The sequence below is a fragment of the Paenibacillus azoreducens genome, assembly GCF_021654775.1.
Classification (GTDB): domain Bacteria; phylum Bacillota; class Bacilli; order Paenibacillales; family Paenibacillaceae; genus Paenibacillus_AQ; species Paenibacillus_AQ azoreducens.
On the sequence record NZ_AP025343.1, the window covers coordinates 4,975,201 to 5,031,907 of the forward strand.

Annotated in this window: 67 protein-coding genes (2 of these 67 running past the window's edge); 4 read left to right on the plus strand and 63 right to left on the minus strand. The window is 48.9% G+C overall.

Annotated features, from left to right (window positions below):
• The 34 genes from L6442_RS21895 to L6442_RS22060 all read right to left on the minus strand — a co-directional run.
• Positions 1-28, minus strand: partial view of a MinD/ParA family protein gene (locus L6442_RS21895; RefSeq protein ID WP_212980583.1) — the beginning only. It extends 869 nt beyond the left edge of the window; 28 of the gene's 897 nt are visible here — the first part of the coding sequence; the start codon lies at positions 26-28; its stop codon lies off the left edge, out of view.
• A complete protein-coding gene (gene flhF, locus L6442_RS21900) occupies positions 25-1,440 on the minus strand; it encodes a flagellar biosynthesis GTPase FlhF (protein ID WP_212980582.1) in 1,416 nt (471 codons plus the stop codon). Before flhF ends, L6442_RS21895 begins: the two co-directional genes overlap by 4 nt.
• Complete coding sequence (flhA, locus tag L6442_RS21905; protein WP_212980606.1) at positions 1,437-3,470, minus strand: flagellar biosynthesis protein FlhA; 2,034 nt, start codon at positions 3,468-3,470, stop codon at positions 1,437-1,439. The genes flhF and flhA overlap by 4 nt, the downstream gene beginning before the upstream one ends.
• A 25-nt stretch (positions 3,471-3,495) precedes the next feature.
• Complete coding sequence (gene flhB, locus L6442_RS21910; protein ID WP_194230498.1) at positions 3,496-4,620, minus strand: flagellar biosynthesis protein FlhB; 1,125 nt, start codon at positions 4,618-4,620, stop codon at positions 3,496-3,498.
• Positions 4,621-4,698: 78 nt separating this feature from the next.
• Complete coding sequence (gene fliR / locus L6442_RS21915; RefSeq protein ID WP_194230499.1) at positions 4,699-5,487, minus strand: flagellar biosynthetic protein FliR; 789 nt, start codon at positions 5,485-5,487, stop codon at positions 4,699-4,701.
• Between the two features lie 13 nt (positions 5,488-5,500).
• Positions 5,501-5,770, minus strand: a complete 270-nt coding sequence (gene fliQ, locus L6442_RS21920; protein WP_194230500.1) for a flagellar biosynthesis protein FliQ — start codon at positions 5,768-5,770, stop codon at positions 5,501-5,503.
• 28 nt (positions 5,771-5,798) lie between these two features.
• On the minus strand, positions 5,799-6,551 hold the full coding sequence (gene fliP / locus L6442_RS21925) for a flagellar type III secretion system pore protein FliP (RefSeq protein ID WP_194230501.1): 753 nt from the start codon (positions 6,549-6,551) through the stop codon (positions 5,799-5,801).
• The gene (locus L6442_RS21930) at positions 6,548-7,084 is read right to left on the minus strand and encodes a flagellar biosynthetic protein FliO (RefSeq protein WP_212980581.1); all 537 of its coding nucleotides are present in this window, start codon (positions 7,082-7,084) and stop codon (positions 6,548-6,550) included. Before L6442_RS21930 ends, fliP begins: the two co-directional genes overlap by 4 nt.
• A 6-nt stretch (positions 7,085-7,090) precedes the next feature.
• Positions 7,091-7,456: a response regulator gene (locus L6442_RS21935; protein ID WP_194230503.1), complete on the minus strand. Its 366-nt coding sequence runs from the start codon at positions 7,454-7,456 to the stop codon at positions 7,091-7,093.
• A 27-nt stretch (positions 7,457-7,483) separates the two neighbouring features.
• Positions 7,484-8,734 carry a flagellar motor switch phosphatase FliY gene (fliY, locus tag L6442_RS21940; protein WP_212980580.1) on the minus strand — a complete coding sequence of 417 codons (1,251 nt, stop codon included), beginning with the start codon at positions 8,732-8,734 and terminating at the stop codon, positions 7,484-7,486.
• A complete protein-coding gene (gene fliM / locus L6442_RS21945) occupies positions 8,724-9,722 on the minus strand; it encodes a flagellar motor switch protein FliM (protein WP_212980579.1) in 999 nt (332 codons plus the stop codon). Before fliM ends, fliY begins: the two co-directional genes overlap by 11 nt.
• Positions 9,723-9,784: 62 nt before the next feature.
• A complete protein-coding gene (locus L6442_RS21950; protein WP_194230506.1) occupies positions 9,785-10,252 on the minus strand; it encodes a flagellar basal body-associated FliL family protein in 468 nt (155 codons plus the stop codon).
• Positions 10,249-10,473: a flagellar FlbD family protein gene (locus L6442_RS21955; protein WP_194230507.1), complete on the minus strand. Its 225-nt coding sequence runs from the start codon at positions 10,471-10,473 to the stop codon at positions 10,249-10,251. Before L6442_RS21955 ends, L6442_RS21950 begins: the two co-directional genes overlap by 4 nt.
• 60 nt (positions 10,474-10,533) lie before the next feature.
• Complete coding sequence (gene flgG, locus L6442_RS21960) at positions 10,534-11,352, minus strand: flagellar basal body rod protein FlgG (RefSeq protein ID WP_212980578.1); 819 nt, start codon at positions 11,350-11,352, stop codon at positions 10,534-10,536.
• Positions 11,353-11,432: 80 nt separating this feature from the next.
• Positions 11,433-11,819, minus strand: coding sequence for a TIGR02530 family flagellar biosynthesis protein (locus tag L6442_RS21965; RefSeq protein ID WP_212980577.1), 387 nt, complete (start codon positions 11,817-11,819; stop codon positions 11,433-11,435).
• On the minus strand, positions 11,816-12,460 hold the full coding sequence (locus L6442_RS21970) for a flagellar hook capping FlgD N-terminal domain-containing protein (RefSeq protein WP_212980576.1): 645 nt from the start codon (positions 12,458-12,460) through the stop codon (positions 11,816-11,818). The genes L6442_RS21965 and L6442_RS21970 overlap by 4 nt, the downstream gene beginning before the upstream one ends.
• A gap of 20 nt (positions 12,461-12,480) precedes the next feature.
• On the minus strand, positions 12,481-13,923 hold the full coding sequence (locus tag L6442_RS21975) for a flagellar hook-length control protein FliK (protein ID WP_212980575.1): 1,443 nt from the start codon (positions 13,921-13,923) through the stop codon (positions 12,481-12,483).
• Positions 13,924-13,984: 61 nt separating this feature from the next.
• Positions 13,985-14,917, minus strand: a complete 933-nt coding sequence (locus L6442_RS21980) for a MotE family protein (RefSeq protein ID WP_237100038.1) — start codon at positions 14,915-14,917, stop codon at positions 13,985-13,987.
• A 150-nt stretch (positions 14,918-15,067) separates the two neighbouring features.
• Positions 15,068-15,511, minus strand: coding sequence for a flagellar export protein FliJ (gene fliJ / locus L6442_RS21985; protein ID WP_194230512.1), 444 nt, complete (start codon positions 15,509-15,511; stop codon positions 15,068-15,070).
• A gap of 9 nt (positions 15,512-15,520) precedes the next feature.
• Entirely contained in the window at positions 15,521-16,840 is a 1,320-nt protein-coding gene (fliI, locus tag L6442_RS21990) for a flagellar protein export ATPase FliI (protein ID WP_194230513.1), read from the minus strand.
• A complete protein-coding gene (locus L6442_RS21995) occupies positions 16,827-17,675 on the minus strand; it encodes a FliH/SctL family protein (protein WP_212980574.1) in 849 nt (282 codons plus the stop codon). The genes fliI and L6442_RS21995 overlap by 14 nt, the downstream gene beginning before the upstream one ends.
• Positions 17,668-18,684, minus strand: coding sequence for a flagellar motor switch protein FliG (fliG, locus tag L6442_RS22000; RefSeq protein WP_194230515.1), 1,017 nt, complete (start codon positions 18,682-18,684; stop codon positions 17,668-17,670). Before fliG ends, L6442_RS21995 begins: the two co-directional genes overlap by 8 nt.
• Before the next feature lie 11 nt (positions 18,685-18,695).
• The gene (gene fliF, locus L6442_RS22005) at positions 18,696-20,273 is read right to left on the minus strand and encodes a flagellar basal-body MS-ring/collar protein FliF (protein WP_212980573.1); all 1,578 of its coding nucleotides are present in this window, start codon (positions 20,271-20,273) and stop codon (positions 18,696-18,698) included.
• A 38-nt stretch (positions 20,274-20,311) separates the two neighbouring features.
• Positions 20,312-20,623: a flagellar hook-basal body complex protein FliE gene (fliE, locus tag L6442_RS22010; protein ID WP_194230517.1), complete on the minus strand. Its 312-nt coding sequence runs from the start codon at positions 20,621-20,623 to the stop codon at positions 20,312-20,314.
• Positions 20,624-20,659: 36 nt separating this feature from the next.
• On the minus strand, positions 20,660-21,052 hold the full coding sequence (flgC, locus tag L6442_RS22015) for a flagellar basal body rod protein FlgC (protein ID WP_373871848.1): 393 nt from the start codon (positions 21,050-21,052) through the stop codon (positions 20,660-20,662).
• 66 nt (positions 21,053-21,118) lie between these two features.
• The gene (gene flgB / locus L6442_RS22020) at positions 21,119-21,526 is read right to left on the minus strand and encodes a flagellar basal body rod protein FlgB (RefSeq protein WP_194230519.1); all 408 of its coding nucleotides are present in this window, start codon (positions 21,524-21,526) and stop codon (positions 21,119-21,121) included.
• Between the two features lie 470 nt (positions 21,527-21,996).
• On the minus strand, positions 21,997-23,400 hold the full coding sequence (gene hslU / locus L6442_RS22025) for an ATP-dependent protease ATPase subunit HslU (protein WP_194230520.1): 1,404 nt from the start codon (positions 23,398-23,400) through the stop codon (positions 21,997-21,999).
• A 17-nt stretch (positions 23,401-23,417) separates the two neighbouring features.
• Positions 23,418-23,960, minus strand: coding sequence for an ATP-dependent protease subunit HslV (hslV, locus tag L6442_RS22030; protein ID WP_194230521.1), 543 nt, complete (start codon positions 23,958-23,960; stop codon positions 23,418-23,420).
• A gap of 18 nt (positions 23,961-23,978) precedes the next feature.
• Complete coding sequence (gene trmFO, locus L6442_RS22035; protein WP_194230522.1) at positions 23,979-25,319, minus strand: FADH(2)-oxidizing methylenetetrahydrofolate--tRNA-(uracil(54)-C(5))-methyltransferase TrmFO; 1,341 nt, start codon at positions 25,317-25,319, stop codon at positions 23,979-23,981.
• Positions 25,320-25,367: 48 nt separating this feature from the next.
• The gene (topA, locus tag L6442_RS22040; RefSeq protein WP_212980572.1) at positions 25,368-27,464 is read right to left on the minus strand and encodes a type I DNA topoisomerase; all 2,097 of its coding nucleotides are present in this window, start codon (positions 27,462-27,464) and stop codon (positions 25,368-25,370) included.
• Positions 27,465-27,514: 50 nt separating this feature from the next.
• A complete protein-coding gene (gene dprA, locus L6442_RS22045; protein WP_212980571.1) occupies positions 27,515-28,630 on the minus strand; it encodes a DNA-processing protein DprA in 1,116 nt (371 codons plus the stop codon).
• 112 nt (positions 28,631-28,742) lie between these two features.
• Positions 28,743-29,672, minus strand: coding sequence for a succinate--CoA ligase subunit alpha (gene sucD / locus L6442_RS22050; RefSeq protein ID WP_212980570.1), 930 nt, complete (start codon positions 29,670-29,672; stop codon positions 28,743-28,745).
• A gap of 335 nt (positions 29,673-30,007) precedes the next feature.
• The gene (gene sucC / locus L6442_RS22055) at positions 30,008-31,168 is read right to left on the minus strand and encodes an ADP-forming succinate--CoA ligase subunit beta (protein ID WP_212980569.1); all 1,161 of its coding nucleotides are present in this window, start codon (positions 31,166-31,168) and stop codon (positions 30,008-30,010) included.
• Between the two features lie 193 nt (positions 31,169-31,361).
• Positions 31,362-31,835, minus strand: coding sequence for a MarR family winged helix-turn-helix transcriptional regulator (locus tag L6442_RS22060; RefSeq protein ID WP_194230527.1), 474 nt, complete (start codon positions 31,833-31,835; stop codon positions 31,362-31,364).
• 246 nt (positions 31,836-32,081) lie between these two features.
• Here L6442_RS22060 and L6442_RS22065 point away from each other — a divergent pair, with 246 nt between their 5' ends.
• Positions 32,082-32,411, plus strand: coding sequence for a hypothetical protein (locus tag L6442_RS22065; protein WP_212980568.1), 330 nt, complete (start codon positions 32,082-32,084; stop codon positions 32,409-32,411).
• 415 nt (positions 32,412-32,826) lie between these two features.
• Here L6442_RS22065 and L6442_RS22070 read toward each other — a convergent pair whose 3' ends face one another.
• Positions 32,827-34,104, minus strand: a complete 1,278-nt coding sequence (locus L6442_RS22070; protein WP_237100039.1) for an IS110 family RNA-guided transposase — start codon at positions 34,102-34,104, stop codon at positions 32,827-32,829.
• 799 nt (positions 34,105-34,903) lie between these two features.
• On the opposite strand from L6442_RS22070, the gene L6442_RS22075 reads away from it, so the two are divergent.
• Complete coding sequence (locus L6442_RS22075) at positions 34,904-36,004, plus strand: YifB family Mg chelatase-like AAA ATPase (RefSeq protein WP_373871816.1); 1,101 nt, start codon at positions 34,904-34,906, stop codon at positions 36,002-36,004.
• A 10-nt stretch (positions 36,005-36,014) separates the two neighbouring features.
• Positions 36,015-36,455 carry a helix-turn-helix transcriptional regulator gene (locus L6442_RS33175; RefSeq protein WP_212978697.1) on the plus strand — a complete coding sequence of 147 codons (441 nt, stop codon included), beginning with the start codon at positions 36,015-36,017 and terminating at the stop codon, positions 36,453-36,455.
• A 43-nt stretch (positions 36,456-36,498) separates the two neighbouring features.
• Here L6442_RS33175 and L6442_RS22080 read toward each other — a convergent pair whose 3' ends face one another.
• Together L6442_RS22080 and L6442_RS22085 are read right to left on the minus strand one after the other, a co-directional pair.
• Positions 36,499-36,831 (minus strand): YolD-like family protein, encoded by a 333-nt coding sequence (locus tag L6442_RS22080; protein WP_212978698.1) that lies wholly within the window; start codon positions 36,829-36,831, stop codon positions 36,499-36,501.
• A gap of 12 nt (positions 36,832-36,843) precedes the next feature.
• Positions 36,844-37,116: a hypothetical protein gene (locus tag L6442_RS22085; RefSeq protein ID WP_212978699.1), complete on the minus strand. Its 273-nt coding sequence runs from the start codon at positions 37,114-37,116 to the stop codon at positions 36,844-36,846.
• Between the two features lie 328 nt (positions 37,117-37,444).
• Between L6442_RS22085 and L6442_RS22095 the strand changes: the two genes are divergently transcribed.
• A complete protein-coding gene (locus L6442_RS22095) occupies positions 37,445-37,639 on the plus strand; it encodes a hypothetical protein (protein ID WP_212978700.1) in 195 nt (64 codons plus the stop codon).
• A gap of 58 nt (positions 37,640-37,697) precedes the next feature.
• Here the strand turns inward: L6442_RS22095 and L6442_RS22100 are convergent, their stop codons facing one another.
• The 26 genes from L6442_RS22100 to L6442_RS22225 form a co-directional block, all read right to left on the minus strand.
• A complete protein-coding gene (locus L6442_RS22100; protein WP_212978701.1) occupies positions 37,698-39,092 on the minus strand; it encodes an N-acetylmuramoyl-L-alanine amidase in 1,395 nt (464 codons plus the stop codon).
• Positions 39,073-39,357: a phage holin family protein gene (locus tag L6442_RS22105; protein WP_212978702.1), complete on the minus strand. Its 285-nt coding sequence runs from the start codon at positions 39,355-39,357 to the stop codon at positions 39,073-39,075. The genes L6442_RS22100 and L6442_RS22105 overlap by 20 nt, the downstream gene beginning before the upstream one ends.
• A gap of 22 nt (positions 39,358-39,379) precedes the next feature.
• Positions 39,380-39,712 carry a hemolysin XhlA family protein gene (locus L6442_RS22110; protein ID WP_237100040.1) on the minus strand — a complete coding sequence of 111 codons (333 nt, stop codon included), beginning with the start codon at positions 39,710-39,712 and terminating at the stop codon, positions 39,380-39,382.
• 17 nt (positions 39,713-39,729) lie between these two features.
• On the minus strand, positions 39,730-39,969 hold the full coding sequence (locus L6442_RS22115; RefSeq protein WP_212978703.1) for a hypothetical protein: 240 nt from the start codon (positions 39,967-39,969) through the stop codon (positions 39,730-39,732).
• A gap of 14 nt (positions 39,970-39,983) precedes the next feature.
• A complete protein-coding gene (locus L6442_RS22120; RefSeq protein WP_212978704.1) occupies positions 39,984-40,739 on the minus strand; it encodes a hypothetical protein in 756 nt (251 codons plus the stop codon).
• Positions 40,740-40,880: 141 nt separating this feature from the next.
• Entirely contained in the window at positions 40,881-41,021 is a 141-nt protein-coding gene (locus L6442_RS22125; protein ID WP_212978705.1) for a hypothetical protein, read from the minus strand.
• Between the two features lie 21 nt (positions 41,022-41,042).
• Positions 41,043-41,357, minus strand: coding sequence for a hypothetical protein (locus L6442_RS22130; protein ID WP_212978706.1), 315 nt, complete (start codon positions 41,355-41,357; stop codon positions 41,043-41,045).
• A 46-nt stretch (positions 41,358-41,403) separates the two neighbouring features.
• On the minus strand, positions 41,404-42,774 hold the full coding sequence (locus tag L6442_RS22135; RefSeq protein WP_237100041.1) for a phage tail protein: 1,371 nt from the start codon (positions 42,772-42,774) through the stop codon (positions 41,404-41,406).
• Position 42,775: 1 nt separating this feature from the next.
• A complete protein-coding gene (locus L6442_RS22140) occupies positions 42,776-43,342 on the minus strand; it encodes a YmfQ family protein (RefSeq protein ID WP_212978707.1) in 567 nt (188 codons plus the stop codon).
• Complete coding sequence (locus tag L6442_RS22145; RefSeq protein WP_212978708.1) at positions 43,335-44,453, minus strand: baseplate J/gp47 family protein; 1,119 nt, start codon at positions 44,451-44,453, stop codon at positions 43,335-43,337. Before L6442_RS22145 ends, L6442_RS22140 begins: the two co-directional genes overlap by 8 nt.
• Positions 44,453-44,908, minus strand: coding sequence for a DUF2634 domain-containing protein (locus tag L6442_RS22150; RefSeq protein WP_212978709.1), 456 nt, complete (start codon positions 44,906-44,908; stop codon positions 44,453-44,455). Before L6442_RS22150 ends, L6442_RS22145 begins: the two co-directional genes overlap by 1 nt.
• Complete coding sequence (locus L6442_RS22155; protein ID WP_212978710.1) at positions 44,901-45,317, minus strand: hypothetical protein; 417 nt, start codon at positions 45,315-45,317, stop codon at positions 44,901-44,903. The genes L6442_RS22150 and L6442_RS22155 overlap by 8 nt, the downstream gene beginning before the upstream one ends.
• Positions 45,304-46,401 carry an XkdQ/YqbQ family protein gene (locus L6442_RS22160; protein WP_212978711.1) on the minus strand — a complete coding sequence of 366 codons (1,098 nt, stop codon included), beginning with the start codon at positions 46,399-46,401 and terminating at the stop codon, positions 45,304-45,306. The genes L6442_RS22155 and L6442_RS22160 overlap by 14 nt, the downstream gene beginning before the upstream one ends.
• Complete coding sequence (locus L6442_RS22165; RefSeq protein ID WP_212978712.1) at positions 46,398-47,045, minus strand: LysM peptidoglycan-binding domain-containing protein; 648 nt, start codon at positions 47,043-47,045, stop codon at positions 46,398-46,400. The genes L6442_RS22160 and L6442_RS22165 overlap by 4 nt, the downstream gene beginning before the upstream one ends.
• A 10-nt stretch (positions 47,046-47,055) precedes the next feature.
• Positions 47,056-49,797: a phage tail tape measure protein gene (locus L6442_RS22170; RefSeq protein WP_212978713.1), complete on the minus strand. Its 2,742-nt coding sequence runs from the start codon at positions 49,795-49,797 to the stop codon at positions 47,056-47,058.
• Between the two features lie 194 nt (positions 49,798-49,991).
• Positions 49,992-50,423 carry a phage tail assembly chaperone gene (locus tag L6442_RS22175; RefSeq protein ID WP_212978714.1) on the minus strand — a complete coding sequence of 144 codons (432 nt, stop codon included), beginning with the start codon at positions 50,421-50,423 and terminating at the stop codon, positions 49,992-49,994.
• A gap of 20 nt (positions 50,424-50,443) precedes the next feature.
• Positions 50,444-50,863, minus strand: a complete 420-nt coding sequence (locus L6442_RS22180; protein ID WP_212978715.1) for a phage tail tube protein — start codon at positions 50,861-50,863, stop codon at positions 50,444-50,446.
• A 13-nt stretch (positions 50,864-50,876) separates the two neighbouring features.
• Positions 50,877-52,340, minus strand: coding sequence for a phage tail sheath family protein (locus tag L6442_RS22185; protein WP_212978716.1), 1,464 nt, complete (start codon positions 52,338-52,340; stop codon positions 50,877-50,879).
• Entirely contained in the window at positions 52,341-52,544 is a 204-nt protein-coding gene (locus tag L6442_RS22190; RefSeq protein ID WP_212978717.1) for a YqzN/YkzM domain-containing protein, read from the minus strand. It lies immediately after the preceding gene.
• 9 nt (positions 52,545-52,553) lie between these two features.
• Positions 52,554-53,390 carry a hypothetical protein gene (locus L6442_RS22195; protein WP_212958425.1) on the minus strand — a complete coding sequence of 279 codons (837 nt, stop codon included), beginning with the start codon at positions 53,388-53,390 and terminating at the stop codon, positions 52,554-52,556.
• Positions 53,387-53,803, minus strand: a complete 417-nt coding sequence (locus L6442_RS22200; protein WP_212958423.1) for a hypothetical protein — start codon at positions 53,801-53,803, stop codon at positions 53,387-53,389. Before L6442_RS22200 ends, L6442_RS22195 begins: the two co-directional genes overlap by 4 nt.
• Positions 53,804-53,805: 2 nt before the next feature.
• Complete coding sequence (locus L6442_RS22205) at positions 53,806-54,174, minus strand: hypothetical protein (protein ID WP_237100042.1); 369 nt, start codon at positions 54,172-54,174, stop codon at positions 53,806-53,808.
• A gap of 14 nt (positions 54,175-54,188) precedes the next feature.
• On the minus strand, positions 54,189-54,545 hold the full coding sequence (locus L6442_RS22210) for a hypothetical protein (RefSeq protein WP_212978718.1): 357 nt from the start codon (positions 54,543-54,545) through the stop codon (positions 54,189-54,191).
• 16 nt (positions 54,546-54,561) lie between these two features.
• A complete protein-coding gene (locus L6442_RS22215) occupies positions 54,562-55,623 on the minus strand; it encodes a hypothetical protein (protein ID WP_212978719.1) in 1,062 nt (353 codons plus the stop codon).
• Between the two features lie 17 nt (positions 55,624-55,640).
• Entirely contained in the window at positions 55,641-56,036 is a 396-nt protein-coding gene (locus L6442_RS22220; RefSeq protein WP_212978720.1) for a DUF2190 family protein, read from the minus strand.
• Between the two features lie 12 nt (positions 56,037-56,048).
• Positions 56,049-56,707: the 3' portion of a hypothetical protein gene (locus L6442_RS22225; RefSeq protein ID WP_212978721.1), read on the minus strand. 520 nt of this gene lie beyond the right edge of the window; the window shows 659 of its 1,179 coding nt (coding positions 521-1,179); its start codon lies beyond the right edge, outside the window; it ends in the stop codon at positions 56,049-56,051.

Genomic DNA, 56,707 nt, shown 5'->3' on the forward strand with positions numbered 1-56,707 from the left:
TTCTTAGCATTTGAGCCTGATCTGTCATGCTCCTTCTTCTCCCAGCAGCAAATTGCTGACCATCAGTTCTTCCGGCAGGAGCAGGTCGTCAGGAACATTCTGGCCATTCGTCATATATGAAAGCTGCAGAGGATATTCGTGAATCAAATTGATGATCGACCCATAACTGCCGGTCTCGTCCAATTTGGTAAATATCACTTTGTCCAGTCCATACCTGTTGAAGTGCTCGGTAATTTTCTTCATATCCTGACCTTTTGAAGTCAGGCTAAGCACCAGATAAGTCTCGCTTTTCTCAACCGGAGAAAAGAGGCTTTGCAGTTCGGAAACGAGCAGCTCATTGCGGTAATTGCGACCGGCTGTGTCCATTAAAATAAGGTCGCAGTAACTCAGCCGCTGCATGGCGCGCTGCATGTCACCAGGCGATTGGACGACTTCGAGCGGCACATTAAGAATGGATGCATATGTCCGAAGCTGTTCAACGGCAGAAATCCGATATGTATCCGACGTGATAAAGCCCACCTTGCGGTGGTGCCTAAACAGCTGTTCCGCGGCCATTTTCGCAATCGTCGTCGTTTTCCCGACACCCGTAGGACCAGCGACATATACCACTTTGGTTTCCCCGGCGATTCCCCCGCCAAAACGTTCCGAAAGAAATGATGCAATTTGATTGCGGATGTACGCCTCCATTTCGGCGCCGCCCAACTGCCGTCCGTTTTCTTCCCAATGTTCATAAGCGCTGCCGATCCAATCCTCAATGATACAGGGTTCTATCTCCTGCTGTATAAGCCGGTCCTGAAGGCTTTGAAGCTCATCGGGCAGCGTGCGCTGCATGGCCGATTGGCGGGAAATTTTGGCCATCCACGCCTTCATTTCCTGCAGCTCGGCCAAAAGCTTGTCTTCAACCGGCGAACCGCTTTTGTTTTCGAATGCTTCACCGCTCTTGTCTATGGTTCGTTCAGGCGCAGTGACCGATCCCCCCCGGTTTTCCGCACTCAACGCCATGCCCCCAACGTTTTGGGCTTCGAGCATCAACTCTTCAAAACGACCCGCATCAATGCTGCCCTCCGCTTCCGGCATCGTTTCCGGATTGATATTCGGCTGAACCCGTTCGGCTGCCGCCGCTTGTCCGGAAGCTGCGCCGCTAGCGCTGTTAAGTCCTGAAGATGTGACTTCGAGCGTTTTCTTATACGCCTGTGGAACAGCTTTCGGCAATACGGCCGCAGCAGGTCTGGCGGCGGAAACCGGCGGCTTGTCCGGCTTCGCCTTATCCTCTTGTTCAACCGCTGCGACCACCTCGATTTTCTTTTGCCGGAACATGCCGAGGAAACCGCCGATTTTGGTTTCCTTCGTGCTGAGGATAACTGCATCGCTGCCAAGGTCATTGCGGATCTGGAGCATAGCTTCGGGCATCGTGTCGACCAAATATCGCTTTACTCTCATAAGTTCACCACTCCGACGCTTTGAATTTCAACATTCGGCTCAAGTTCGCTGTAGGACAGCACCGGGATATCCTGCATGGTCCGCTCAATCACTTGACGTAAATACATGCGTATCGTAGGCGACGTCAGCAGAATAGGTTGTTGTCCCGTTTGCAGCAGACGGTTCACCTGCTCGCTGAGCTTCTGAAACACCGTTTGGGTTGACATCGGATCCAGAGCCAAGTAACTGCCCTGTTCCGATTGCTGCACGCTGTCGGCGATCTTTTTCTCCAGCGATGGCCCTACGGTAAGCACCTTCAGCGTTTCCCCTTCCTGGGCGAACTGCTGGGTAATCTGCCTGGAAAGAGCTTGTCTCACGTATTCCGTCAGAACATCCGGATCTTTGGTGTATTGACCAGAGTCAGCCAGCGTTTCGAAAATTGTAACCAGATCGCGGATCGATATTTTCTCGCGGAGCAGCTTGGCCAACACTTTCTGTACATCCCCAATGGAGAGCACGCTTGGAATCAATTCGTCGACGAGCACAGGATAGTTTTCGCGCAAATTGTCGACCAGCGTTTTGGTTTCCTGGCGTCCGATGAGTTCATGCGCATGTTTCTTGATCAGCTCAGTCAAATGTGTAGCCACGACGGACGGTGGATCAACGACGGTATAACCTGCGAGTTCAGCTCTTTCTTTTGTCGCTTCGTCAATCCACAATGCAGGGAGTCCAAAGGCCGGTTCCAGGGTCTCAATACCCGAAATGCTTTCGTCATCATACCCGGGACTCATTGCCAAATAGTGATTAAGTAATAATTCACCGCCACCGACGTTATTTCCTTTAATTTTTATGACGTATTCATTCGGTTTTAGTTGAATATTGTCGCGAATGCGAATGACAGGAACGACAAGTCCTAATTCCAGCGCACATTGTCTGCGGATCATGATAATCCGGTCGAGCAGATCGCCACCCTGCTGCACGTCCGCTAGCGGAATCAGCCCGTAACCGAACTCGAATTCGATTGGATCAACCTGCAGCAGGTTGATGACACTTTCGGGACTTCTGACCTCCTCGATCTGCTGCTCTTCTTCCTGCTGCTCCTCTTCAATTTGCTTGCGCTCCATATTCTTTTGCATGTTGTAGGCTGCATACATAAGAACCAAAGCCAGAGGCAGCGTTGTGATGAAATGAATCGGCGTGAATAGTCCCAGCAAAGCGACCGTCCCGCCCACGATATACAAGAGCTTCGGATAAGACCCCAACTGCTCTGTCAGATCGGTAGCCAGATTGCCTTCCGACGAGGAGCGCGTCACGATGAGACCGGATGCCGTTGAGATCAGCAGCGCCGGAATTTGGCTCACAAGCCCGTCGCCGATCGTCAGAACCGAATAGGTTGACAACGCGTCCTGAAAACCCATTTTATGTATTGACATTCCGATGATAAATCCGCCGATCAAGTTGATGATCAATATAATGATGCTAGCGATGGCATCGCCCTTGACGAATTTGGTTGCACCATCCATAGCTCCGTAATAATCGGCTTCGCGCTCGACCTTGCGGCGGCGTTCACGGGCCTGCTGCTCGTTGATCAGCCCTGCGTTCAAGTCGGCGTCGATACTCATCTGCTTGCCGGGCATCGCATCGAGCGTGAAGCGTGCGGCAACTTCGGCAACCCGTTCGGAACCTTTAGTAATTACGATAAACTGTACCACGACCAAAATCAGAAAGACGATAAACCCGACGGCGATTTGTCCGCGCGCAATCCAACTGCCAAAGGTGGATACCACGGTTCCGGCAAATCCTTCAGACAAAATCAATTTTGTGGTCGAAACATTCAGCGCCAGCCGGAACAATGTCGTTATAAGCAGCAAGGAAGGAAAGATTGAAAATTGCAGTGCTTCCTTCGTATTCATGGCCACAAGTAAAATCAAGAGCGCCAACGATATGTTTATAACGAGCAATACGTCCAAAAGCCAAGTCGGGATCGGAAGAATCATCATGAGAACGATGCCGATGACACCTAGTAATACCGTAATCTCTTTTGCTTTCAATGGATTCACTGCCTCCGATCCCCATTTATTTAACTTTGCCTTTTAATTTATACACATATGCCAATACTTCAGCCACAGCCTGGAACAAATCGGCGGGAATGGAATCCCCGATCTCCGCTCTTTGAAACAGGGCTCGGGCGAGAGGTTTATTTTCCATTGTTATAACGCCGTTTTCTTTGGCAATTTCCTTAATGCGCAGAGCTACAAAGTCCTGCCCCTTGGCGACAACCTCCGGAGCCTCCATCTCGGAGCCTTCGTATTTGAGGGCAACGGCAAAGTGCGTCGGGTTGGTGATAACCACATCCGCTTTTGGCACTTCCTGCATCATCCGCTGCATCGCCATTCTGCGCTGGCGTTCCCTGATCTTTCCTTTGATCAGCGGATCGCCTTCCATTTTTTTGTATTCATCCTTGATGTCCTGCTTAGACATCCGAATGCTTTTCTCAAATTCATACCGCTGATATAAATAGTCCAAAATCGCCATGGCAAACAACGCCGCCCCGATTTTCAGCCCCAGATTTAACGACAGTTTCGCGACGAAATGAAAGGTTTTCTCGACATTCATTTCCGAAAGCTTGCCAATCTCCGGCAGGGCGCCTTTCAAGGTCTGAAAGACCAGCAGCCCAATGACTGTAATTTTAAAAAGGGACTTCAAAAATTCCACCAAAGATCTGGCCGAAAAAATGTTCTTGAAACCTTTGATCGGATTCAATTTGCTGAATTTCGGTTTCAGCGTTTCCCCCGAAAGCATGAATCCCACCTGTGCCACGTTGGCAACCAGCGCAATCACGATTGTGGTCACGAACAGCGGCGCGAGCAATATCAATATTTGAATGACGTATTGCATCGCCATGCTCATGACGTTCCCGATTGAAACGCCGGTGTTGAGACGGTTTATGAATACATCCTTAAAGAGCCCGACCAAACGTTCTTTGATAAACCCGCCAAACATCAGCAGGCTTAAAAAGGAAGCAAGCAGCACCACTGCGCCCGACAGTTCCTGGCTTTTGGCAACCTGCCCCTTTTTCCGGGTATCCTGCCGCTTTTTTGGTGTCGCTTTTTCCGTCTTTTCTCCGGCAAACAACTGCAAGTCCAGCGGATATCTGTAAGCCACTCCTGTCGTTCCCCCATCCTCACTCCCTGGCTTCATTCAACTCAAGCGTTTTGAAAAAACGCACTTCGGAAGCATAGGCTCCGGTGCTGAAAACCGACCTTTTGAACACGTACTTTAAGTCGGCCTGTGGCCCAAGATCCCCAGCAGATTTTGCATCGATTCGAACATAATGTTAAACAAGTCGCCGAATATGTAGGAAAAGCTGGGCACGACTAGCAGCAGCACAACCAAGCCAACAATCACTTTAAGCGGCATCCCGATCACAAACACGTTAAATTGCGGAGCCGTACGGGCCAAGAAGCCCAGACCGATATCTGTAAGGAATAACGCGGCAACGATCGGCGCCGACATTTGAAAAGCCAGTACGAAAGATTGGCCGAATGTTTTGATTAAAAATTCCGAAATGCTTCCATTGTATAGCTTCATGAAAAAATCATTCGATAACGGCACCCAGTCGTAACTTCGGATAATGCCGTCAAGCAAGTAATGATGCCCGTTCATGGTAAGAAAAAGCAGCACGGCAAACATATACTTGAAATTGCCCAGAACCGGTGCTGATGTGCCTGTCATCGGGTCGATGACGTTGGCGATGCCAAACCCGATCTGAATGTCGATAAAGGCGCCGGCCGTCTGAATGACCATAAACAGCAGGTAAGCCACAAACCCGAGGATTAAACCGATCAATATTTCACGGATAATCAAAAGGATATAGTTCATATCAGCCGGAAGCTCATGGTGGACGCCATAGGTCAAAAAAACAAGGACGGATAGAAAAAAGGTCATGCCAATTTTAAAAATATTCGGTACCCCTTTTGAAGACAGCACAGGTGCGACAACAAAAAAAGAGGTAATTCGACAAAAAATAAGCAGAAATACCGGCAAGCTTTCCAGCAGCATATTCATAGACCGCTACCGCCTACCCGATATATTTATAGAGATTGTCGAAAATGTTATACGTAAAATCCACCAGCGTCGTTAATATCCAAGGACCAAACAGCAGGATCGCCAGCAGTACCGCCACGATTTTAGGAATGAACGCGAGGGTCTGTTCTTGAATCTGGGTCGTTGCCTGAAAAATACTGACAATCAGACCGACGATCAGACCAAGCAGCAGCATCGGCGCGCTTACCTTAAGTACGGTATACACCGCCTGTCCCGCAAGCCCGATAATAAAATCAGAATTCATGGCCGGCCTCCTTCGCCTTTTTCATCCATCAGGTATTAAAACTCATCAGCAGCGACTTGACGACCAGATACCATCCATCAACAAGCACGAACAGCAATATTTTGAACGGCAGTGATATCATGACCGGAGGAAGCATCATCATCCCCATGGCCATAAGCGTACTCGCAACAACGATATCAATGATCAAAAATGGTATGAATATCATAAAGCCCATTTGAAACGCCGTTTTCAGCTCGCTGATCGCAAAAGCCGGAACCATGACAGTCAACGGAATGTCTTTATAGGTTTTGGGCTTTTCCGTCTTCGTATATTTCATAAATAACAGCAGATCTTTTTCCCTTGTTTGTGAAAACATAAACTTTTTCATCGGCTCCGCCGCTTTGTCGAGCGCTTGTGATTGGGTGATTTCCCCCTTCAGGTAAGGCTGCAGGGCAACATCATTGATCGATGAAAACGTTGGTGCCATCACAAACAGCGTCAGAAACAGAGCCAATCCTACCAGCACTTGATTGGGCGGCATTTGCTGCGTTCCAAGCGATGTTCTCACAAATCCCAGAACGACCACGATCCGGGTGAAGCTTGTCATCAGCACCAGCAGCGCCGGCGCGATGCTGATGACAGTTACCAGAAGTATAATGGATAATGAGCTGGTGCTCGGTTTACCTCCTGAATCGCCCACCTTGATATCAATGTTGGGAATGGGATCAGCAAAAGCCGCCGTTATTGCAAGCAAACTGATAACCGATAAAACGATGCAAGCTAGCAAAACCTTCTTTTTCATGGATCCCTCAACCGATCTGTAGTATTGTCCTCACGGAGAAGCTCCTCCATCTTTTCCTTGCGGGTAGACATTTTCCGCAGCTTCTCGTCAAAGACTTCGTGAAAAGATGACGTGTCCTCCAGCTCAATTTCCGAAGACAGCGTCCCTGATTTGCGGAACCGGGAAGCCAGCTTTTCGAACAAGGGCGGCATAGCGCCCGATTTCCCGCTTGTTTCCTGCTCAAAAGCTTCCTTGATCAGCTTGACTTCTTCCGGATCCGTGATCTTGTCCACCAGACGAATATCTTCGCCGGCGCCAACCAGATATAAACTGCTGCCGATCTCAATCACATGAAGGGATTTGTTCGGACCGAGCCCAATGGTACCCAAGGTCCGAACGGCGCGACTGGTAAACCAAACTTTGTTTTTTTTGCCCAGAAAGCGGATTAAAAGAATGATCAGTGCAACGATGACCGCCAATACGACAATGACGTATATCAGGCTGAGCGTGTAGTTTCCCGGGCTTTCGGGCATCTCCAAATTGGCGCTAAGCATGGAACCCTATATGCCAAGCGTTTTGTTAATCGCTTCGATAACACGATCTGTTTGGAACGGCTTCACGATAAAATCCTTCGCTCCGGCTTGAATGGCATCGATAACCATCGCCTGTTGGCCCATAGCGGAGCACATGATCACTTTCGCGCTTGGATCCAGCTTCTTGATCTCTTTCAAAGCGGCAATCCCGTCCATTTCGGGCATGGTGATATCCATTGTGATCAGATCCGGGCGAAGCTCTTTAAATTTCTCGATTGCTTGGGCTCCATCCTGAGCCTCACCTACGACTTCAAATCCATTTTTCGACAAAATGTCACGGATCATCATTCTCATAAATGCAGCATCATCCACGATAAGAATACGGTTAGCCATTGATTAAAAATCCTCCCTAAATTTTGCTTATTGTAATTTTTGTATTCGGTCCCATTGGCTGAGGATGTCTGTGACACGCACACCAAAGTTCTCATCAATAACGACAACCTCGCCTTTGGCGATCAGCTTGTTGTTCACAAGAATGTCCACCGGCTCGCCGGCAAGCTTGTCCAGTTCAATAATGGAACCTTGGGACATTTCCAAGATATCCTTAATCTGCTTTTGGGTCCTTCCTAATTCTACGGTGACTTTAAGAGGAATGTCCATTAATAAGTTCAAATTGTTTTGATCGACCGACCCAAGCGCTCCCGATTGCAGATTGGAAAACTGCACAGGCTGCACGTTCACGTTCCGGTTATGCTGTGCCCCGTAATGCTGCGGCATGCCGTAAGGCGGCATTGGCATATTCGGATCATAACCAGACATTGCGGCTGGAACTCCCTGTCCCGGCACGCCGTATCCCCCTGGGTATGCAGGAGGCTGCTGACCGGCTCCCGGCTGCTCTGGCATTGGCTGCGGCGTCGCCTGTGCTGCCGGACTTTTAGGAGCTTCCACGGCAGCCGCCGTCTCCTCGATGATCTGCTCTATAGGTTCAGTGCCGTTAATCAGCATGTTGACCATATCTTTGGCGAACTGGATCGGCAGCAGCTGCATGATCGTCGAATCGATTAGATCTCCGATGGTCAGCCTGAAGGAAATCTTAATCAAGGTCTGATCCGCCGGAAGGCTGCTAACTCCATCGCCGCTCGCCACATCCAAAATGTCGATTCCCGGAGGCGATATGTTCACGAACCGGTTGAAGATCGTCGACATGGACGTTGCAGACGAACCCATCATTTGGTTCATCGCTTCTTGTACGGCGCTGATATGTATATCATTCAGTTCCTGATCGCCAGGATTGCCTTCGCCGCCAAGCATCAAATCGGCAATAACCTGAGCATCACGCGTTTTGATGACAAGCGAATTAATCCCTTCGAATCCATCCACGTATGTCACATGAATTGCAACATGCGGCTTGGGAAATTCGGATTCAAATTGCTCCCGCGTAATGATGGACACTTTCGGTGTCGTAATTTCAACTTTCTTGCCCAGCAAGGTTGAAAGAGCCGTCGCGGCGCTGCCGAAGGTTATGTTCCCGATTTCCCCCAACGCATCCTGCTCCAGCGGCGTCAAATAATCATTAACCGTTACGGCGCCTCCGCCTCCGGAATGATCCGATTCGGACTGTTTAAGCAATGCGTCTATTTCTTCCTGTGACAAATACTCGTTATTCGTCAAATTCCTCAACCCCTTCACTGACAATCTCGTCAATTTGAACGGCTACCCGGTCCTTGAGCGTGCCCGGACTTCCAATGAATTTCAGGCGGTCTCCCACCTTGATCGACAAGCCGCCTTCCACCTCTTTATTGAGGCTGATGACGTCACCAACGCTCAAGCCCAAAAATTCGGAAACCGTAATATGGGAGGATCCAAGCTCGGCGATGATATTCAATTTGGCTTGGCTGATCCGGTGCTTCAGCGACTCCGCCTCTTCAGGCAGGCTGGATTTTTTCTCCGATATAAACCACTGGTGCGCCGACAGCTTCGACATGATCGGCTCGAGCACCACATGCGGAATACAAAGATTGATCATTCCTGTCGTGTCGCCGATTTTCGTGCTTAGCGATATCAACGCGATCGTTTCATTCGGGGAAACGATTTGCATAAACTGCGGATTCGTTTCCATCGCTTCCATCCGCGGAGAGATATCCAACACCGTTTTCCATGCCTCTGCAAGACTATCGAAAGCGCGGCTGAAAATGCGCTCCATGATGGTTGTCTCAATCTCTGTGAGCGTATTGATTTTCGTAGGCGCATTGCCTATCCCGCCCAGCAGGCGATCCAGCATGGCATACGCCACGTTCGGATGGACTTCAAGCACCATCCTCCCTTTTAAAGGCTCGGCTTCAAATATGTTCAAAATCGTCATTTTTGGAATGGAACGGATAAATTCGTCATACGGAAGCTGCTCCACCTGAACCACGCTGATTTGCACGAAAGTCCGGAGCTGTGCCGAAAAATAAGTCGTTAAATAACGGGCAAAATTTTCGTGAATACGCGTCAGGCTGCGGATATGATCCTTGGAAAAACGCACCGCCCGCTTAAAATCATAGGAACGGACCTTCTTCTGCGTTTCCTCCTTTTTCAGTTCCTCCGCATCCATCTCGCCGGATGAAAGCGCGGCAAGAAGCGCATCAATCTCATTTTGCGATAATACATCAACCAATCATCTCACCCCCTAAAAGGATTGTCTTGGGTTCTCTTCGGCATGTTAGGGAGAATCCTTTCTTAGATCGGCACGACCAGATAATCTGTGATTTCGATCTGATTTAATTTCCCTTGAGTCAGTGTCTTATTGATCAGATTGATCAATTTTGCGCTCAATTGGTCCTTGCCCCCTGAACCTTTCAGTTCTTCCGGCTTGGTATCGTTAAGCGTTTTGATAATAATCGGCTTGATCTTGAACTCTTTAATCTTCTCGAATTCTTCTTTGGATTTCTTATCGTTCAATTGGAACGCAAAATTCATCGATGCGACATAATCCTGATCTGCAAGATTGGTCTTGATACTCGTAATTTCAGATGTCATTTCCACAAGTTCATCCGCTGAATATCTTCTTACCTCGATCGCCTGGGCCGCGGAGTTTGGATTATTATTCGCTTTTCCAAGCAGCTGGGGTGTCAGCAGAACTACTGCAACTACGATCAGTGTGATAGCCAGAAGTATGGTTATGAGCCAAGGCAGCATTTTCTTCATGAGTTTTCCTCCATTTGTTGCACTTTTATTGTGGCATTATGTATGCCTATTTCCTGATTGTATTGCTTCACCAAGGCGATGACCTCAGCTGCTTTTTCCAAAACAATCATGCGTTTGCCCGTGACCAATGTAATATATGTGTCTGGCGTTTCTTCCACTGTTTCGATAAGCAGAGCGTTCAGCCATAATGGTGAGCCGTTTAATCGGGTAACAGAAATCATAGCAGACCTCCTATGGAAATTCGGGAGAGGCGGGTTGCCCCTCCCGCTTCAATCAATCAATTACCGCTTCAGATTCACGACCTCCTGAAGCACTTCGTCAGAGGTTGTGATGATGCGCGAGTTGGCTTGGAATCCGCGCTGGGCTACGATCATTTCCGTAAACTCCCCTGTCAGGTCGACGTTGGACATCTCGAGCTGGCCAGCGATGATTGCGCCGGTGCCAGCTTCCGCGTTGTTCGCCGTTGTCGGATCAAGTGTACCGTCCGGATTGGCATTGACGGTCATGCGGTACAGATTGCCTCCGATTTTCTCAAGGCCTTCCGGATTTACGACCTTGCCGATCCCAATCTTTATTTGCTGGTCTGTTTCTCCATCACCTTGCTTCTGTATAATGGTACCATCCTGGGCAATGGAGAATGCTACTGTTTCATCCCCTAACTTGATAGCGTCGCCATTGGAATCGCATACGAGAAAACCATCTGATGTTACAAGATTTTTCTCGGCGTCAACATGAAAATCACCTGCACGAGTTAAAAACGGTTCCTCTTGATCCCCAGTCATCTTGACCAGAAAAAAGCCGTCTCCGTCAATCCGCAGATCTGTCTGCTGGTTCGTTACCATGGCGCTGCCGCCAAGATGAATGGTATCAATCGAACCGATTGAGACGCCCAGACCGATTTGCTTGGCGTTAACCCCGCCCTGGTCGGTGTCATTCGGCGCAGTCACGCCGGCAACTGTTTGGCTCATCACGTCTTTAAACATCACGCGTCCGGATTTAAAGCCGACGGTATTCACGTTGGCGATGTTGTTGCCGATTACGTCCAGCTTCGTTTGAAAACCGCGCATACCCGAAACGCCTGAATACATGGATCTCAACATTGAATAATTCCTCCTCTATTGGTGTCAGGCCGCCTCTGTCGGTCAGCGGCCCACTGGCTTTCCTAATCGGGCCGGCCAGGTCAAGAAATGACAACCGCGCTGTCAATTTGAGTAAACACGTTATCCTTCATCGAATTCCCGTCCATCGCGGTAACGACGGTCCGGTTAGCCACATTTACAATGAGCGCCATATCCTTCATCAGGATCAGCGACTCTTTGCTTCCTTTGGCAGCTGCCTTGTCTACCGCGTTTTGAATCTGGAGGAGTTCGTCTCCTTTTAACTCGATTCCTCTTTGTTCCAGGCGTTTTGCCGCATGATTGCTGAATTTGAGCAGCTCATTCTGGAAAATTCGGTCAAACGAGTCCGTTCGGTTCTCCTGCTGCGAAATCTTATGAGCAGATGCATTCTGCGCCGCAGGATATATTTTGCCAGGATACAGCTGCCCGATGGTCAATCGTTCGTTCATGCCGATTCACCGCTTCCGGAGCCATTTGCATCCTGCGATCCTGCAGGTGAACCCGGTTGCGGTGCCGCCTGGCTCGGATTTCCCTCAGCAGGCGTTTCCGCAGGCGATTCACCATCTTTCGGCGGAACCTCATCCTTCGGAGGAACTCCATCCTTAGGTGGAACCCCATCCTTCGGCGGGATTTCGCCTTCTTTAGGCACATCCTTGATTTCGATTATTTTGGTCAGCGGTATCGCAAGCGAACCAACGGTTGCGTACTGAACGCCGTCTTTAACCAAAATCGAAGTGACGATCCCTGATTTCATTTCGCCGCTGCCCTTCTCGCCTTTCTCCGGATTGCCATTATCCAGCCAGGAAATCTCTTTCCCGATGAGTCCGGATACATTGCCCAGGGACTGGTTCATCGCCGTCAACTGGCCCGAAATGTTCATGAGCTGTTCAACCGAAGAAAACTGGGCCATCTGCGCGATAAATTCCTTGTCTTCCAGCGGCTGCATCGGGTCCTGGTTTTTCAGCTGCGTAATCAAAATTTTCAGGAACTGGTCTTTGCCCAGCGTCTGTTGTTTGGCACTCGCTTTGGCTACGTTTGAGGCCGAATAGTTAGGCCAAACATTACTGGTAGATATGTTGTTCGACGCCATCTTTTGTCACCTCCGCCTGCCTAGGCTTTTGCTGTAAACGTATTTCCGCCATCGGTCTGCTCCTGCTCGGCGAGCCACTCCTTCAGCTCTTCCCCAAGTTCGGCCACCTTTAGCGCATCATCTGTAGGCGCATCTTTTTCTTTGGAACGGCGATTGGATTGCTGCTGTCCCGAACCAGGCTGGCGTCCGTCGTGGTACATCTGCGACTGCGGCGACGGATTTTGGGTTACCACGAGCTTTTCCACCTGCACTCCCTGCGTCTGCAGCGAGGAGCGGAGCTGGCTCATTTGCTGTTCCAGGAGATCTCTTGTCGCGGCATGCTCAGTCGTAAACTGTGCTACAAGCTGTCCATTTTGCATCGTCAGTTTGATATCCACTTGACCCAAACGTTCCGGATACAGCGTAATTCTGGCTTCCGAAACCCCATGCTGCTTAACGAACTCCAGCTTGTTTACGACAAAACCGCTCATTTCCTGGGAAAACTTTTCGACAGGCACTGGAGCTTGTGTTGGCGCCATTTTGGCCGAACCGTTAATGCCTTGCCTCAAAACCAATTGTCCCGCTGTAACGGTATTTTGCGAATCGAACAGATCGTTTGCATGCTCTTGGTTGTCAGCCGCCGTTGCCTGTTCTTGGCCTGAAGACATTTCTCCTTTGAGCCATGAGTTCAGCGCCTGGTCGGAACCTCCGCTTTTAGTCAATACCGCCGGTACCGTTTGTATCTTCGCTCCGTTTGAATCCTGCGGCTGCCGCATCAAATTCAGAAGCTTGTCCAAATCCTTCGTATCGATTTGAGCTGCTGCAGATCCGGCTGCATGATTAGGGACGGAAGCGGCATTCGTTTGTGCCGAAGTTTGCTTAGGCTGTACAGGCAGCGCTTCGGTCATAATGTCCTGAAACGACTGAATCAGCTGGGCGGCCTGCATTTGAACCTGACTGTTTCCTTGCGGCTCTTTCAGCATGGAAGCCAACTGCGCCAGTCCGTCCTGTACGACAAAGCGGATTGTGGCCGGGTTTTCGGCCAGAGGACCTGTCCATGCATGTTCATCAGCGGCCAGAGTCCCGTCGTCAACCGGATTCGCCTGGTTTAGCAAAATTTGAATTTGACCAAGCCAGCCCTGAAGCGCCGCAAGCAGTTCGGGATCGGCTGCAATCGCCTCGTCCAGCTTGTCCGGCTCTGCTACCAAGCTTTGCAGTAAATCGGCAATGTTTTGTCCATCGGCATTCTCATCTTCTCCGGCCGCATTCGCCCCGGCGAGTTTCAGCAGGCCTTCGAGCAGCGTGCCTGCACCAATGAAAGCTGTTCCATTTGGCTGCGTTGCTTCTCCTGCCATCATTTGCGTTAATGACTGGTTGAATGCTCCAGCCGCTTCGCTTGCTCCGGCTGCTTGCTTGCTCCCTGCCGCGGATGTATTACCGCTTTGCATGTTTCCGCTAGCAATGTTTTGGAATATAAGACTCATTTTTTTCACCTCCTTTCATACGAAAATCGGCTATAAGTGGTTGAACGCCACTATAAATACATTATTTGTTCATGAGCTTATTCAAAATGACAGCCGCGGTTTTGGCATCCTTCTTGCTCATGGCGTCAAGGATGCCGGAGCGGGTCGAATCGGTTACGTCGTTCAGGATTTTCAGCACTTTATCGGGCGAAATTTTATAAGTCGACAGCAGCAGGGCGGCTGCGCTATCTGCCGGCATGCTTGCAAATGTTTGACTGATCTGCGACTTATCCAATCCGGATGACGTCCCGCTTTTCCCATCCGCCGCATCCTTATGAACTCTTGACTGCAAAGCCGCTACGGCCAAATCGCTTGAGGAAACGGCATCCTTCAGCTTCATGGTCACGTCCGCGGCAATTTTCGGATCCATTTTTGCCAAAATGGCCGTTCGATTGTCGTTTTTCATTGCGCTAAGCAGCTGAACCATTTCTTCCGTCGTCAAGTTTTGCATGATGGGCGCCGCTTTGCTCGGACTCATGTTCGCGTACATTTTGGCCAAGTCCTTGATCTGCTTATCATAAGGATCCGCTTCCTGCGCCCCTGCTCCTTGTCCGGCGGCTTCCGTTTGCGAGTTCTGAATGGAATCAATCTGCTCCTGCATATTTTTCAGCTTCTGATCCTGCTCGGTTTTCGCTTGCTTGGCTTGTTCCAAATCCTTATCCTTGGCAGCCAGTTGGTTCTTTAGCTCTTTAATCGTCGCTTCCGCGCTCTTAACCTGGTCTTTTGTATCATCAAGTTTCTTTTTCGCGGGATCCTTGGTGGGTTCAGGAACCCAGTTTTTGACGATCGGTATTTTTTGGGCAAAACCCAGCACATCGTTCCGGATATTTACATTAAAGAGGGTGAGAAGCACCCCGATCAGCACGATCGTAAAAATGATCGGAATCATAAAAAACAGAAACCTCTCAAATCTCCCTGCAGACTCCTGGTCTATCTCAAAATCTTTATCTGCCACAATCAATCCACCCCCGAGGCAACAGCTTGCTTTTGATCCCGTTCATTCAGGCGCGATCAAAAAAAATGATAGAACATTCGATTTGCCGAAAGTAGCCGTAATAACGGACATTTCCCGTCCAAATCTGATTCGCTATTTTTTTGATCGCGCCTATCTCGCTCTCATGGCGAACCTTACTGTTGCCATTTCATCCAGTTCATTCTGTTCCTTCAGGAGCATGCTTTGCTGAAAGGAACTTTTCGCTTTATCCCTGGCTTTCAGCCAGACTTTCTCATCCAGCATTTTATGGGAAAGCTGCGTCTTCTTCATTTGCACATTGACATCGGCTTTTTTTACATCGGAATGTTTCTTTTCGATGCATTGCTCCAGATGCTGCACATACATTTGAAATTCCTGGATTTTCGCAACCGGCGCTTTCCGTTCGGCGGCCTCCTGCAGTTGGTTCACCATTCGTTCCTTGTTTTCAAGCAGCTCGCCAAGAGATTTTTTCTCTTCTTGCAACCTGCCGATAGCGCTCGACAGCATCCATTCAGCCTGTGTTTTTTCATTGCCTTTCAAATCCACGATTTTCTGGAACGCATACTGAAATCTCATGCCTTATGGTCATCTCCTTGAAAATTCGGAAATCAAACGCTCCTGCACCTGCGTAAGCGTTACCTTCTCATCCACCCTTTGCTTGGTGAAATCCCAGATGTCCTGGATGTAATCAATGGCCTCATCGATTTGCTCATTGGAACCTTTCTGATAGGCCCCGATGTTGATTAAATCTTCCGAGTCCTTATAAACTGACATCAGTCGTTTCAAATTATCGGCTGCTTCGGTCTGTTCCTGCGGCGCGATATCTTTCATCACCCGGCTGATGCTCGCAAGAACATCAATCGCCGGAAAATGCCCTTTATTTGCGATGTTGCGGTTAAGAACGATATGACCATCCAAAATCCCCCGCACCGCATCGGCAATCGGCTCATTCATGTCATCGCCATCAACCAGCACGGTATAAAAGGCCGTGATTGAGCCGCTTGGTCCGGTTCCCGCACGCTCCAGCAGCTTCGGCAAACTGGCGAAAACGGAAGGGGTGTACCCTCTCATCGCGGGAGGTTCGCCGATCGCGAGGCCGACTTCGCGCTGCGCCATGGCGTAGCGTGTGACGGAATCCATCATCAGCATGACGTTCATTCCCCTGTCGCGGAAGTATTCCGCGATGGTCGTGGCAATGAGCGCCCCTTTGATTCTCACCAGTGCCGGCTGATCCGAGGTTGCGACGACAACCACCGATCGCTGCAGTCCTTCCGGACCAAGATCCCTTTCAATAAAATCGAGTACTTCACGGCCCCGTTCTCCGATCAGGGCAATGACATTGACATCGGCAGACGTATTCCGGGCAATCATGCCCATCAGCGTACTTTTGCCGACGCCCGAACCTGCGAATATACCAACCCGCTGCCCCTTGCCGATGGTGAGCAGACCGTCAATGGCCCTCACGCCGATGCTGATCGGCTCTATTACTCGCGGCCGATTCAGCGGGTTAGCCGGCTCATTGTAAGTAGAACTGTAAGGCATCCGCGTAGGAATCAGCGAGCCGTCCAGCGGTTGTCCAAGGCCGTCCAGCACTTTGCCCAGCAGCTCGGAACCGACCTGAACGCTAAGCGGCTTGCCGGTTCCCACGACGTCGCAACCCGGGCCGATCGAATGCAGCTCGCCAAGCGGCATCAGCAGCACCTTGTTGTCCCGGAAGCCGACGACCTCCGCCTGCAAAGGTTTTGCGCTTTTCGTCGGATAAATGTAGCAGACATCGCCTACGCTTGCGTCCGGTCCTTCGGATTCCACCATCAGCCCGATGACCTGGGTTACTTTCCCGTTGACTCGCACCGGGTCTAAATTCCGCAGATGCTCCATGTATCGGTGACTGCTAAGCATCTTCATCCTGGTTTTTCCGCTCCTCATCATCCAATGCGATCCGGATAAGCTCTTTTTTGATTTCGGTCAGCTGCGTATCGATTCTCGCATCCACGCTGCCAAACGACGAGCGTATGACGCAGCCTCGGTCAAGAACCGTCGAATCAGGCAAAATTTGCAGCTCGGCTTGGGAATCGATCGAAGCTGCAAGCTCCTCCCTTGCCGCTTGCACAAAAGCAAAATGTCTCGGCGCGACGCATAACGTAATGACTCCCTGTTCCCGTTTGCGCGACAGGTTGTTTTTGATCAAATCGATGACGTAACCTTCTTCCATCGTCAGCTGTTTATCGATGACTTTCTCGGCAATCGCGCAGCTGAGATCAACCAAAAACGGTTCGGCCTCCTGAATGATCTGATCCTTCATTAAATAAGCCTGTTTCAAAACGGTTTGGGCCTCGTCCATCATCCTGGCGATGTGCTCCTGCAAATCCGCAAGCGCCTTCTCTGTCCCTTCACGGTATCCCGAATCATACCCTTCGGCCTTGATCGCTTCGATCAGATGTTCGTCCTGCTGCCTGCGCTCCTGCCACCAGCCGTCGATTTGCTCACTTGCCTCCGCCAGCATCCGTTCCGCCTCTTCCGAAGCTTCGCGCAGCTGGCGTTCCGCGAATTCACGCGCATCATCGAGCATTTCTTTGCTTAACCGTTTGGATTCTTCATCCGCCTGGATTTCTTTTATTTCTTCCGTTACTTGCCCCTCCGGATCTGCCGTTTCCTCCGGCGAAACATAGCGCTGTCCCAAGTCCAGCTTTCTCAACACTTCGACAGGAACATATTGAGTGGATTTAATCAAATTAGACAATGATGTCATCCCCTCCACCGCGAGCTATGATAATCTCACCGGCCTCTTCCAATCTCCGGATTGTGCCTACGATGCGGGTCTGCGCCTCTTCTACATCACGCAGCCGCACCGGGCCCATGTACTCCATTTCTTCCTTGAAGGTTTCGGACATGCGTTTGGACATGTTGCGGAAAATAACGTCTCGAACCTCCTCGCTTGCCACTTTGAGGGCCAATTGAAGATCGGCATTTTCCACGTCCCGGATAATCCGCTGAATCGAACGGTTGTCCACATTGACGATATCTTCGAATACAAACATCCGTTTTTTGATTTCTTCAGCCAGCTCCGGATCCTGAATCTCCAGCGAATCGAGAATCGTACGTTCCGTACCGCGGTCGACCCCGTTCAGAATTTGAACGATGGATTCGATGCCGCCCGCATTCGTATAGTCCTGCGTTACCGTCGCAGACAGCTTCTGCTCCAATACCTTTTCGACTTGCGAAATGACTTCAGGCGACGTGCTGTCCATGACGGCGATTCTCCTTGCCACATCCGCCTGCTTCTCTTGAGGCAGGGATGACAGAATGGCGGCCGCCTGTTCAAATTGCAGATAAGAAAGCACCAGAGCAATCGTTTGGGCATTTTCGTTTTGGATAAAGTTCAAAATCTGGTTCGGGTCCGCTTTGCGCGCAAAGTCGAACGGTCTTACCTGCAGCGTTGCGGTTAGGCGATTGATGACCTCGATCGCTTTTTGCGAACCAAGCGCTTTCTCCAATATTTCCTTGGCATAATTGATACCGCCTTGCGATATATATTCCTGCGCCAAGCAAATCTGATGAAACTCGGAGAGGATCTGGTCCTTTTCCTCGCTGTCCACTTTGCGGACATTAGCTATTTCAAGAGTCAACTGCTCTATTTCTTCATCTCTCAAATGTTTGAATATTTGAGCCGAAACTTCCGGCCCCAGGGTGATGAGCAGGATCGCCGCTTTTTGCCGCCCGCTCAACCCCTGGCTGTTTGGTTTAGCCAATGAATTCACCTCTATTCGTCAGCGAGCCATGTACGCAGCAGATTGACAAATTCCTCCGGCTTCTTCTTCGCCAGAGTTTCGAGCTGTTTACGTACCTGACTTTCGTTTGTCACGCTTTCCAAATTAATGGATGGAAACTCTGTAGGAGCCGGCAGCGGAAGATCGTCTTCTTCCATTTCTTCGTTTTGTTTGCGACGGCGGAAGATCAGGAAAGCTCCTCCGGCAAGCAAAGCAAGCGCGGCGAGACCGATGCCCCACAGAACACCTTTGGAAAGATTCAAACCATTTGATTTGGTATCTTCTTGACCAAACGGTTGAGAATATACCGAAACTTTTTTAGCCAGATCTGCGTCTGTATATGTAGAACCGGAATCCGCAAGCGATGCCCTCACAATATTCACCAAAATATTATGAATGGCGTCCTGGGTCTGTTGGTCTACCGTTTTTTGACCCGCCGGCGGTTCAACAGCCACGTTTATGGTTAAATCTTTAACAGTGTAAGGGCTGGATACGATATCTTTCGTAATCCGGTTTACTTCATAATTGATCGTTTTGGACAAGTCTTCGGAGGTCACATCTCCAGAAGACGATGCTCCCGGGTAGCCAGGCACCTGAGTTTGTCCGGTTCCTGCCACACCGCTGTCGGGACTGCTTTTGCCCGAATAGTTTTTCGAAATTTCCTGCACGCTGATTTCAATGCCTTTCATATTTTCGGCATCTACCGGCGTCACGAGATTTTCTTTGCTCTGAACTTTGTCGAAATTCAGTTTGGAAACGACAAGCACATCCACTTTATTAGGTCCCATGAACTGGCTCAAAAACTGCTTGACGTTTTGCCGTACTTCATTTTCGAATTTCTTTTGCAGCGCAAAGTTCTCTTCCACGGAACTTCTTAATGTTCCCTGGCCGCCACGCGAGGATGGCAAGAGTTCCGTGTCGCCTTCCATCATCGTGATGTTTTCAATCGGCAGGTTTGGCACTGCGGTTTTGACGAGATTGAAATACCCATCGACTGTCGCCTGGTTTGGATGATATCCGGGTTTAAAGGTTAGTACCACGGAAGCATTACCTTTTTCCTGGTCATCCGCTCCGGCAAATACGCTTTCTTTCGGAAGCGTCACAAGCACTTTCGCATTCGAAATACCGTTCATTTGCTGGAGAAGTTGTTCAACCTCGCCATTCAACGCGTTGTTGTATTTCACGTTGAATTCGCTGTCGGTCGTTCCGATGGACGAAGAATTGTCGAATGCGCGAAACCCGATCGAGCCGTTCTGGATAATCCCCTGGGAACCAACGTCCACTTTAACGCGCGACGCCCGGGTACTTGGTACAGAGATCGTTTTTCCATCAGAACCCAGCTTGTACGGAATGTTGTTCGTATCCAGATAATTCATGATGCCTGCAGAGTCGCTTGCATTCAAATCCTTGAACGCGACCTCGTATTCCGTTTTGGAAAGCTGCATGGTCAGCACCACAATAGCGATAATGATTAAAACCAGAGTTGAGATAAATATTGTTTTTTGTTTTTTGCTGAACTGATTCCAATATTGGACGATCTTGTCCTTATATTGGGCGATTCTTTCATTCACAACGTCACCCACCCTACCCGAATCTTAGCAATTTACGGTTATATTTGCGTACGCATGATTTCCTGATAGGCCTCGATGACCTTATTGCGGACCTGAGCCGTAAGTTGCAAGCTCAGCAGTGCCTTTTGCGTGGAAATCATAACTTGGTCAACATCCACTTGTCCGAGCATGAATTTATTGCTCATCTCTTTGGACGCCTGTTCCTGAGCGGCAACCTGGTTGATCGCATCCGCCAGATACGAACCAAACTTGCTAAATGATTCGGCCGGTGTCGCCGTGGTGTTTTGGCTGCTCTCTTGCAGCTTCAACGGTTGTACGTTTTGAGTGGAAAACATGGTGTTTTGAATCATCAATGTCCCTCCCTATTTTGTCGTCTGCCAAAAACGCTATCGGCCGATTTCCAGCGCCTTCATAACCATTGCTTTCGAAGCATTTAACGCGGTCACGTTAGCGTTGTACGAATGTGAAGCCGAAATGAGATCAACCATTTCCTTGGTCATGTCGACATTTGGCATATATACATACCCTTCAGCATCCGCATCAGGATGACTCGGATTGTACACCGGTTTAAAAGGTGCCGAATCCTCCTGAATTGCCGTTACTTTTACCCCTCGTGCCGAACTATTCCCCTTATCCATCTGTGCTTGGAGCATATTCGCAAAATTCGACTCATTCGGCGAAAAAACGACCATCTTCCGGCGGTAAGGGACTGCCTGTCCATTTACCACGGATGCTCTCGTCGTTTCGGCATTGGCTATATTAGAAGAAATTACGTCCATCCGGAGGCGCTGCGCCGTCAGTCCGGAGGCGCTGATGCCAAAGCTGCTGTTCAAATTCACTTATTCCTATCTCCCTTCTACCGCTACGCGCATCATTTTGATTTGTTCGTTGATTTGCTGGATGTAAGAATTGTATTGAATTTGGTTCGCTGCCAGATTGGCCATTTCTCTGTCGACATCGACATTGTTAAGGTTGTTGTTCATCACCGTCGATTGATCCACAGTGACTACAGGCTCAGGAACCGAGCTGGTAGGACCTATGACAAAATGCCGGGGATCGGTTACTTTCCCCCGCAACCGGGGCATGGTTCCATTTAATTCCTGCTGCAGCAGGCTTTCAAACGACACGTCAGATCGTTTAAAGTAAGGAGTGTCTTCATTTGCAATGTTGTTGGAAATGACGTTCTGTCTGATGTTTGCCGCTTGCAGGCCAGCCTCCATAAGTCGAAAGCTTGGGCTGTTCAACAAATCCACTTTGCTCCCCCTCCTCCATATTTTGTATCATATTTTTTCCAACCTTTTCCTTTAAAATCTTGATTTTCGACAAAAGCATACAGAAATAATTAAGATTTTTAGGACTTAAGTAGAAAAATTTACTAACTTGTCGTATATCCTAAGTTTCTTAGAGATTGGGATATATTACAATAAGAAAAAAGCCCTATCTTTTGTTCAAAAGGAGGGCTTTTTTCTTAATTTGTATTAAGATATTTCTAATTCTGCTCCTGATAAGGGATTAGAGGTTCATATGAACCTCCCGCATCGGCACTTTTCGTCAAAACCGAACCGAAAAAGTCCCGGTTTTTCAGATTTGCGAAAGGAAATTTGACGAAAAATACAAGTAAAATGTCAAAAATAATACGAATTTACCGGATTTAAATTAAAAAAAACCGATCGGAGTCAGCCTTACGGGCTGCCCGACCGGGTCAGGTATAATTTATCGGTATTTATAAAATATATTGGCTCAAATCGCGATCCTGGGCGATTCCGGCCAGCTTCTCGCGCACATATTCCGGGGTGATCGTCATCTGCTCCAAAGTCAGCTCAGGAGCCTCGAAAGACAGGTCTTCCAGCAGCTTTTCCAAGATGGTGTGCAGTCTGCGCGCTCCGATGTTTTCCATGTTTTCATTTACTGTAGCGGCAATTTTCGCGATTTCGCGGATGGCATCAGGCGCAAAGTTAATCTCTATGTTTTCGGTTTTCAACAGGTCTTTATATTGCTTGGTAATCGCATTTTTCGGTTCTGTCAGGATCGAAACGAAATCATCGAGCGAAAGACTGTTCAATTCGACACGAATCGGGAAACGACCCTGCAGCTCCGGAATCAAATCCGAAGGTTTGGCAATATGAAACGCCCCGGCTGCAATAAACAGGATGAAATCGGTCTTCACAGGCCCGTATTTGGTCATGACGGTCGACCCTTCGACAATCGGCAGGATATCCCTTTGCACCCCTTCTCTGGATACATCGGGGCCCGTTCCTTTGCCCTGGCTGGCGACTTTGTCGATCTCATCGATAAAAATAATGCCGGATTGCTCAGCGCGGTAGACCGATTCAGCGATCACATCATCCATGTCGATCAATTTATTAGCTTCCTCTTGCGTCAGCACTTTGCGGGCTTCCTTGATCGAAAGCTTGCGTTTCTTGGTCCGTTTCGGCAGCAGGCTGCCGAACATTTCCTGCATGTTCATGCCCATCTGGTCATTGCCTTGGCCAGCGAGCATATCCATCATGGTTGGCGACGTATCTTCCACATCGATTTCGATCAGATCATCCTCCATGCTGCCGGAAAGAAGCTTGAATTTTACTTGGCGGCGGCGTTCCGCAACCGTTCCATCCAGCTCCTTATCATCCTCTTGCTCCTGAGCGTCGCCGTTGGCGCCGCCGAATATCATCTCAAACGGATTGCGTTGATTTTTATTTTTCCCGCCGCGCGGCACGAGAATTTTCACGATGCGTTCATTGGCAAGCTCTTCCGCACGGTCCTTTACCTTCTCCGTACGTTCGGCTTTGACCATGCGGATGGAAGTCTCAATCAGATCGCGCACCATAGATTCCACATCGCGGCCGACGTAGCCGACTTCCGTGAATTTTGTCGCCTCGATTTTGACGAACGGCGCATTTACCAGCTTAGCCAAACGTCTGGCGATCTCCGTTTTACCTACGCCGGTAGGACCGATCATCAGAATATTTTTGGGAACGATTTCGTCACGGTCTTCGTCAGGAAGAAGGTTTCGGCGGTAGCGGTTGCGAAGGGCTACAGCTACCGATTTTTTGGCTTGTTTCTGCCCGACGATATATTTATCCAATTCGGCAACAATCTGTCTTGGTGTCATGTTCTGATTTACCATATTCATCCCCCTATCCTCTACAACTCTTCCACGACGATATTTCCATTGGTGTACACGCAAATTTCGGAAGCGATTTTCAGGGCTTCGCGCGCAATATCCTTCGCTTCAAGCTCTTGCGCATGACGTTTGAGCGCCCGGGCGGCAGATAAAGCAAAGCTGCCTCCGGATCCGATGGCAATCACATCATCGTCAGGTTCGATAATCTCCCCGCCGCCGGAGATCAGAAGCATACTGCTTTTGTCCATAACGATCATCAGCGCCTCCAGCTTGCGAAGTACGCGGTCGGATCTCCAGTCCTTGGCCAACTCCACCGCGGCACGCTGCAGATTGCCGTGATGTTCCTCAAGTTTGCCCTCGAATTTCTCGAACAGCGTAATCGCATCGGCCACCGAACCGGCAAAACCGGCGACTACCTGGCCTCTGTAAAGGCGGCGCACTTTTTTGGCCGTCTGCTTCATAATCATATTTTCGCCAAACGTCACCTGGCCGTCGCCAGCAATGGCCGCATTTCCGTTGTGGCGTACGGCGCAAATCGTCGTTGCGTGAAATGACATCTCCATACCGTCAAGCCTCCTCGTTTAAACTTCCGTCTTTACCTCAGAAATGCCATATGCTTCAATAAATTCGGCAATACTCGCCAAAGAGCGGTTTGCAAGCGCCTCGTTTTTTTCTTTTTTGTTGCGAATTTTCTTTCCAAGCCCCGGCAGCAAACCGAAGTTCGCATTCATCGGCTGGAAATGCTCCGGATCCGCATGAGTGACATAATGTGCCATGCTTCCGATTGTACTCGTATCAGGCAGGATAACCAGTTCCTCTCCCTTGGCCTTTCTGGCGGCGTTGATGCCCGCTATAAGCCCGGAAGCGGCCGATTCAACATATCCTTCCACTCCTGTCATTTGACCGGCAAAAAACAGGTTTTCATTTGTTTTGAGCTGATAGGTAGGTTTGAGCAGGCGCGGCGAATTGATAAACGTATTGCGATGCATGACTCCGTAACGCACAAATTCCGCATTTTCAAGCCCAGGAATCATGGAAAATACCCGTTTCTGCTCGCCCCACTTCAAGTGGGTCTGGAAACCTACAAGATTGTACAGCGTACCGGCCGTGTTATCTTGACGGAGCTGTACTACCGCATAAGGAAGTGTCCCTGTATGGGGATTGACCAGCCCAACCGGTTTCATCGGGCCAAACAAGGCAGTCTGTTTGCCGCGTTTCATCATGACTTCGATCGGCATGCAGCCTTCAAAATAAATCTCTTTCTCGAATTCCTTGAGCTCCGCGACATCAGCCGTTACCAGCGCGTCATAAAACCTGTTGAACTCCTCTTCCGTCATCGGGCAATTGAGATAAGCGGCCTCGCCTTTATCATAACGGGAAGCCAAATATACCTTGCTCATGTCAATAGAGTCTTTTTCGACAATCGGAGCGGCAGCATCGTAAAAATAAAAATACTCTTCGCCCATCAGCTCTTTGATTTCTGCCGAAAGTGACGGCGAGGTCAAGGGACCTGTCGCGATAACGACGATCCCCTCTTCTGGTATATGCTGTATTTCCTCATTTACCACTTCAATCAGTGGATGATTATGCAAAATATCCGTAATATCGCCGGAAAAACCGTCCCGGTCCACGGCCAAAGCCCCTCCGGCCGGAACAGCGTTTTTATCCGCCGATCTCAAAATAATGGAATTCAGCATCCGCATCTCTTCTTTAAGCACGCCAACGGCGTTGGTTAAACCATTGGCTCTAAGCGAGTTGGTGCACACCAGCTCGGCAAACTTGTCCGTATGGTGGGCAGGGGTTTTTACCACGGGCCGCATTTCATATAGTTTCACCGGCACGCCGCGGCTTGCGATCTGCCAAGCAGCTTCGCTGCCTGCCAGACCTGCGCCGATGACGGTCACCTGTTTTGTTTCAGTCAACTTCATTACCTCCTATGCTGCAAACGGACATGCTGTTATATAATTTCATCATTCATCATTATCTTCATTCTCTTCGATTTCTTGGGTAAAGTCACAGGAAGTACATTGCAGCCTTGCCCCTTGTTTATTTCGCTTTTCAACCATCCATGAGCCGCATTTCGGACAAGGAACATCCGAAGGGCGGTCCCAGGATACGAAATCACATTCGGGATAGCGGTCGCATCCGTAAAAAATCCGCCCCTTCTTGCTCCGGCGTTCCACAACATGCCCTTCCTTACATTTGGGGCAGGTCACGCCGATATCCTTGACGATCGGCTTGGTATTCCGGCAATCCGGGAACCCGGAGCATGCCAGAAATTTGCCGAACCGTCCCAACTTGTAAACCATCGGTTTGCCGCATTTATCGCAAATCTCGTCGGAAACCTCGTCTTCGATCTCGATCTCTTTCATTTCCTCTTCAGCGACTTCCAAACGCTTTTCAAAGGATTGATAGAATTCTTTAAGAACCTTCACCCAATCTTCCGAACCCTCTTCCACATGGTCAAGGTCCTCTTCCATATGAGCGGTGAATTCGGCATCCAGAATCTCCGGGAAAAACTGCTCCATCTGTTCGATAACAAGTTCGCCCAGCTCAGTAGGTACGAATTTCTTGTCTTCGATCGCAACATAACCCCGTTTTTGGATCGTTTCCAGCGTCGGAGCATAGGTACTCGGGCGGCCGATGCCCAGTTCCTCCATCGTCCGCACCAGACGCGCTTCGGTATAGCGCGGAGGCGGCTGCGTAAAATGCTGCTTCGGATCGATTGCTTCCTTTTTCACTTTATCGCCCGGCGCAAGTTCTGGCAGAAACTTCTCTTCTTCCGTCGTGCCGTCGTCATTCCCTTCAACGTAAACTTTCATGAAGCCGGGAAAACGCACCTTGGAGCCCGAGGCGCGGAATACGGCGGTGCCGGCGGCAATATCAACCGACATCGTGTCGAGCAGCGCAGAAGCCATTTGGCTGGCTACAAAACGCTCCCAAATCAATTTATACAATCTGAACTGGTCGCGGCTCATAAACGATTTAACGGATTCCGGATCGCGAAGTGCCGACGTCGGCCGGATAGCTTCATGCGCATCCTGGGCATTAGCCGCTTTTTTCGAGTATTCACGTGGGGTTTCAGGTATAAAATCGCTGCCGTATTTGCCCTGGATATACTCTTTGGCTTCTTCCTGAGCGGAAGCGGCAATCCTGGTGGAGTCAGTACGCATGTAAGTGATCAGACCAACCGTACCTTCTTTACCCAGCTCAACGCCTTCATACAGCTGCTGGGCGACGGACATGGTTTTGGCTGCGCGGAAATTCAGCTTGCGGGCCGCTTCCTGCTGCAGGGAGCTCGTCGTAAACGGCGGCGACGGATGCCGCTGGCGTTCCTTCTCCTTGACCTCCGCCACCTTGAAGGTAGCTCCTTTAATCGCCTTCAGGACTTCGTTGACATCCTCTTCCTTCGAAAGCTCCTTCTTCTGCCCGTCAAGCTGATGGAACTTCGCTTCGAACACGGAGCTGCCCTTAACAAGCTTGGCAGTGATGGACCAGTATTCTTCAGGAACAAAAGCGTCAATTTCATTTTCGCGGTCAAGAATGATCTTGACGGCAACCGATTGAACGCGTCCGGCGGACAGACCTTTTTTTACTTTCTTCCATAATAATGGGCTGATCTTGTAGCCTACCAAACGGTCGAGGATCCGTCTCGCCTGTTGGGCGTTCACCAGATCCATGTTTATTTTTCGCGGTGTTTTGAACGCATCCTTCACGGCCTGTTTCGTTATTTCGTTGAATACGACCCTGCAGCTTTCCTTGCCGTCCAGTTCAAGCGCATGTGCCAAATGCCAGGCAATCGCCTCTCCTTCGCGATCGGGGTCGGCTGCGAGATAAACCTTTTTAACCTTTTTGCTCGCATCTTTCAATTCTTTTAAAACAGAACCTTTTCCGCGGATCGTAATGTATTTCGGATTGAACTCATTTTCTATTTCAACCCCGATTTGGCTTTTTGGCAAATCGCGAACATGGCCCATGGAAGCCTTTACGATAAATTTGCTGCCTAAATACTTGCCGATCGTTTTCGCCTTGGCGGGCGATTCCACGATCACCAGTGAATCAGCCATCGGTTCATCCTCCTCTCCATCAGTCACAAATCTTTCATTCATTAATCAATTTATATCCTATATATAGCACCAGGTAATTGGGTAATCTGCTTTTTTATGATTAAAGATATCAGAACTGAATGCAAATGTCCAAAGTCCCACTGGCTTCTCTCCAGCAGCTCGTCAAGCGTGAACGGTCCCTGCTCCAGTATATGGTATAGTCGCAGCTCATCTGTTGTCAAATGACCTTCTCCGCTCGTTGAGGTTTCTTTTACCTGACGTTCCCTATTGTATGTATTCTCAGCCCCGTTTGGCAACCATGAATCATATTCCTCCAAAATATCCGCGGCGCTGCACGCCATTTTCGCCCCCTGACGGATTAAATTAAGCGCCCCCCGGCTTTTGGGCGAAGTCACCGGACCCGGCACCGCAAATACATCCCTTCCCGCATCCAGCGCCGCATCGGCGGTAATCAGCGATCCGCTGCGTTCATCGGCTTCTACCACCACCGTTCCTAGAGTCAAACCCGCAATGATGCGGTTGCGCTGCGGAAACAAACCCGGATGCGGTTTCGTACCCGGAGGATACTCCGTAACAATCAAACCGTTTTCCGCCATTCTCGCAAACAAAGCCCTGTTCTCGGGAGGATATACGACATCCATGCCCGTAGCCATCACTGCAATCGTCCCACCTCCGCATAATAACGCAGCTTCGTGGCAAATGCTGTCGATTCCTCTGGCTAATCCGCTTACGACTATCATTCCCCCGGCACAAAGCCCTTGTGCCAGTTCTCCCCCCATCTTGCGCCCGTAGGAGGTTGGGACTCTGGTCCCGACCATGGCTACTGCAGGCTCATGAAGCAATTCTGTTCTCCCTCTTGTATACAAAACCGGGGGAGGGTCGGGGCTCTCTTTAAGCAGCACGGGATATCCGCTGTCCAATATCGTAATCATGCCAATTTGCGTATCCCGCTTCCTCTCTTCTTGTTTTTGCCGAATTTCAGGCTTGTTAATCTCTTTTGCCAGCCGTTCCGACAATTCGACAGAAAAACCTTTATTCTCCCAATCTTTGCGTTCGAACTCAAGAAGCTCCTCTGTCAGCAGCCCTTCTCTCATGAGGCGGGCGATATTTCTTCTGCCAATCCCCTTGACTTCATGCAAAGCGATAAGCAGCCACCGAATATCCATTAAACTCACTCCTTAAACCATTTTGAAAACACCAAAAAAAGCAACCTTTTATTCCCTCAAAGAGGAAATAAAAGGTTGCTTACCTTTGAAGCTATAATAACCCGAAACCGGATTAATGTGTCAAGCATTTATCCAGGATGCCGCGTTCTTCCAGAACGCTGACAAGCGTGGAGCCCATTTCGGAAGGCGTTGGAGCGACTTTGATGCCGCACTCTTCCATTTTGGAGATTTTCTCTTTGGCTGTACCTTTGCCGCCGGAAATAATGGCACCTGCGTGGCCCATACGTTTTCCCGGAGGAGCGGTTACGCCGCCGATAAAGCCCACAACCGGTTTGGTCATGTTGTCACGGATCCATTCAGCCGCTTCTTCTTCGGCCGTGCCGCCGATTTCGCCGATCATAATAACTGCATAAGTATTCGGATCTTCGTTAAAGCGTTTGAGTACATCGATAAATTCCGTGCCTTTTACAGGGTCGCCGCCGATGCCGACTGCCGTGGATTGACCGATGCCGCGTGTCGTCAGCTGATGAACGGCTTCATAAGTAAGCGTTCCGCTGCGCGATACGACGCCGACATGTCCCGGAGTATGAATATATCCAGGCATGATGCCGATTTTGCATTCGCCCGGCGTGATGACGCCCGGACAGTTTGGTCCGATCAATACGGTTTTTTTGCCTTCCATATAACGAGCAACTTTCACCATATCAAGCACAGGGATACCTTCGGTAATACAAATGACAAGCTCCATTTCGGCTTCCACAGCCTCCATGATCGAATCGGCCGCAAATGCAGGCGGTACGTAAATGACGCTTGCTGTAGCGCCAGTAGCTTTTTTCGCTTCAACCACCGTGTTGAACACGGGCAAACTTGCGGTGCTGCCGTTTTCAAGCTCGATATCGACGGTTGTGCCGCCTTTGCCTGGGGAAGTTCCCCCTACCATTTGGGTTCCGTAATCAAGTGCGCCTTTTGCATGGAAAAGGGCGGTTTTCCCGGTGATGCCCTGGGTAATCACTTTTGTATTTTTATCCACCAAAATACTCACGATTCATTCACATCCCCTGTTCTTTTTAAAGTGCATGTTCAAAAAGGTCGGTTTTCAGCACCGAGAAGATTGAAAGAAGATAGGGACTTCAGGAGCGGAGCGTACGTTTGGGTACGTGAGCACCGGAAGGCCCGGCTGAATTCAAGATTCGATGCCGCATCCGCTTCCTGATTCACTCGTGTTAGATATAGAATTTATTCGTTATCAGCGAATGCTGATGAAATTCTATATCGCAAGAAAAACTTCCGCTAAACGCGGTCTGTCTTCTTCGAGAGTACGTCAATAGACGTTTTTCTTATCAAAAGCGGACTTTTTGAACAACCTCTTAAAGGTTCCTATTTTACGAGCGAGACGATTTTTTGCGCACCATCAGCCATGGAATCGGCAGGAACGATGTTCAAGCCGGAATCGGACAGAATTTTCTTGCCCAGATCCACATTGGTTCCTTCCAGGCGCACAACCAGCGGCCGCGTCAGTCCAAGCTGCTTCGCAGCTTCGACAACACCTTCGGCAATGACGTCGCAACGCATGATTCCGCCAAAGATATTGACGAAAATGCCTTTTACCTGCTCGTCGGAAAGGATGATCTTGAATGCTTCCGTGACTTTCTCGGTCGTTGCGCCGCCCCCAACATCCAGGAAGTTGGCAGGGTCGCCGCCGTAATATTTGATAATGTCCATCGTTGCCATGGCCAGGCCTGCGCCATTTACCATGCAGCCGATATTTCCGTCGAGAGCGATGTAGCTCAAGTCATATTTGGATGCTTCGATTTCTTTTTCATTTTCTTCGTCCAGGTCACGGAGTTCCTGAATATCCTTGTGGCGGAACAACGCGTTGGAGTCGAAGTTCAACTTGGCATCCAGCGCCATCACGTTGCCGTCACCTGTTACGACCAGAGGATTAATCTCGGCGATCGAACAATCTTTGTCCACGAATGCTGTATAAAGGGCCATCATAAATTGAACAGCCTTATTTACCAGTTCTTTAGGAATGTTGATGGCATAAGCAAGACGACGAGCCTGGAAAACCTGCAGTCCTACGGCCGGATCAACCACTTCTTTGAAAATCTTCTCAGGAGTTGCCGTAGCCACTTCCTCGATTTCGGTACCGCCTTCTTCCGAGCCCATCATGACGACACGGCCGGTTGCGCGGTCAACAACGACTCCCACATAATATTCTTTGCGGATATCGCAGCCTTCTTCGATCAGGAGGCGTTTCACTTCCTTGCCTTCCGGACCGGTTTGATGCGTAACAAGCACTTTACCGAGAATTTCTTCGGCATATGCGCGGACTTCATCAAGATTTTTGGCTACCTTGACGCCGCCGGCTTTGCCGCGTCCACCCGCATGGATTTGCGCCTTAACAACCGTAACCTGACTGCCCAGCGATTTTGCCGCTTCGACAGCTTCTTCCACAGTATAAGCAACCTTTCCGTTCGGAACGGCAACTCCGTACTGCTTCAATACTTGTTTTCCTTGATATTCATGGATATTCATTTACGGAATCCTCCTATCAACATGACTGCTACAAGGCGGGCTATCATCTTTTGGAAAATAATATAAACCCAAGCTATTGTATCATGTTTTTAAAACGCTTACCTTAATAAACTGAGTGCTCATCGACAGCTTTTTGATATCGATATAATCCGTTTAAGAGAATGTTTGGAAATTTTTTACATCTAATTTGGGATCAGCCGGATTTCCCGTCCCTTTGCATATTCACTTCATGTACCCGATCCAACAGCTTCTTGAACTCTGCTAATAGCCGGTTAAATTCGCCACCACTCATGCAAATTTCATTTGCCATCGCTTCCGGAACGATCGTGGCCCGATCTCTTAGTTTCACGCCTTCTTCAGTCAGGGTAATAATGACCTTCCGTTCATCTTCGGTGGAGCGTTCCCGGTTGATGAGGCCTGCGGCCTGCAGCCTTTTAAGCAGCGGAGTTAGCGTCCCCGAATCCAAAAAAAGCGCCTCGCCAAGCTCCTTTACGGTACATTGTCCCTGCTCCCACAGCACCATCAAAACCAGATATTGCGAATACGTCACACCCAATTTATCCAGATACGGCTGGTAAAATTTTGTGATTTCGCGCGAGCAAGCATAAACGGCAAAACATAATTGATTCTCCAGTTGAAGCTGGGGAATGATCTCTTTGGAATTCATGCTGCTTCCATCACCTGCCTTCAATTGCTAATATTATCACATGCAGCGAAAAATATTAACATATTCAATCTTTATGTTTACAATTAAATTGTTTGTTATTTATTTTGTGCGCAATTTTTCTATGTTTTATGAACCTGAAAGTTCTATGGGCGATAGCAAAGACCGAGGAGCCTTGGGGTGCATAACTGAGTGACTGCATGTTGCTATCAGAGCGTAGTATGGCGTTGCATGACAGGGGACAGCCGTTTGCTGGCACCAGTGCGCGGGGCGTGGCACTGCATGATGGAGGTCAATCGCTTGCACAGCTTCGTTTGTAAATCTAACGAAATGCGGGCTGTTATGGCGCACGGGCTTTTAAAGGGGCGCGGTGTCACTGCGGTTTGTGAGTTTTATCGAGGGGCGGAGTCGCTTTGGCGTGCGAGTTTTATCGAGGGCCAGCGTCGCTGTGGCGTGCGAGTTTTTAACGAAACTGGATATCGCTATTTGCAACAAAAAAGACATTTGAAAATTCTTACGAAACTAGGTATCGCTATTGAGGCAAATAAGTGCCCTTATGACTGTTTTTATCCCCAATAACGATATGTAGTTTCGTCCCTCGTATTTAAGGTGTTGTCTCACGAATACTCACTTATTCGCAGGATTTCGCCGCCTTATAAAAACAGAACGAGAGCCGGAATGAGGAGTAGACACCGCTTTTTTCAACAAACGAGCGTGCAGGAACAGAAGCTACGCTTATGCGCACTTCGTGGGTGTTGGTATACCGCACGCTCCACTTGGCCCTTGGAGGTTCACCCTCCCATGTCTCAACGGATCATTGTCCTTCCATTCCTTCGTCATACCTGTCCAAGGCGTGGAGACCGATGGCGTTTAGATGACGGGTCTATGCCCTTGCGAAACTACCACTCGGTTCTCTGTGCATATTAGAAATCCTGCGAATGAGTCAATATTCGTAAGACGACGGGGCAACTGCCACGGGATCGATGGATCAGGGTTAGGCGACCTGCTCCACACCGATCTCGGAGCGATACGTCTCTCCACGCTGGATCATCCCGATGACGATCCGGGCCAGCTTGCCGATTAATTTGAATAACGATGCCATCTTCTTCATGCCCTTGTTCAAGTTGTGTTCATGCCACCGTTTGAAGTCCGGGTTTTCACGCACCAAGGTGAGTATAGCCAAAAAGAAATATTTGCGCAGCGCACTGTCTCCGCGTTTGGAGAGCTTGATCTGGCCTTTGTACTTGCCGGAAGTTCGCTCAGCCAGATTGAGCCCGGCGCGGCGCAAGAGCTGCCGCCCATGGGCATAGCGACCAAGATCGCCGGTGAATCTCAGCAAGGCTGCGATCGTGGTCGGGCCCATCCCGGGGATGCTCTGCAACTGTTTGGCCATGGGGATCTTCCCCAGCAGCGCTTCGACTTCTTCCTTCATCTCTTGCAGGTGGCTTGTAATCTGGTCGTACGCCGTCAGCAGGCGCTGCAGATCTCGCCTTGCCTGCTCCAATCCCTCGGTACGGCCAATGCTGCGTTTGGCCGCCTGGATGAGTTGGACCGCCTTCGCTTTCCCGGTAACTCCACCCGGGCGTCTCATGCCTTGTTCGTGCCAGCGCTGGATGACTTCATCGGCGTTCAGGTCCTGCACCTCGCACGGTAAAGGAAAAGCCCGCAGGGAAGCCAGCGAGCGCTCGGCCTTCCAGTCTTTAAAAACAAGCTGGAACTCCGGAAAGTACATGTCGATCCAGCGGACGATGCGATTACCCAAACTGATAGCATATTTCACCCAGAATTCCCGATCGCTCATCAGCGTCTTGAGTTGCTCCAATTGGCCTGCTTGCGGGGTAAACTCGGTATAGAAGCCGCGGCTGACCGCATCAGCAATGGTTAGGGCATCCTTGGCATCGTTTTTGGACGGGCTATTGTCACGGTTCTCCTTGTTGCGATGCGTCACGACTGGGTTCACCAGGACGACCTCGATTCCTTGTTTCCGCAGCCAATGGGCTAGATTAAACCAGTAATGTCCGGTCGGCTCGAGGCCGACGATAACCGATGTCAATCCCTGTTTCTTCTGTACTTCTTGGGTAAAGCGCATCAGCCTCTCAAAGCCTTCGAGCGTATTGGCAAAGGTCAGGTGCCGCCGCGTGAGTACGATACCGCGGAAGTTGGTCACTTGAGCGACGTGCTTCTCTTTAGCGATGTCGATCCCCACGATAGCGTGCTGGGTGGTAATTCGTTCAATCCGTTGATTTGTAACTTCAATTCGAGTAAACTTCATAGTAGGCGCCTCCTGATAGGTTTTTAGGGCATTTGACCCGTGACACCCCTATCATACGAGGCGCTCCTGTTTTTTTCAAAGACCATTTTCTTAGCCTACACAGGAATGTTTAAAATTGACTTGCCCTTATTTTTGAGGTAATAGCGCTCCGTAGTTTCGTTAGAGTTACAAAGAGTAGGATGATCGTCGCTTTAACTTTTCAGCTGACCCGTCTATGGCGCTTCATGTTTATTCGCTGGACTGTCCAAGCTTTTAAAAGAGACTGCCCTATAGAAGAGACTGCCCATATAGAAGATACTGATACTGAGAAAGTCTAGTTTATGAAAAGTAAATAATATATCCCAAGGGAAACAGCCATTAGAATGGTCTCCAAGGCTCGTTTCTCATTGAGTGGGACATATCTGCCCCTCTTAAATCCCTGGGAATTTTCAAACCAGCACTCTCTCGTTGCTCTCCCCTTGTAGCAGCATTTTTTACTTATTGGCCGCAACTTTCACATTGGATTTACTTTTTCACATTGAATTTTCTTTTTCGCATTTAGTTTACTTTTTTCATTGGATTTACTTTTTTCATTGTATTTACTTTATTTCATTGGATTTGCTTTTTCAAAATGGATTTTTGCTTTTTTTGTATTCAAAAAGCCTAAACTTGACATTTCGCGGCTTCAATCTTACAATTTGGTCAACATCATTATCCGAAAATAAGGAAGCACCTTTTTTCGCCCGGAAATACGGCGTTGTGAGATCCACGGCGTCCGAAAATCCCGCGAGGAAGGTGCTTTTATCGTATGTATGGAAAAATGTACAGTGCATGTTTATACGGAATTGACGGGGTGCTGATACAAGTCGAAGTCGATATTTCAAATGGTCTGCCTCAGACATCTATTATCGGCCTGCCGGATTCGGCGATTCGTGAGGCTGTCGAGCGTGTGCGGGCAGGAATCAAAAATTGCGGTTTTACTTTTCCTTTGCAGCGGACGACGATCAATTTGGCGCCAGCCGATTTGAGAAAAGAAGGTTCCGCCTTTGATCTGGCCATCGCACTCGGCATCTTATGTACCAGCGGGCAGCTGGCCCTTCCGCAGCGGGAGCGGCTGCTTCTGATCGGCGAGCTGGCGCTTGATGGCAGTCTGCGCCCGGTTACCGGCGTACTGCCGATGGTCGACCGCGCGAAACGCGAGGGTTTCTCCTCCGTAATGCTCCCGAAGGCGAACGCGGCGGAAGCTGCTTTAATTGAGAATGTGAATATTTATGCACTAGAACACTTGAATGAGCTGTTTGCTCTCGGGGAAAAGGAAGCTGGACTTGCTCCCAAGGATAAGAGCTGTCCGCTCTCCATTTCCTCTTTGGCCAAACTCCGGTTCAAGGAAGCCCTTTGCCAAGTTTCTGCAACACACACCACAGAGGATTATGCCGACGTGCTTGGCCAGCATCATGTGAAACGCGCCCTGACCATTGCCGCCGCCGGCATGCACAATATTATGCTGATGGGGCCGCCGGGCACCGGCAAAACGATGCTGATCAAACGTCTGCCCACCATCCTCCCGCCCATGACGGAAACAGAAGCGCTGGAAACGACCAAAATCTTCAGCGCTGCCGGAAAATTCAAAGAGCCTTCAGCGGGACTCCTTCGGACCCGGCCTTTCCGCTCCCCGCATCATACCATTTCGACCGGCGGCCTGATCGGGGGCGGCACGATCCCGAAGCCGGGGGAAGTAAGCCTTGCCCACCGCGGTATCCTGTTTCTTGACGAGCTGCCTGAATTCAACCGGCAGGTGCTTGAAGTGTTGCGGCAGCCGTTGGAGGATAAATGCGTAACGATCAGCAGGGCAAGAGCCGTGCATACATTCCCGGCGAAGTTCATGCTCGCGGCTTCGATGAATCCTTGTCCGTGCAGATAACACCTCAGGCATGTATATAGTCAAGAAGAAAGCTGTTAACATTGCCGATATTCAGTCAAATTCACAATCATTTGGAGGGCGAATTAGGACAACCCGGATATCTGCTAACCTTACAATCAGAGAGTTAGCATTCTTGGCTGGTCTTTCTCCCGAAGCTATCTCCATGATCGAAAATGGGGCTAACTGCCCCTCTCTTCCAACTTTAAGAAAACTATCCGAGTGTTTAAGCAAACCTATATGGTATTTGGGTTGCTTTGAAGATATGCCTGAGGACACTCTTGGGGATCGAGTCAAAAAGGCTCGATATTATCATGGATATTTTATTGAAGAGGCTGCCAAGCACCTAAGAGTAGACCCACGATCACTTACAAACTGGGAGAAAAACAGAACAACCACCTCAAACAAGTATATTAATCAAGTGAATGAATTTATCTCTATATTATATAGATGAGATTAAAGAAAGGCTCCGCTGGCTATATGCCGGCGAAGCCTCTTTATAAACTTGCTGCTATAATATCATCAAATTTAATCCATTCCCAGTCATTATCGTACCTCAGCTTGATTTCCTGGCGGAACGAATTAATGACGGTGACAAACCCGCTCGCCTGTTTATCCTCATATGGATCGTAGAGCGTGAGAGTCACTTCCACATGCTCCTTAAGCGACACCATCAATGTCTGGCCGATCTCCTGCCACTCCTGCTCGTCGATGACCGGTCGCGGACGCGAATCCTTATGAGTCATGTACAAACTGTACGCTTCGCGGTGTTCTGGAAGCATCAACCGTGATGATTCGAATAAGCCGTTCCCCTCAAGTTTTTTTGCCATGCTATGTGCCCCCTAGTATTGTGTCCAGTAGTCCGTATTACCGCTTGTTGGCCTAGCTGGCTTCTCTCGCTGTTCCCATCCTTGCAGTATTCTAATCGACTCAACAAGCTTCTTGTTGTCCCAAATGATATACAACTGATCCTCTAAGTTAATCAATGCGCGAGTAATATCCTTTTGGGTTTTGCCGGTCTTGATCATCAATTCATCCATTGACGGCATCCGGCGCCGACCTGCTGAGTAATTATAAAGGATTCGTAGTATCTTCCGCTCAATATCTGCAAGCATTCATTAAGCCCCTTTCGCAGCTGGCTTCCATGCCAAGATGTTCTCTATCCGAAATGTTCGCGGAGATCCCGTCTGCAAACATCTTGCCCGAACCAGTCCGTCGCAAATTCCTTTTACCTCAATTCGTCGCTGAGTAATCTTACCCTTCGATCCAAATATACAATTTCTACAGTATGGCCGATATATTTGTTTGGCATAGAAGCCACCTCCGAATAAGAACGTTTGTTCCTATTATATACAAACATTAGTTCGATATTCAATGTAAACTTAAGTAAACAAAGGTAATATATCGTTGACGTCGAATGCTATTTTATAAGGAGTGGTTTAAATGATCCAAGAATTAAAGATAGCTGCCAGATACGGCCAAAAGGTCATCTTGCGGATCCATGACGGGGATGTATTAACAGGGAAGGCAGAACTGTCAGCAGATCCTAGCCGAATTAAGATACGAACATCTGAGGGGCCTGTATGGGTGCCTTACGAGGATATCGAGCATGTTGAACGATTGGTGAGAATACATTAAACGAGAAAAAGACCCTACCGATCATGGTAGGGTCTTCGTTTTTCTAAACACTTGGGATTTACTTTTGAATGATTACCTTGCGTACCTTTCCGATCCAGTCAACAACGTTGCCATCGGCTGCCTCAACAACTTCCCTCACTGGGGCGTACGTGACATCTCCCTTAAGTTGACTGCCTATGATCTGTTTACCGTTTACTGTAGCATGCTTGCCGTCCCATCCGACCTTAGCTCCCAGGGCATCCGCTACTGCCCGCACTGGGGCTGTTACCAAGCCGTTTACAAAGACTCCTGAGCATATTTTCTTTCCATTAAGTTCGATGGTTGCTTCTTCGCCATTGTTCCCAGTTTCCGTCTTTTCTGCCCCTTTTGATCCTCGAAGTTTTACAATCTCAGTAACAAGCCGTGTGCCGTATGATGATGACGGCGCCCATTTAGCTCCAAGTGCATCCACTGTCTTAGCCGTGCCACGTAAATATTTGAAGTGGCGGGGATCGGGCGTCTCCTTTTTCGGATATCCAGCTGCGCCCGCATACAAGGCGAGATGATCAAGATGGGCTGTGATGCCTTCCCGCCAATCCTTAAACCGCTTGTGTGCAGATGCCTGATAATCTCCACCGCCGGTAGTAATTTTAAGCCCGCATGGATTATGATAGCTCGCGTCGATGCCTGCTGCGCTCCGGCCGTCACGGTACATGTAGCCTGTCTCATGTCCAAATTGGACGTATGCGATGGCTGGGTCCACTCCACCACGCTCCGGGGCCAGTTCCCAATATAGTTTGGCCAACTCTACAAATTCGGCTGGAGCCTTGTTCGTTCGCGCCCACTCCTTAGCCTGATCAACCGTTGCAGTCGCTGGTCCCAGGATATTTATTGTTCCGCTTGCTGGGAGCTGCTGGGTGCGTTTCTGTAGTTTTAAATACTTTGCTATACCAGCAACATGTCCGGAAACAAGTGCCTCAATGACTTCCAGCCTTTTAAGACGTGCGGCATCAGCAGCTACATCGACAAATAGATTCTCCGTTAAAACAGCGGGCATACGCGATTCACGGCACATGTGCAGGTTCTTCTTCTTTTGGCCGCGGTCGATTACTCTGTATTGCTTTAGGCGGCTCATAATCTCCGTATGGAGTTCATTTTGCAAGGCTGTTGTCGCTGCGTTGTTTGTGCCGTTGTAGGTATATGACTCAAAACCACCTGAACCACCACCAGCGTTGCAATGGATGGATACTAATAGATCGGCTCCTGCAGCGTTGGCTTTATTGGTGCGATCCTTAAGCTCAAGGAATACGTCTGTACTCCTGGTGAGTAGCACCTGAACGCCTTCATAGTCGCTTTCTAGCTTTCGTTTGATCGCTAGTGACACCGTAAGTACAATATCCTTTTCTTTTACTCCATTACCTACAGCGCCCGAGTCCTTGCCGCCGTGCCCTGCGTCAATCCATACCTTTTTCATCGTCATTACCTGCCTTTTTAACTTGTTTTAAAAGTTGGTTTCCATAGACTGCAAATGCACCGGCCAGAACGCCCTGAATAAGTGCTTCCGGTCCAAACCCAAGCATCCATACCGTGATCAGCACCGCAACCAGTGTTACGATATATACAATGGTCCAATCAGGTACACGCGGCGTTTGTTTAAGGGCATATCCGATCACCCAACATAAAGCGACGACAACTAGCAATCTGGTATCGATCAGTCCGTAAATAGTATCCCAATCCATTTAATAGCATCCTCTCAATATATTATTCTTCCAACCGGTCGAGCCGCTTGTGCGCTTGCTTGGCCGATTCCTCAACTCGTGTTACGCGCGTAGACAGATCATCCACCCGCTGACCTTGCATGCGCAGATCGACCTTGATGTCATCGACTCCTCGCTTGATATACTCGACGTCCGTATGCAGTGATGCGCCGGCACCAGCCTCCTGTGCAACGTCATGTTTTACTGCTCGGGCTCTGCCAAGCCACCCCAGCGCAATGCCGCTGATCGCGGAAATTACGGCTACTATCGCTCCCCAGTCCATCCCATCACCTCTTGAATAGCAAAAGTAATGCCCCCAGATCGGCTCCGAGGGCATAAAACACTACAAATATTTTAGAGCAATTCATTAAAGCCCCTTTCGTTTTCGGGGTCATAGTCTCGGATCGCTTGTTTAACGTCCGTTCCTGCCTGGATCGCTTCTTGCATGGGTTTCTCAAACAATTCAATAAATTTATCAATGGGTGTATAAATCGCATAGAATCCTTGCTGATTTTCCCATACGATGATATTCCCCATAATGGGATGATCGTCAATTACGTAATAGTTTGATCTAACCCATGATTCCGGTGTCATATGATTTCCCCTCCTTAGCTCGGTATATATCCTTGATAGTAATTCAAGGTTGTTTCATAGCTACTTTGGCACTGGATGTTGACAGAGCTGTAACCAAAGTTATTAATGTACACATTCTGTTGATGAGTATTGTTGAATTTATAACCATAGGGAAACGCAAAACCAGAGTTATTATCATTTCCGTCATTGTAAAAGGCGAAAGCTGTATACTGCATGCCTGCTGGCGCTGGAATATCTTTATAACTATAAGCAGGTATAGTAACTTTGCCTGTTGTTGCGTTAGGAGATGGTGGATATACGGGGTCCACATAACCAGAGCCGTTATGGTAGCCCTCCGGTATAGTTACTCTTTGATTTGTGGGAGTAAGTCGCATATTCCCTCTATTTGGCATCGTCCCTTTTGCTTCGCCGTCATCATTCGTAAATGTTTTCCCTGCTAATACGTCCCCTGGTTGGGCGTTCCCACCACCTCCTTCACCCTGTAAGATAAAAGCCGATCCGTCCCAAAACAATGTGTATACACTAGCGTAGAGCTTCGCGTTGTTGCCGTTAGCCTTTTTGATAGGATGTGACGTGCCATCATTGATCTTAAGTATTGGAGCTGTAGAACTTGCGGCATTGAATTTTATAGTAAATTTTTGATTTACGTCGATAGGTACAACGGTTGTTATGCTGAAGGCATCTCCGTTATTAGAGGTTGTACCGAGATACGGTACGAGATTGACAAATGCCGATGAATCTAGCTCTTGTAAAGTGATTCCCTTAGCCATCTGTGTTCATCTCCTTTCTAAGTTTTAGCTATGAGCAAGGTTAGTTCAGCAATAGTGGTATCGGCGCAAGATTTCCCCGTTCATTAAAATAACCCTCGGAGCGATCTGAAGGCAAAATAAAAACGCCTATGCGGCGCTGGTTTATAATACTGTTCCGTTTACGACTTCGGTAACGACTGTTTTAAGATTGAAAAACTGTGGCACTTCTTCGAGATTATATGTCCCAACCAGTACCAAACTAACCCAAACCTTAACCAATCCGCTATCCTTCGTAAATTGCATGATCATTCACCTCCTTTCAGATCAGGCAGAAGGAGTCGTTAAAAGCATCGTCAAATCGGCGATTGCCTGTTTCAGTTCTTTATTTTCCTGTTGCAAACTAATCACTTTGTTTTCAATTGTCTCCCGAGCAATATAGTCAAAATACAATTCGTTCGTTTTCAGGTCTATACGCAAGCGCGCATCCATGTTTGGAATGTCTTCTTTGCTAGGAATGACAGCATGTTCAACGTATAATTTTTCATCAGTTACCCAATCCATGTTTGGGCTTGGGTTGTAAATTACTGCCGTTACTTTTCCGGCATTGTCATTCAATTTTGCATACGTAATTAAATCCAAAACACCTCATCTCCTTTTTTTCAAATTAAATAACCCAGTTACTCCTTTACATGATAAATATTTGTCCACACCAGTACGCTTGGGCTTTTCCGTTAGCTTGCATTTCAACAGATTCATAACGAATAAGAAGATTGATCGGTGTCGACGTGTTGAAGGCGGCAGTTTTCCACGCAGCAGGAAAGCTAATCCAACTATCATAGCCAATATAACCAGAGGTGTATTTTTTAGTTACTCCCATTCTGTAGCGCTTATTTTCAAAATCAATATCCAAAGCAGATACCCATGAATTGTCATAATCACCTCTATTATCAAAATCAGATGATGCAGTTGTGAAGTCTAAGTAACTACCCACTGTTCCTGGAGCAGATAGTGATAAATACGTTTTTACATACTGACCGGACACTGGTACTGATCCTGATCCAAAAAAACCCCATGATGAATGCAACCAAACAGCACGACTGTGATCTCCTATATTGTTATTTATTACCCCTGCACTTTGTAAAATTACTCGCTTTACCGGTCCTGTAAAAGATGCCAGTGTCGTAAGTGTGCCGGATTTATACCCGGTTTGTGGTCCAGGCTGTGATGCTCCTGATGTTTGAAGTTCTACAAGTGTGCCTGTGCTTATCTTTCCTATTTTATCAGCTAACTGTGGGAATGTATCGCTGCCTGATGCCTGAACGCCTTTGCCAGTAATGGCGGCAGCGACCGTTTTTTTTCCATCACTGACAGATTGAAAAACCAAGTCTAGTTGATCTTGCAGCCCATTAACACGATTTATCGGGACAGAGTTTAACGCCAACACCGCACCATTTATTGAACCGTCCGGGCCAATTGGGACATTCTTCAGAACAACCATTGTCACCTCAGACGTAGCAGCCACGCCAGATAATAGGGTTATCTTCGCTCGCTGCGTGACTTTGCCATCTACATTCCGAACAGTGTTAGTCACGGTGTACTGAGTCGAATCTAATGTTGCCCGGTTAATCGATATTAGTAAGGTATCCGTGTTAGCGTCGAAAAGATCAAGCGGGATCTCGAATACCTTCTGATTATCGGATGTAGCCGTTACCTTCAGTGGATAGCTGACAAGCTTAGGAATCCCAGTTTCTGTGACCAGGCCGATTTGCTGGTCGGTGTAGGATTTCGCCCCAAGGGCCGCATCTTTGACCGCCTTTTCTGTCGCCGCCACATTCTCCCGTGTGCCATCTGTTGCATTTGACAACTGCACAATCCCTTTTTGAGTCAGCGATGCGTCCGGGACCTTAATATCTGACAAGCCATCTTCCACGGCTTTTACAGCTGCGTCAATTTTGTCCCAGTTTTCATTCAACATCGTTTTAATATTGAAAGTTTCATTTCCATCAGTGACTGGATCCTTTTTAAGTAATCCAAGATTGGGCGTACTACTCGACAAATTAAGCACCTCCTGCAAATTTTGATAGTAAGGTCTTTTCCATGTCATGCAGGGTCATGACCCCATCAATATCCCGGATCAGCAGATAACTGAACTCGTATTCTACGGCCAAGTGTGCGGGCTTTATCTCCTCAATCACTGATTTGAGATCATCCAGATTCGGGGGGATCCCAATCGTATCAATGAATTTGATCGTGAAACTCCATTCGGCTGGTTGAAAGGTAACATCTACCTTTCCTCCGTCGTATGCTTCGGCGACGTTTTTGACCAGACGGCCGGAGAACTTCCCTGCGCCCCGCAACTTGGACTCCACCAGAGCACGCCGCTGTTCAATCGGCTTTGTTTGATCCGTTTCGATTCCAAGCTCATACTCCCAGCGATCCAACCCCCATGTGGCCGTCCGGACAAAAAACTGATCGAGCGTTTCGTTCAGTGCCCTGTATAGAGCATCCATCTCCGTTCCTTTTGCATTCATGTCGGCCCGCATGACTCGGGAAGATTCGTAATAAGCAGGCAAATAAGAAAAGAGCTCAGCACCTCTCGGACTTGTGATCGCAAAATCAGCCATTCAGCGTCACCGCCCCTAATACAGCCACCTGCCCGGGATTGATCTGAATATTGGTGTCCGACTGGCCATTGACGGTAAGATTCGAATAATCGATAATCGGAGGAATATCCAAGAGCACCGCAGCAATCCGGGTGTAACGGACGAGTGGATCCGCAAAGGCAAGCTGCCTGAGATAAGCAGCAATACCGTTTTCGATTTGCTCCTTCACTTGATCAATCGTTGCGTCGGCCGCCAGCGTCAACTGAACCGAGATATTAATAGGCACCTCCTCAGCGGCCATCACGGCGACAATCGGCCCGGCTGGCGCTTGCCCTTCCCCTTGTCCGTCCATCGTCGGATCGATATAGTCTTGAGCTGCCTGTACAATCGCCGGACTTGCGGCTCGTTTGTCCATGTCCAGCAAATAAATGCCGACTGTGCCCGGTCCTTTCCACAAGGGTTTGACCTGAACCCCGCCTACGCCGGCGACCTCATTCGCCCATTGAATGTATTGGGCTTTGTTGCCACTTGTCCCCTGATTACGAACCCGAGTATAAAAACGCTCCAACAAAGATTCATCGGACTCCACATCCGCGCCGCCTTTGATTGCTTCCGGATTTGTCACTGATAGCACGCCGCTAATCGGCACGGAGATGCTTTCGATGACACCTGCAGGGACATTTCCTGCCTTACCAGGAACAAGGGCGATAACCGAGGCGGATCCTTCGCCATTGCTGTCCAATGTTATGTCTACGGTCGTTTTATATTCGATGCTGGATTCCCCGGTAATCTCGTCTGCTGGCGTGGCCACCACGGTCCCAGTAAGAATTTTCTTTCCGGGCGTGCCCGTAAACTTTACTGCCCCAGTTGCAGCCACCGCTTGCCGGCGTGTGACTCCATGCTCCTCCGCCCGCATATCCAAATAATCGCCGAATGTTGTACGAGCGAAGCCGCGTTCCAGAACTTGTTGTGCCCATATGGATGCTTCGTACAACATAAACGCCACTGGCGCCTGCGCATCCCAAATGAAAGAGCCCTCGGACTTATCTATATCCGCGGGCACTCTGTTCAGCATTCGCTGCATGATTTCATCTTCTGTTTGATCTTGCAAATAGAGTGGTAAATTCGCCATTACCCCGCGCTCCCTTCCAGTTCAGCCTCTTCATCCCGGGCATTTGTAATTCGACAAGTGAAGTAACAGGCATCACCAGGCCAATCAAAAGTAAAATCGTCCACATTGGCAGTTCGAGGATCGACCATTAACGTCTCCGTTACGATACGTTGGATCTCGCTCTCGATTAATGCTTGGCTGTACCCCTTCCCGATTAGATCATCTAGTTCTTCGCCATGTTCACGGGAATAAATCAAATGCCGATACCGTGGTGTCCGAATGGCCTTTTGACACCACATAACCCAAGCTGCTTTATCGTCTGCAGCAGCGACTTTTCGTGTCGGTGTCATCACGAAGTCACCGGATTTAAAATTAAACTGCCAGCTTCGTCCGAAGTCTATTTGGGTATCCGTAAATTCTTCTGGTTGTTCTTCCCCCCAATCGTTTTCAATGTCTTCCGGAAAAAGATTAGCCACCACCGTTCACCACCCTGCACATCACAACGAAATCATCGCCGCCGTTGGTTGGGATCACCAGTACTCGTTCGCCAGGCATTAAACCGTCTGCTAGGTTTACCCGGACTTCTTCGATCAACGTAGGTTCAAAGTCGAATCTTGTGCGTTGTGATGGGGTACCAATGGGTTCATCCTCTTCGTCGGCCAATGCAGTGGTACCAACGATGAAGAATGCGGGAAGATGCAGGGTTGTCAGAAAATCAGCAACCAAGTAATCCTGGACTTCATCCTTGAAATTGTCGAGCTTTAGACCTGTCTCTGTTATTGTCCCAAGCTCTGCAGGTACACCAGACAACGCTTGGCCTGCACTCTTTTTCATTTCATCTTTCAATGAAGCAACCAAATCCTTATAAGGGTCACGTGTATCCAAGGAAAAACCTCCTTCGCACATAGTCTTCTGATGCCAATTCAGCAATCATATGCCCGGGATCCCCAAGATCATGATTAACAGCGGTCACTATTAGTCTTAGATTATTAAACATCACTGCATCACCAGCACGGAGTGTATTTAAGTCAAGGCATTTCACCGTGAAAGTCTCCTGTATTCCACTCAGCATTGATTTTCCCAACTTCTGAGCGGCTGCAGTTGTCTTCACATCCTCATCCTGAACCATGCGTTGCAGTGTACCGTATTTTGTTGTCTGGCCAGTTGTGATCGCCAGTATTTTGCTTGGAAGTTCGACCTTTGAATCCGTTTTGACCTTCGGCTTCTTTTTGGTGCCTTTGGTCTTCTTATCGACTTTTCCGCCATATACTCGGCCGACCTCGTCCTGGGTGCCGGATTTGGACTTTTTTGGTTTCTCTTTCCGATCCTCGGTACCAATTACTTTGACCTTTGTGATTGTCCCTTCGAGCGTTCTTTTTTGCTCTGTTTCTTCTATTCCTCGCAGCACCCAAACCTCTTTATTGCTTCCAATCTTGAATAGTACGAGCCCGGTAGTAGTCATCCGTGGGATATACATATCGCCACCGGATTTGACGGTCTCCTGCAGATCGGCAGTAATCATGTTATAAATGGGCCGCGAGCGGTAAACCGCCTTTTTAAGCTTAGTTTTCGTATCTGGAACCGTCGAAAGCTTAATTCCCCAATCAGCTGCATATTTGCGGAGTCGCTGGCTAGCCGTCTGACCAGCAGGCAACAAATACTCATCCTCAGATTTGGCGAGGTAAATTGTGCGGTCATAGATCGTCAAGGCTATATGCTTGGTGGACTTATCCGAGCTGTCACATTCCCATACGACTCCTGGATTCAAAAGAGGTGCCATATCGCTTTTTCCATATGGAACGCCACTGATACGGATATCTTGTCCAGGCTGGATATTTGGAAAATCGCTGGTCACCTTCATGCTGATCTCAGCCTGATACGAGATTTGATCCAAACTATCCTTGAGTTTGATACTCTCGATCAATTCCCGCAGATAGTATTTATTCTGATATACGACTTCATAGCTCATGTCGGCATCACCAGTTTCATTCCAGGTTTTATTTTATTCGGATCCTTCCCGATCGTCTTCTTGTTCAAATTGTAGATCGCTTGCCACTTGCCGCTGTTCCCTAATTCCAGTTTGGCAATCTTCGTAAGATTATCTCCGGATTTAACAACATATGTCTTGGGCTTCTTTTTAGTATCAGGGCGACTTGTTTTGCCAGATTTTGATTTACTTGTCTTGGAGGCTGCCGCTTTAACATGTACCTTTGGAGCACGCCATGTCCGCAGATTCAATTCAAAGTAAATATCGCCTGTCTCACCGCCTCTTATGTTGGTAACATGGCCCGAAACTAAAACGAGTAAGTTCACTTCGATCGTTGTCATAACAAGTCGAACCGGTTCTTTTCGTTGTATCATGGTATTCAAGATATTCATTGCTTTTCTCGGATCCGGAATTTTTTTGTAGTTGCAATAAGACTCGTCGTAGTTCAATGGAAAAAAAGAGGCGAAGGAAATTTCCTTCGCCTTTTCACCGATGGGAAAATCGAACTCGCCGAACGATAAAATGTTCACCGTCTCGATCCCCTTCTCCCGCTTGATCGTAATCTCTTCCGGATTAACCGGAAAATAAAGATCTGTGCCAGAAGAATCTTTCAAGTGGATTTCCATAGTTACCTCCTTAATCGATCGCTACCTTGTTCTGGAAACCTCGCCGAACTTGATTCGCAACAGTCCACCCTACTTTATTAGCTACTTCATCGTAATCAATCGTCTGCGTCGGCATATTAACCTGTACAGCTCCTGGAGTAACACTTACGTTAATTTCATTCTTAACCTCTTGCTTAAAATCCTGAAGATTAGAAACGATCGAGTCAATCTGTTCAGGGGAGATTTTAACAACATCTTTATTTTGATTTTTGGCAGTGGGACTACCAATTACCTGATTCATGATGTCGTTTTTGATTTGATTCTGTACTTCAGGAGTGACCCCGTTGCCGCCTCTTCCAGCCATAACGCTGCTGTATATAGAGTTTTTGTCCTTTGCAGCATTTTCCCAGGCCGATCCACCTGAAAGGATGTTATATCCGACACCTGCAATTCCAGCTATTCCAGTCGCTCCGATAGTAATCTTAGATCCAATTCCAAGAAATTGTGCCAATGTAGCTATCCCTGGCTGAACCCACTCTTTTGGTGGGTTCATTGCTTTAGTTGGTGTACGATATCTTGGATCATATTTCGCTTGTGATCCCACTCGAGTATTCGTAGGCGCCTGTGTTGTTGTTCTTGTTCCTGTATTCGTAACCACATCTGTAGCTACAGTTGAACCTTTTGGAGGAGAGGACTTCCCAGTAAACTTTCCGAAGACATTTTTACCTTTATCTAATACATTCTTCCCAAGTGTCGTTGGTCCTTTCACAAGGTTAACTAACTTGTACATCAGCCATGCATCGAAACCCAAGCTTGCTATTGTGCCTGCAGTACTTGTAGTGTTACCGCCGAGCCATTCAGGCTGCATATTTTGGAACGCCTCAAGAAGCTTATTGACAATAGCTCCTGCATCAAAGGCCTTAATAAAGGCATCGAAAAAAGACTTCCCCGCGGATTCCCCAGCACTCATATAGACCGACTTTTTGTCATCGTCCTTATCAAAAATCCCCAAGGCACCCATGAACACGCCCTTAAGGCCAACTCCCAAAACGGTTCCCATCTTATCAGCTAAATTATCAACTGCCTGCTTGCCGTTTCCATCCCACCATTCCGTCAAAGGCTGCGTAATAACCGTGTCCCATGCAATCTTCATTTTTCCGAAAAGGTCAGCTTTTTGGAATTCCGGATTCTTTGCCAAAACGTCCATCTGATGCTGGGCTTTGGACATCATTTTATCTACAGCTGCAGTAATCTCAGGCGTGTACTTCTCAACGAAGTCGGCCGCTCCCAGCGCCACCCGTTTAATGATCGGCATGGTAGGTAACAAGGCGCTGATCTGCAGCGTCTCGACGGCGCCATTAAATTGTTCGACTGCCCCAGCAGCGTTGTCCATTTTTTTCTTGGCGACTTCCAAGGCGGTGACATTAGACATCTCCTTCTCGAATTCCTTGACGCCTTTTGCGCCTTCCTTGAAGAGAATCGTGCCGGCCCGGATCGCATCGGAACCAAAAATTTGATTCATGTAAAATTGGCGCTGCTCATTGGTCAGTTTTCCGAAACGATCTTGCAGGACTCCTGCGATTTGCTCGAGATCCCTGAGATTGCCTTTTTCATCGTAGAAAGCCGAGTGGATCAAGTTGTTAGCCATCATAAATTCCCTTGTCGCTTTAGTGGCCTTGTTAGTTCCCTCTTTTAAGCCTTGTTGGCGAGCAACATATTTTTCAAGGGCTTTATTGATGTCTGTAACTGAGCCTGATGCCGGCTTAATACCAGCTTTGCTTAATAATGATAGAGACGCGGTTGTATCTGTTACAAGCAAATTAAACTGTTCAAAAAGGCTATAAGCATCGCTGGTTTTGGGAACAAGGTTAGACAACATAGTCTTAAGTGATGTACCGGCATCGGATCCTTTTAAACCATTGTTCGCAAAAAGACCTAAGGCAACGTTCGTATCTTTAAACGACATCCCTACTCCTGATGCTACCGCCGATGCCATTGCCAAGGAATAACGAAGCTCCTCCACACCTGTAGCCGAAGCATTTGCTGTACCTGCCAAGATATCAGCCGCTTGCGATGCTGCCATACCGTCCTTTTTATACGCATTGAGTGCGGTTGACATGATCTCGGCGGCATCAGCAAGACCCAATCCGCCCGCAGTTGCAAGGTTTAGCGCTGCCTCAAGTCCGCCTGCCTGTACGGCAGCTGGTGTTAAGCCTGCTTTTAGCAGTTCTTCAATGCCTTGTGCAGCTTCGAGAGCATTATATTTCGTGTCCGCACCCATCTTTAAGGCTAGCGTCTGCATCTTGGCCATCTCAGCATTGGTTGCGCCGGTTAGAGCTTGTATCGTAGACAACTCCGATTCAAAATCCATTGCCTTGTGGACTGAGTTTACACCTAAATACGCGGCTGCCCCGCCAAGCGCCAACGAACCAGCGATTGCTGCAGTAACAGGAATTTTCCAGACCTTTTTCACAATGCTAGATAGCTTTGATTTCAGCTTTCCAAGATCATTGCTTATCCGATCAGATAATTTAACCTCTGGCTTAGCCACCGTGCGATTTAATTTATCCAATCTGCTTTCAATTTTTTGAGCAGGAGTAGTCACCCGGTCATCAACACGAGCCGTAGGATTAATACGGGTCTTATTCAACGCCGCAGCGCGCCGAGTTGTTTGCTCAATCAGCTTGTCGATAGCCTTTACTTGTTTTTCCGTATGCTCGACGCCTTCTGTACCGATGACAAGATCAAGGCGATAAAATTCTTTTTCAGCCACTGCCTATCCTCTCCTTCCGGATGGGACACGCTGCTGAGATTCCTGGCGCGAAGTCGGTAAATTCTCTATCTCAACCATAGTAAAAGCTTGGAGTAGTAGCCGTTCTCCTTTGGGTAAAGACCAGAAAGCCCCGGGACGCAAATGATGCCGTACCCACAAGTGGTACAGCATCGTCATCGTGCCCCCGGAGCTTATTAGTTTTTTACATCCTCAATATCAACCCCAAAACCTGAAATTTCAAGAACCTTATCACCGACGGCATCCAGTTCTCCGGCAAGCAGCATACGGCGAATTACCTCTTCGCCACCCGACAACTTGAGGCGACTTGTCAATCGATCATCACCCCAACCGCTCAAACTCAATCCCTTCACATCCAGAGATTTTGTGGACTCCTTGATCAGTGCAGCGTTGAATTGCTCCGTGTCCACTTTTTCGGTAGCTTGGCCTTTTACCGTCTTCCGGATCGTGCAGCGTTCCCGAATCGCATCTACTTTGCTAGTCGTAAGTCCCTGTAGGACAACGCGCATATCGAGCCGTTTAATAAATACAGTCTCTTCCGGCAGATTCGTCGCCGTCTCGAAGAGACTGTCCAGGATTTGTTGTTCATTCAATTGTTCATTGCTCATTTCGCTTCATCCTTTCGATTTTAAATTACAATAGGGTCTAAAAGTTCATAATCTTCAAATGTAAATGGCGTATCTTCCGTCACTTCTTCACCAGCAGTCCAATTGGCCAGCTGCACGCTGTCGGGCATGCAGCGGATGAGGCGCACGCGTTCAAAACCGAACGCTTCCGGATCGTCCAACTTAGAAATAATTTCGAATTTTTTAAAATCTTGTTGAATCATTTTTGACGATACTTTGTATCCACTCATGGTTCCACTACCTTTTTTCGCACCGATCTTATATTGGACCCAATTGTGTCCTACAAGTTTCAACTCACGCTTATCAATTTCCACTTTTGCTTCAAGATGATTGATATTTGTCTGCCAATCACCGTCAACAAAGGCTTGAGCAAATGTACCAAGTATCGCCCTGGTTGGGTCCATTCCTGCTCCTTGTGCCATGATTTATCCCCCTTTATTGCACGAAGAACGTGCCGAAAATTTGTTCCATTACATCAGTCAGTCGGGCATCCCATCTCAAATAGACCTGATCAGGTTCTGGCCTTTTAGCTGGAGATGAACCGTAGTAATCAGGATCAAGAATCACGTCATACCCGTTTGCTTCAATAACGTTGCTCTGAGCTAGTGTCCGCATATATTCTTTGCATGCACCGATCAGGGCCAAGCGCCCCTCTTCGGTATTGTTAACTTTCCCGATATAAACGTCCTCCGCGGTGCGTTGCAGATCGCCGTTGATTGCATCCATGACCCGAATAGTCCGGATCTTCTTCCAACTATTGTTCTGGCCAATCTGCAACGTGACCAGACTGTTTATTCCCCGGAGTACCTTAACTTTCCGGCCGTCATGGATCAACAGAAATACACCGCCACGGACTGCTTTCTCTTGCTCAGAGCGTGTCCAACGCCGGGTTACATCATCAAAAGGTGACTCGGCATAGGTCGTTGATTGACTCAAAGATTGTCCCGCGATCAGACCTGCAACCCATGCAGCCACCTGCGCCGAACTATATTCCTTGTTGGCAATGATTGCACCAGATCCTACATTTACGACTCCCTCATTGTTGATGCTAGCGCTTCTGGATACAGCTTTGGAGACTGCGTCGGTTGACTTGTCATCGGCAGCCGTTCCTCCGAGCGTGGCAATGATTCCTTTCCCTTCACTGCGTACGCGTTTAACCCAAGCAACGATACTGGATCGTAACGCCGGATCCGTAACGTTGTCTAACGTCAGGACGTGAAATTCTTGTCCCTCGAACGCGGCGAGCGCTGAGATGTAATCAGAATTTGTAACGCCAGTTATGCCGCTATCGCCACCCTTAAATGCTTCACCGGAGACACTGACCAAGGTTCCATCGGCCAGTTTCTTTGCCTGGATCCACTTGTTCCCTTCGTCTTCGTTGATAGCCTGGATCGCAGCATTCACGCTTCCGTCGCCGATTGCAAAGGTGCGAAGCAACTTCGAACCCTCATACAACTTCAATTCCTTTGTACCAGGGGCTGCCAGACTGTCAGAAATCGAAACACTAAATCCGTTTCCCCGCTCTCCGGGGTACTTTGCAGCTAGTTCAATTACAGCTGCGGGTGTTGAAGCTGTATTGTTGATCGTCACCTTTGCAGGTGCAGCAGCATCTGAAGCGATACGATAACCCAGCAGTGTCTTCGGCCCACCCAAAAGGGCTAGGTACAGTGTTGAATACGCTGTTGCGCCGTCGCTCTCATCTATGGAGAACACTTCCTTGATTGCTGCTTCATCCGAAACCTCCACAAACTGCCCAACCGGCCCCCAGTGTGCTTTAAAGGCAGCAACTACGATACCGCGGGCGCCGGGCTGGATCGCCGTGCCAGCGGCTGCAACAAAATTCATGTAAAGTCCAGGCAGCACCGGCATATCCGTCGGGCTCCAATTTCCTCCTGCCATTTAGATCGCCTTCCTTTTCAAAAACTGATCGACTGCTTTTTTTACCTCATCAATCGTCAGTTCACGTTGATTAACTCCATGTAGAGCGCCGACCAAAACCTCTGGCCGAACATTAAAAAGAGCCTCGGCATGTGCCGAAAGCTCATCAATGGGGTACTTTGATTCATTTGTCGTTTCTGCCTTTTTTTCCGGCTTTTCTGCCATCGATCTCACCTACCTGATACTTGATTTGTAATTTACGCTGCGGATTAACGGGACGTCGGCCTGTGGCCGGGATACGCGTCGCGAAAGTGTTACCGTGATTTGGCCCTCTTGTAACGCATCGGCTCCAATATTGGCTTTTGGATCCGTAATCATCAGGTATCTCCGGTCCTTAGAGTCAAAAGGGATTTTAATTTCGCTCCCCAACCGTTCGATAAGGGCGGCAACTCCTGCGTGTTCCGGGTGCTGCTCGTTTCCGGTGACATGTACCGTGAACCGCTTTGTGATTCGGTATGAGGCCAGTCCCAACGGCATTACATCAATTCCAGTTACCCGCCACATCACAGACGGACGCGTAAACCCAAGCGGCCAGAAACCGTTATAAACGGCCCAATCCTGCCCCATAACGTTTGTCGTCCAGGACGCCAGGGCCGGAACCCATGGGTCACTTGTGATTTGGCCGTTTGTACCAACCGGCTGCAGCGCCATAACAGCAAACTGCATGCCTCGAGTAATTGCGTCCCACTCTTCATCAACAACATCCTGGCCAGATGATCCAAGGTAGATGCATGAGAAAACCTCCCCTGTCTCAGCAGTAAGCATCTGCTTGTCCAGGGCGGAGATGATTTTATTCTCCAGTGAATCAACCTTTTCAAAGGTCGAACGGGAAACGTATGGCCATACCTCGACAATGCGGCGAAATCCGGACCAAGGTGACTCGTCACTATCCTCGCCTTGCAGGATAACGGCGTATGGTTTGGGACTGCTTGCTTCAGCTGCATGCGGTTCATAAACGTCCTTCAGCTCTGGGACCACCGCGAGCAGCCGTTCACGTATTGCATTTCTCATTTCGTCGACCACCACTTAACAAGGGTATCTCGTACCTTAACCTTGTATTTTTTAGCTGTAGGCTGCACAATTGCCCGCGGCTTCGTGCCAGGGTGCCTGACAGCTTTGACCGGATGCGACGCGCCTTTCCAATATAACGCCTTCTTGTTTTTCGCGCGGATAATGTGCGGTTTGGATCCTTCCTCCAAAATGCCGCCGTACCGGACGCCGTGCGCAAGGAACATGCGGATTTTGTTTTTTCCAGCCGGTTCGACACCCGAGTGAAGTGCTCTGCGCGCGGTAGCCGTTCGATCTTTCCACGGCGCTGCTGCCTTCATGTCCCCTTCTGCTTTGCGAGAGAGGTTGTCGACCAGAGCCAAGGTGCCAGCCCGCTTTCTTTTGATATGCTCAAGAGCATTGCTACCAAACGACATGATTAGTTCACCCTTTCCAGGTCGACCTGGTATCCAACGATTTGGCCATCGGCCACCTGCGGATGTACTCGGACCACCTGAAAATCTTCACCGTTTGCCTTGAATGTATCGGTTACGGTTGTATCCGCCTGAATGTCGGCGTATTCATCGGCAAGTAGGCTATAGACCTTGTCGGTTTTCTTTGTACCGGCAAGCGTGCTGATCTCATGAGTGATCTGCGATCGACTTTGGATAAAGATGCGGACGATGATAGGCGGGAGATCCCTTTCGATCTCATCATAGCCGCCACCCTTCCTGACCTTCTCTTTTCGGCGTATGGCGATTTGTGTCGGGTTTTGGGAGATGTTCCATGCAATGTGTCGGCGCCGCATTTGCGCAAAATTGCTCATAACACTTTCGGCGGGCAGACGCGCAGCATCACACCGCTGGCCGTTTTTGCTGCAGCAGCTGCCGACATCTCCGCATACTTATTGGCCATCACCATGGCGTGATTGAGTTTATCCTTCAATGAGGTTAGATCGTAGCTCTCATTCCCCGTCGTATAGGACTCAATCTCTCCCTCCAGCAGCCCCGCCTTTTCCAGCCATCCAGTGGATGCCGCTGCGTTCAGATCAACCGACTCCGTGAGGATCAAATCGAGTCCGGCATCCGTAAAATTTGTATTTGCCTCCGTGCCTCCCGCCGGAATGACTTCATTTAGAAGCCTCCGGAGCCGGGTACGGAGCGCGATGCTTGGTTCCATTTAAGTCACCCGCCTCTTATTTGCCCGGGAATGTGATCTCCTGGACGTTTTCTTCGACGGCAGCGAATACACCGCGCCATACATCGCCGACGATCTGTGCCTCCACCAAACGCGTTAGGTCGCCCATGGTCGCCTGGATCTGCAGAGCCTGTTTGATCAGTTCTTTAAAGCCGCGTTTTGGACGGATGAGGTAAGCTTTGCCCGCCGGTACACCGTCATACGAATACGTCTTCTTGCTGACCTGTGTCTCCCAACCGTCGTAAAAGACGACGGTGCTGATGCCTTCCAGAGCGTTGTAAGGTGTCGCTTGGATGGTCATGCTGCTCATGGCGTCCTTGATATCCTCCTGATTGGCCGAATTGGCCAGCAGGATATTCCCCGGTCGTTTGGCCGTCCGTGCATCTGTCAAAGCCTGGCGCAGGGTTTCCCGCAGGCTGAGGATGTAATGCGCCCCGCCTGCATCCGCCAATTTCTTGCCTTGCTCGTTAACATAAACAGGGCCGGTTTTATTGGACGCCTTATAGGCGAACTTGATGATTGGCGACAGGTGCAGGTGGTTCAGCAGAGCGTTATGAGCTTCGCCGAATGCTTTGTTCAGAATCTCAAAGTTAAAGGTTTGATTGAAGATTTCAAGCTCTTTCGTGTATTCGAAGCCAGCCGTGAAGCCCTTGATCCGGGCAATAGGTCCTTGTTCTGCCTGAAGGCTGCCGAATTTAACTTCCTCACCCTCCAAATGTTCCAAGAAGATGACGGACCCATATTGCGCCCATTTCGCCTCAAATTCCTTCGGGAAGTTCGGATCGCTAATCGATTCGTAGATTGGACCATACAACAGCGGCACTTCTTCGCGACCGAGCTCGACGTCAAGTACGACCTTCTGCAGCAGTTCCTTCCGACTGTTTTCACTGGTCAGCATTTCGCCGATCGGCTGATCAAGTTCAAAGGTCTCCATCTCACCATTTACGATTTTCTTCGTTACTTCTTCTTGCCGACCGTTCAACAAAAAAGGAACCGTTGTTTCGACGGTCCCTTTGCGACGTTCGGCCTTGATTGTATCAGCGCTAATAAATTTTGCCATAGCTTAATTGCCCTCCCTTATACTTGTGGTCCCAGCAGGAACCAAATAACATTTTTGGCATCTTTCGCAGCCGTGACGCGGCCGACAAGGCGATTTCCTGTTTCTGTTTCGGTAAATTGCGACTTGGTGGCATCCCAATAAATTGGAGTGCCAAATGCGAACGCCTGGGTTTTGTCAATCTGATCAGATTCGTACTCAGCTTGCTCCACATTGAGGATTACCTCGGATGTTTCGCCAGCGCCAGTGGTTACCGATTCCATCGCGGCCCCGAAGAAGCCGCTGATAAGATAGAATTTTTGCGTCTCAATGGTGGTTTTTTCTGGTACAGGGACCCGTACTGATTTACCGTCGCTTACTTTCGCACGATACGATTGATATGTGGTGCTTGGCACCGGTTGGCCTTTGTAAGACATGCTTTTCCCTCCTTAGATTCGTGCCCGTTTGACTCTCATATTTTTTGGTGCGCCCGCGCCACCGCCACCAGCAACCCCAGCACCGGCTGGCTTGTCCGTATGAATGGCATCGACCATACCTTTGACTACGGGATCTGCCAGGAAGGTGTCCATCTCGCCAGCAATTTGTTCCTTGGTCGCATCCAGCGCAATGTTACGGGCGTGATAACTCCAGAGCTTGCCCAGAGCTGTTTCTGGATTCTTCAGCGCTGCCCGAACCGCTTCGGATTGGACCTTTGTTGTCATCATTTCACCGACGAGGTGATCGCGGCCAGCACCTGCCTCTTTGTCGGCAGCCTCTTTCAGCGACTTGAACAATGCCTCGACGTCCATCTCTCCGCTAACGCCCAGGATTTCCTTGGCCTTGTCGCTGATCTCCAGCGCCCACTGCACTTCTTTCGCGAATTCTGGCGTCAACTCCTTGATAACCTGCTCATTGCTCAGTCCCATTTCGCCAGCGATCATCCCAACGGTGATCGTTTTGTTACCATGCCGTTTTTTCAATTCTGCTACTACTTCAGCCCATTCCACTTGTTCATCGTCTCCTTTCATTTCTCCGGGGCCTGCCCCGTCTGGATCCCACATCTCGCCACTTGCTGCAACGATCCGCGTCGGCATCCCCATCCGATCGA

Excerpts from the sequence above, each read along its gene's own strand:
- flhF (WP_212980582.1), bottom strand. The coding sequence starts at position 1,440 with ATGAGAGTAAAGCGATATTTGGTCGACACGATGCCCGAAGCTATGCTC.
- flhB (WP_194230498.1), bottom strand. The coding sequence starts at position 4,620 with ATGAAGCCAGGGAGTGAGGATGGGGGAACGACAGGAGTGGCTTACAGA.
- fliR (WP_194230499.1), bottom strand. The coding sequence starts at position 5,487 with ATGAATATGCTGCTGGAAAGCTTGCCGGTATTTCTGCTTATTTTTTGT.
- fliQ (WP_194230500.1), bottom strand. The coding sequence starts at position 5,770 with ATGAATTCTGATTTTATTATCGGGCTTGCGGGACAGGCGGTGTATACC.
- fliP (WP_194230501.1), bottom strand. The coding sequence starts at position 6,551 with ATGAAAAAGAAGGTTTTGCTAGCTTGCATCGTTTTATCGGTTATCAGT.
- L6442_RS21930 (WP_212980581.1), bottom strand. The coding sequence starts at position 7,084 with ATGCTTAGCGCCAATTTGGAGATGCCCGAAAGCCCGGGAAACTACACG.
- L6442_RS21935 (WP_194230503.1), bottom strand. The coding sequence starts at position 7,456 with ATGGCTAACCGTATTCTTATCGTGGATGATGCTGCATTTATGAGAATG.
- L6442_RS21950 (WP_194230506.1), bottom strand. The coding sequence starts at position 10,252 with ATGAAGAAAATGCTGCCTTGGCTCATAACCATACTTCTGGCTATCACA.
- L6442_RS21955 (WP_194230507.1), bottom strand. The coding sequence starts at position 10,473 with ATGATTTCTGTTACCCGATTAAACGGCTCACCATTATGGCTGAACGCT.
- flgG (WP_212980578.1), bottom strand. The coding sequence starts at position 11,352 with ATGTTGAGATCCATGTATTCAGGCGTTTCGGGTATGCGCGGTTTTCAA.
- L6442_RS21965 (WP_212980577.1), bottom strand. The coding sequence starts at position 11,819 with ATGAACGAACGATTGACCATCGGGCAGCTGTATCCTGGCAAAATATAT.
- L6442_RS21970 (WP_212980576.1), bottom strand. The coding sequence starts at position 12,460 with ATGGCGTCGAACAACATATCTACCAGTAATGTTTGGCCTAACTATTCG.
- L6442_RS21975 (WP_212980575.1), bottom strand. The coding sequence starts at position 13,923 with ATGAGTCTTATATTCCAAAACATTGCTAGCGGAAACATGCAAAGCGGT.
- fliJ (WP_194230512.1), bottom strand. The coding sequence starts at position 15,511 with ATGAGATTTCAGTATGCGTTCCAGAAAATCGTGGATTTGAAAGGCAAT.
- fliI (WP_194230513.1), bottom strand. The coding sequence starts at position 16,840 with ATGAAGATGCTTAGCAGTCACCGATACATGGAGCATCTGCGGAATTTA.
- fliE (WP_194230517.1), bottom strand. The coding sequence starts at position 20,623 with ATGATTCAAAACACCATGTTTTCCACTCAAAACGTACAACCGTTGAAG.
- flgC (WP_373871848.1), bottom strand. The coding sequence starts at position 21,052 with ATGGACGTAATTTCTTCTAATATAGCCAATGCCGAAACGACGAGAGCA.
- hslU (WP_194230520.1), bottom strand. The coding sequence starts at position 23,400 with ATGGTAAATCAGAACATGACACCAAGACAGATTGTTGCCGAATTGGAT.
- hslV (WP_194230521.1), bottom strand. The coding sequence starts at position 23,960 with ATGGAGATGTCATTTCACGCAACGACGATTTGCGCCGTACGCCACAAC.
- topA (WP_212980572.1), bottom strand. The coding sequence starts at position 27,464 with ATGGCTGATTCACTGGTGATCGTGGAATCGCCCGCCAAGGCGAAAACG.
- dprA (WP_212980571.1), bottom strand. The coding sequence starts at position 28,630 with ATGGATATTCGGTGGCTGCTTATCGCTTTGCATGAAGTCAAGGGGATT.
- sucC (WP_212980569.1), bottom strand. The coding sequence starts at position 31,168 with ATGAATATCCATGAATATCAAGGAAAACAAGTATTGAAGCAGTACGGA.
- L6442_RS22060 (WP_194230527.1), bottom strand. The coding sequence starts at position 31,835 with ATGAATTCCAAAGAGATCATTCCCCAGCTTCAACTGGAGAATCAATTA.
- L6442_RS22070 (WP_237100039.1), bottom strand. The coding sequence starts at position 34,104 with ATGAAGTTTACTCGAATTGAAGTTACAAATCAACGGATTGAACGAATT.
- L6442_RS22075 (WP_373871816.1), top strand. The coding sequence starts at position 34,904 with ATGTACAGTGCATGTTTATACGGAATTGACGGGGTGCTGATACAAGTC.
- L6442_RS33175 (WP_212978697.1), top strand. The coding sequence starts at position 36,015 with ATGTATATAGTCAAGAAGAAAGCTGTTAACATTGCCGATATTCAGTCA.
- L6442_RS22080 (WP_212978698.1), bottom strand. The coding sequence starts at position 36,831 with ATGGCAAAAAAACTTGAGGGGAACGGCTTATTCGAATCATCACGGTTG.
- L6442_RS22085 (WP_212978699.1), bottom strand. The coding sequence starts at position 37,116 with ATGCTTGCAGATATTGAGCGGAAGATACTACGAATCCTTTATAATTAC.
- L6442_RS22095 (WP_212978700.1), top strand. The coding sequence starts at position 37,445 with ATGATCCAAGAATTAAAGATAGCTGCCAGATACGGCCAAAAGGTCATC.
- L6442_RS22100 (WP_212978701.1), bottom strand. The coding sequence starts at position 39,092 with ATGAAAAAGGTATGGATTGACGCAGGGCACGGCGGCAAGGACTCGGGC.
- L6442_RS22105 (WP_212978702.1), bottom strand. The coding sequence starts at position 39,357 with ATGGATTGGGATACTATTTACGGACTGATCGATACCAGATTGCTAGTT.
- L6442_RS22110 (WP_237100040.1), bottom strand. The coding sequence starts at position 39,712 with ATGCCCTCGGAGCCGATCTGGGGGCATTACTTTTGCTATTCAAGAGGT.
- L6442_RS22115 (WP_212978703.1), bottom strand. The coding sequence starts at position 39,969 with ATGACACCGGAATCATGGGTTAGATCAAACTATTACGTAATTGACGAT.
- L6442_RS22120 (WP_212978704.1), bottom strand. The coding sequence starts at position 40,739 with ATGGCTAAGGGAATCACTTTACAAGAGCTAGATTCATCGGCATTTGTC.
- L6442_RS22125 (WP_212978705.1), bottom strand. The coding sequence starts at position 41,021 with ATGCAATTTACGAAGGATAGCGGATTGGTTAAGGTTTGGGTTAGTTTG.
- L6442_RS22140 (WP_212978707.1), bottom strand. The coding sequence starts at position 43,342 with ATGGCTGATTTTGCGATCACAAGTCCGAGAGGTGCTGAGCTCTTTTCT.
- L6442_RS22145 (WP_212978708.1), bottom strand. The coding sequence starts at position 44,453 with ATGGCGAATTTACCACTCTATTTGCAAGATCAAACAGAAGATGAAATC.
- L6442_RS22160 (WP_212978711.1), bottom strand. The coding sequence starts at position 46,401 with ATGAGCTATGAAGTCGTATATCAGAATAAATACTATCTGCGGGAATTG.
- L6442_RS22165 (WP_212978712.1), bottom strand. The coding sequence starts at position 47,045 with ATGGAAATCCACTTGAAAGATTCTTCTGGCACAGATCTTTATTTTCCG.
- L6442_RS22175 (WP_212978714.1), bottom strand. The coding sequence starts at position 50,423 with ATGAGCAATGAACAATTGAATGAACAACAAATCCTGGACAGTCTCTTC.
- L6442_RS22180 (WP_212978715.1), bottom strand. The coding sequence starts at position 50,863 with ATGGCACAAGGAGCAGGAATGGACCCAACCAGGGCGATACTTGGTACA.
- L6442_RS22185 (WP_212978716.1), bottom strand. The coding sequence starts at position 52,340 with ATGGCAGGAGGAAATTGGAGCCCGACGGATATGCCGGTGCTGCCTGGA.
- L6442_RS22190 (WP_212978717.1), bottom strand. The coding sequence starts at position 52,544 with ATGGCAGAAAAGCCGGAAAAAAAGGCAGAAACGACAAATGAATCAAAG.
- L6442_RS22195 (WP_212958425.1), bottom strand. The coding sequence starts at position 53,390 with ATGAGAAATGCAATACGTGAACGGCTGCTCGCGGTGGTCCCAGAGCTG.
- L6442_RS22200 (WP_212958423.1), bottom strand. The coding sequence starts at position 53,803 with ATGTCGTTTGGTAGCAATGCTCTTGAGCATATCAAAAGAAAGCGGGCT.
- L6442_RS22205 (WP_237100042.1), bottom strand. The coding sequence starts at position 54,174 with ATGCGGCGCCGACACATTGCATGGAACATCTCCCAAAACCCGACACAA.
- L6442_RS22210 (WP_212978718.1), bottom strand. The coding sequence starts at position 54,545 with ATGGAACCAAGCATCGCGCTCCGTACCCGGCTCCGGAGGCTTCTAAAT.
- L6442_RS22215 (WP_212978719.1), bottom strand. The coding sequence starts at position 55,623 with ATGGCAAAATTTATTAGCGCTGATACAATCAAGGCCGAACGTCGCAAA.
- L6442_RS22220 (WP_212978720.1), bottom strand. The coding sequence starts at position 56,036 with ATGTCTTACAAAGGCCAACCGGTGCCAAGCACCACATATCAATCGTAT.